This window comes from Bacillus bingmayongensis, from assembly GCF_000299035.1.
In the GTDB taxonomy this organism is placed as follows: domain Bacteria; phylum Bacillota; class Bacilli; order Bacillales; family Bacillaceae_G; genus Bacillus_A; species Bacillus_A bingmayongensis.
The window spans coordinates 1-57,671 of the sequence record NZ_JH921518.1 but is presented as its reverse complement, the minus strand read 5'-3'; the positions used below and the strand labels follow the sequence as shown (position 1 = coordinate 57,671).

General features: G+C 34.6%; 53 protein-coding genes and 7 pseudogenes (1 of these 60 running past the window's edge). 39 read left to right on the top strand and 21 right to left on the bottom strand.

Annotation, left to right across the window (positions count from 1 at the left end; translation table 11 throughout):
• Positions 1 to 506 carry the 3' portion of an alanine racemase gene (gene alr / locus Y7E_RS0114850; RefSeq protein WP_017152058.1) on the top strand. Its footprint begins 670 nt before the window's first position, so only the last 506 of its 1,176 coding nucleotides appear in the window; its start codon lies off the left edge, out of view; it ends in the stop codon at positions 504 to 506.
• A gap of 124 nt (positions 507 to 630) precedes the next feature.
• Here the strand turns inward: alr and Y7E_RS31790 are convergent.
• A pseudogene (locus tag Y7E_RS31790) lies at positions 631 to 971 on the bottom strand (GNAT family N-acetyltransferase); the annotation flags it as partial.
• Between the two features lie 27 nt (positions 972 to 998).
• A pseudogene (locus Y7E_RS34445) lies at positions 999 to 1,124 on the bottom strand (nitrate reductase); the annotation flags it as partial.
• Positions 1,125 to 1,577: 453 nt separating this feature from the next.
• Between Y7E_RS34445 and Y7E_RS0114845 the strand changes: the two are divergent.
• The 3 genes and pseudogenes from Y7E_RS0114845 to Y7E_RS29945 all read left to right on the top strand — a co-directional run bounded on the left by Y7E_RS0114845 (position 1,578) and on the right by Y7E_RS29945 (position 5,115).
• Positions 1,578 to 2,783: a macrolide family glycosyltransferase gene (locus Y7E_RS0114845; protein WP_017152057.1), complete on the top strand. Its 1,206-nt coding sequence runs from the start codon at positions 1,578 to 1,580 to the stop codon at positions 2,781 to 2,783.
• A 78-nt stretch (positions 2,784 to 2,861) separates the two neighbouring features.
• Positions 2,862 to 4,076 carry a macrolide family glycosyltransferase gene (locus Y7E_RS0114840; RefSeq protein ID WP_017152056.1) on the top strand — a complete coding sequence of 405 codons (1,215 nt, stop codon included), beginning with the start codon at positions 2,862 to 2,864 and terminating at the stop codon, positions 4,074 to 4,076.
• Positions 4,077 to 4,315: 239 nt separating this feature from the next.
• Positions 4,316 to 5,115 (top strand): annotated as a pseudogene (locus Y7E_RS29945) (YitT family protein).
• Positions 5,116 to 5,139: 24 nt separating this feature from the next.
• Here Y7E_RS29945 and pdxR read toward each other — a convergent pair.
• Complete coding sequence (gene pdxR, locus Y7E_RS0114830) at positions 5,140 to 6,561, bottom strand: MocR-like pyridoxine biosynthesis transcription factor PdxR (RefSeq protein WP_017152054.1); 1,422 nt, start codon at positions 6,559 to 6,561, stop codon at positions 5,140 to 5,142.
• Between the two features lie 130 nt (positions 6,562 to 6,691).
• Between pdxR and Y7E_RS0114825 the strand changes: the two genes are divergently transcribed.
• Positions 6,692 to 7,114 carry a GNAT family N-acetyltransferase gene (locus Y7E_RS0114825; protein WP_017152053.1) on the top strand — a complete coding sequence of 141 codons (423 nt, stop codon included), beginning with the start codon at positions 6,692 to 6,694 and terminating at the stop codon, positions 7,112 to 7,114.
• Positions 7,115 to 7,292: 178 nt separating this feature from the next.
• Positions 7,293 to 8,420 carry a metallophosphoesterase gene (locus Y7E_RS0114820; protein ID WP_017152052.1) on the top strand — a complete coding sequence of 376 codons (1,128 nt, stop codon included), beginning with the start codon at positions 7,293 to 7,295 and terminating at the stop codon, positions 8,418 to 8,420.
• Positions 8,421 to 8,532: 112 nt separating this feature from the next.
• Here the strand turns inward: Y7E_RS0114820 and Y7E_RS29940 are convergent, their stop codons facing one another.
• The 3 genes from Y7E_RS29940 to Y7E_RS0114805 form a co-directional block, all read right to left on the bottom strand.
• Positions 8,533 to 8,805, bottom strand: a complete 273-nt coding sequence (locus tag Y7E_RS29940) for a hypothetical protein (RefSeq protein WP_237741390.1) — start codon at positions 8,803 to 8,805, stop codon at positions 8,533 to 8,535.
• A 66-nt stretch (positions 8,806 to 8,871) separates the two neighbouring features.
• Positions 8,872 to 9,912, bottom strand: coding sequence for an ABC transporter permease (locus Y7E_RS0114810; RefSeq protein WP_017152051.1), 1,041 nt, complete (start codon positions 9,910 to 9,912; stop codon positions 8,872 to 8,874).
• Complete coding sequence (locus tag Y7E_RS0114805; protein WP_017152050.1) at positions 9,909 to 10,811, bottom strand: ABC transporter permease subunit; 903 nt, start codon at positions 10,809 to 10,811, stop codon at positions 9,909 to 9,911. The genes Y7E_RS0114810 and Y7E_RS0114805 overlap by 4 nt, the downstream gene beginning before the upstream one ends.
• Before the next feature lie 133 nt (positions 10,812 to 10,944).
• On the opposite strand from Y7E_RS0114805, the gene Y7E_RS0114800 reads away from it, so the two are divergent.
• From Y7E_RS0114800 to Y7E_RS35055, 4 genes and pseudogenes are all read left to right on the top strand, one after another.
• Complete coding sequence (locus Y7E_RS0114800; RefSeq protein WP_017152049.1) at positions 10,945 to 11,511, top strand: GNAT family N-acetyltransferase; 567 nt, start codon at positions 10,945 to 10,947, stop codon at positions 11,509 to 11,511.
• A 6-nt stretch (positions 11,512 to 11,517) separates the two neighbouring features.
• Complete coding sequence (locus tag Y7E_RS0114795; protein WP_017152048.1) at positions 11,518 to 12,066, top strand: 2'-5' RNA ligase family protein; 549 nt, start codon at positions 11,518 to 11,520, stop codon at positions 12,064 to 12,066.
• Positions 12,063 to 12,548 (top strand): GNAT family N-acetyltransferase, encoded by a 486-nt coding sequence (locus tag Y7E_RS0114790; RefSeq protein ID WP_017152047.1) that lies wholly within the window; start codon positions 12,063 to 12,065, stop codon positions 12,546 to 12,548. The genes Y7E_RS0114795 and Y7E_RS0114790 overlap by 4 nt, the downstream gene beginning before the upstream one ends.
• Positions 12,549 to 12,571: 23 nt before the next feature.
• A pseudogene (locus Y7E_RS35055) lies at positions 12,572 to 12,762 on the top strand (hypothetical protein); the annotation flags it as partial.
• Positions 12,763 to 13,541: 779 nt separating this feature from the next.
• Here the strand turns inward: Y7E_RS35055 and Y7E_RS0114775 are convergent.
• Positions 13,542 to 13,745, bottom strand: coding sequence for a DUF1657 domain-containing protein (locus tag Y7E_RS0114775; RefSeq protein WP_017152044.1), 204 nt, complete (start codon positions 13,743 to 13,745; stop codon positions 13,542 to 13,544).
• 288 nt (positions 13,746 to 14,033) lie between these two features.
• On the bottom strand, positions 14,034 to 14,342 hold the full coding sequence (locus tag Y7E_RS0114770; protein ID WP_017152043.1) for a hypothetical protein: 309 nt from the start codon (positions 14,340 to 14,342) through the stop codon (positions 14,034 to 14,036).
• Between the two features lie 214 nt (positions 14,343 to 14,556).
• Here Y7E_RS0114770 and Y7E_RS0114765 point away from each other — a divergent pair, with 214 nt between their 5' ends.
• Positions 14,557 to 15,156, top strand: coding sequence for a YkoP family protein (locus Y7E_RS0114765; RefSeq protein WP_017152042.1), 600 nt, complete (start codon positions 14,557 to 14,559; stop codon positions 15,154 to 15,156).
• Between the two features lie 109 nt (positions 15,157 to 15,265).
• On the opposite strand, the gene Y7E_RS0114760 is transcribed toward Y7E_RS0114765, so the two are convergent.
• On the bottom strand, positions 15,266 to 16,117 hold the full coding sequence (locus Y7E_RS0114760; protein WP_017152041.1) for a metallophosphoesterase: 852 nt from the start codon (positions 16,115 to 16,117) through the stop codon (positions 15,266 to 15,268).
• Positions 16,118 to 16,297: 180 nt separating this feature from the next.
• Between Y7E_RS0114760 and Y7E_RS0114755 the strand changes: the two genes are divergently transcribed.
• The 3 genes and pseudogenes from Y7E_RS0114755 to Y7E_RS29930 all read left to right on the top strand — a co-directional run.
• The gene (locus Y7E_RS0114755) at positions 16,298 to 17,440 is read left to right on the top strand and encodes an MGDG synthase family glycosyltransferase (RefSeq protein ID WP_017152040.1); all 1,143 of its coding nucleotides are present in this window, start codon (positions 16,298 to 16,300) and stop codon (positions 17,438 to 17,440) included.
• A 436-nt stretch (positions 17,441 to 17,876) separates the two neighbouring features.
• Positions 17,877 to 18,560, top strand: coding sequence for a metal ABC transporter ATP-binding protein (locus Y7E_RS0114750; RefSeq protein ID WP_017152039.1), 684 nt, complete (start codon positions 17,877 to 17,879; stop codon positions 18,558 to 18,560).
• A pseudogene (locus Y7E_RS29930) lies at positions 18,548 to 19,237 on the top strand (metal ABC transporter solute-binding protein, Zn/Mn family); the annotation flags it as partial. The gene Y7E_RS0114750 and the pseudogene Y7E_RS29930, both read left to right, overlap by 13 nt.
• A gap of 244 nt (positions 19,238 to 19,481) precedes the next feature.
• Here the strand turns inward: Y7E_RS29930 and Y7E_RS0114740 are convergent.
• Both Y7E_RS0114740 and Y7E_RS29925 read right to left on the bottom strand, forming a co-directional pair.
• Positions 19,482 to 19,700 carry a hypothetical protein gene (locus Y7E_RS0114740; RefSeq protein WP_017152037.1) on the bottom strand — a complete coding sequence of 73 codons (219 nt, stop codon included), beginning with the start codon at positions 19,698 to 19,700 and terminating at the stop codon, positions 19,482 to 19,484.
• A gap of 331 nt (positions 19,701 to 20,031) precedes the next feature.
• A pseudogene (locus Y7E_RS29925) lies at positions 20,032 to 20,817 on the bottom strand (GNAT family N-acetyltransferase).
• A gap of 132 nt (positions 20,818 to 20,949) precedes the next feature.
• Between Y7E_RS29925 and ytfJ the strand changes: the two are divergent.
• From ytfJ to Y7E_RS0114715, 4 genes are all read left to right on the top strand, one after another.
• Entirely contained in the window at positions 20,950 to 21,375 is a 426-nt protein-coding gene (gene ytfJ / locus Y7E_RS0114730; RefSeq protein ID WP_017152034.1) for a GerW family sporulation protein, read from the top strand.
• 160 nt (positions 21,376 to 21,535) lie between these two features.
• Positions 21,536 to 22,312: a hypothetical protein gene (locus Y7E_RS0114725; RefSeq protein ID WP_017152033.1), complete on the top strand. Its 777-nt coding sequence runs from the start codon at positions 21,536 to 21,538 to the stop codon at positions 22,310 to 22,312.
• Positions 22,313 to 22,363: 51 nt separating this feature from the next.
• Entirely contained in the window at positions 22,364 to 22,684 is a 321-nt protein-coding gene (locus Y7E_RS0114720; RefSeq protein WP_017152032.1) for a hypothetical protein, read from the top strand.
• Between the two features lie 69 nt (positions 22,685 to 22,753).
• The gene (locus tag Y7E_RS0114715; protein WP_017152031.1) at positions 22,754 to 22,966 is read left to right on the top strand and encodes a hypothetical protein; all 213 of its coding nucleotides are present in this window, start codon (positions 22,754 to 22,756) and stop codon (positions 22,964 to 22,966) included.
• A gap of 27 nt (positions 22,967 to 22,993) precedes the next feature.
• On the opposite strand, the gene Y7E_RS0114710 is transcribed toward Y7E_RS0114715, so the two are convergent.
• Complete coding sequence (locus Y7E_RS0114710; RefSeq protein ID WP_017152030.1) at positions 22,994 to 23,332, bottom strand: hypothetical protein; 339 nt, start codon at positions 23,330 to 23,332, stop codon at positions 22,994 to 22,996.
• 205 nt (positions 23,333 to 23,537) lie between these two features.
• Here Y7E_RS0114710 and Y7E_RS0114705 point away from each other — a divergent pair, with 205 nt between their 5' ends.
• The 5 genes from Y7E_RS0114705 (at position 23,538) to Y7E_RS29920 (ending at position 28,636) form a co-directional block, all read left to right on the top strand.
• Positions 23,538 to 24,215 (top strand): class I SAM-dependent methyltransferase, encoded by a 678-nt coding sequence (locus Y7E_RS0114705; RefSeq protein ID WP_017152029.1) that lies wholly within the window; start codon positions 23,538 to 23,540, stop codon positions 24,213 to 24,215.
• Positions 24,216 to 24,315: 100 nt separating this feature from the next.
• On the top strand, positions 24,316 to 26,004 hold the full coding sequence (locus tag Y7E_RS0114700; RefSeq protein ID WP_026049217.1) for a formate--tetrahydrofolate ligase: 1,689 nt from the start codon (positions 24,316 to 24,318) through the stop codon (positions 26,002 to 26,004).
• A gap of 90 nt (positions 26,005 to 26,094) precedes the next feature.
• Positions 26,095 to 26,622: a hypothetical protein gene (locus Y7E_RS0114695; protein ID WP_017152027.1), complete on the top strand. Its 528-nt coding sequence runs from the start codon at positions 26,095 to 26,097 to the stop codon at positions 26,620 to 26,622.
• A 19-nt stretch (positions 26,623 to 26,641) separates the two neighbouring features.
• A complete protein-coding gene (locus tag Y7E_RS0114690; RefSeq protein ID WP_017152026.1) occupies positions 26,642 to 27,811 on the top strand; it encodes a DEAD/DEAH box helicase in 1,170 nt (389 codons plus the stop codon).
• A 183-nt stretch (positions 27,812 to 27,994) separates the two neighbouring features.
• Positions 27,995 to 28,636 carry an RNA-guided endonuclease InsQ/TnpB family protein gene (locus Y7E_RS29920; RefSeq protein WP_017152025.1) on the top strand — a complete coding sequence of 214 codons (642 nt, stop codon included), beginning with the start codon at positions 27,995 to 27,997 and terminating at the stop codon, positions 28,634 to 28,636.
• Here Y7E_RS29920 and Y7E_RS29915 read toward each other — a convergent pair.
• Positions 28,620 to 29,198: pseudogene (locus Y7E_RS29915) on the bottom strand (quinone oxidoreductase family protein); the annotation flags it as partial. The gene Y7E_RS29920 and the pseudogene Y7E_RS29915 sit on opposite strands and share 17 nt — an antisense overlap.
• 203 nt (positions 29,199 to 29,401) lie before the next feature.
• Between Y7E_RS29915 and Y7E_RS0114675 the strand changes: the two are divergent.
• Complete coding sequence (locus tag Y7E_RS0114675; RefSeq protein ID WP_017152023.1) at positions 29,402 to 29,980, top strand: sigma-70 family RNA polymerase sigma factor; 579 nt, start codon at positions 29,402 to 29,404, stop codon at positions 29,978 to 29,980.
• Entirely contained in the window at positions 29,977 to 30,666 is a 690-nt protein-coding gene (locus tag Y7E_RS0114670; RefSeq protein ID WP_017152022.1) for a DUF3600 domain-containing protein, read from the top strand. The genes Y7E_RS0114675 and Y7E_RS0114670 overlap by 4 nt, the downstream gene beginning before the upstream one ends.
• A 392-nt stretch (positions 30,667 to 31,058) precedes the next feature.
• Here Y7E_RS0114670 and Y7E_RS0114665 read toward each other — a convergent pair whose 3' ends face one another.
• From Y7E_RS0114665 to Y7E_RS0114655, 3 genes are all read right to left on the bottom strand, one after another.
• On the bottom strand, positions 31,059 to 31,472 hold the full coding sequence (locus Y7E_RS0114665) for a hypothetical protein (protein WP_017152021.1): 414 nt from the start codon (positions 31,470 to 31,472) through the stop codon (positions 31,059 to 31,061).
• A gap of 101 nt (positions 31,473 to 31,573) precedes the next feature.
• Positions 31,574 to 32,545 (bottom strand): MBL fold metallo-hydrolase, encoded by a 972-nt coding sequence (locus Y7E_RS0114660; RefSeq protein WP_017152020.1) that lies wholly within the window; start codon positions 32,543 to 32,545, stop codon positions 31,574 to 31,576.
• 89 nt (positions 32,546 to 32,634) lie between these two features.
• A complete protein-coding gene (locus tag Y7E_RS0114655) occupies positions 32,635 to 32,844 on the bottom strand; it encodes a DUF3925 family protein (protein WP_017152019.1) in 210 nt (69 codons plus the stop codon).
• A 224-nt stretch (positions 32,845 to 33,068) separates the two neighbouring features.
• Here Y7E_RS0114655 and Y7E_RS0114650 point away from each other — a divergent pair, with 224 nt between their 5' ends.
• Positions 33,069 to 33,548, top strand: a complete 480-nt coding sequence (locus Y7E_RS0114650; RefSeq protein WP_017152018.1) for a glutathione peroxidase — start codon at positions 33,069 to 33,071, stop codon at positions 33,546 to 33,548.
• Between the two features lie 835 nt (positions 33,549 to 34,383).
• On the top strand, positions 34,384 to 35,340 hold the full coding sequence (locus tag Y7E_RS0114645) for an alpha/beta hydrolase (protein ID WP_017152017.1): 957 nt from the start codon (positions 34,384 to 34,386) through the stop codon (positions 35,338 to 35,340).
• Between the two features lie 1,048 nt (positions 35,341 to 36,388).
• Here the strand turns inward: Y7E_RS0114645 and Y7E_RS0114640 are convergent.
• Positions 36,389 to 37,432, bottom strand: a complete 1,044-nt coding sequence (locus Y7E_RS0114640) for a sunset domain-containing protein (RefSeq protein WP_017152016.1) — start codon at positions 37,430 to 37,432, stop codon at positions 36,389 to 36,391.
• Between the two features lie 214 nt (positions 37,433 to 37,646).
• Here Y7E_RS0114640 and Y7E_RS0114635 point away from each other — a divergent pair, with 214 nt between their 5' ends.
• From Y7E_RS0114635 to Y7E_RS0114625, 3 genes are all read left to right on the top strand, one after another.
• Positions 37,647 to 37,799, top strand: coding sequence for a hypothetical protein (locus tag Y7E_RS0114635; protein WP_017152015.1), 153 nt, complete (start codon positions 37,647 to 37,649; stop codon positions 37,797 to 37,799).
• A 117-nt stretch (positions 37,800 to 37,916) separates the two neighbouring features.
• Entirely contained in the window at positions 37,917 to 38,930 is a 1,014-nt protein-coding gene (locus Y7E_RS31775; protein WP_017152014.1) for a CbrC family protein, read from the top strand.
• Between the two features lie 26 nt (positions 38,931 to 38,956).
• Positions 38,957 to 39,343 carry a (deoxy)nucleoside triphosphate pyrophosphohydrolase gene (locus Y7E_RS0114625; protein ID WP_017152013.1) on the top strand — a complete coding sequence of 129 codons (387 nt, stop codon included), beginning with the start codon at positions 38,957 to 38,959 and terminating at the stop codon, positions 39,341 to 39,343.
• Positions 39,344 to 39,411: 68 nt separating this feature from the next.
• On the opposite strand, the gene Y7E_RS0114620 is transcribed toward Y7E_RS0114625, so the two are convergent.
• The gene (locus tag Y7E_RS0114620; RefSeq protein ID WP_017152012.1) at positions 39,412 to 40,143 is read right to left on the bottom strand and encodes a hypothetical protein; all 732 of its coding nucleotides are present in this window, start codon (positions 40,141 to 40,143) and stop codon (positions 39,412 to 39,414) included.
• 109 nt (positions 40,144 to 40,252) lie between these two features.
• Between Y7E_RS0114620 and Y7E_RS0114615 the strand changes: the two genes are divergently transcribed.
• From Y7E_RS0114615 to Y7E_RS0114595, 5 genes are all read left to right on the top strand, one after another.
• The gene (locus tag Y7E_RS0114615; protein WP_017152011.1) at positions 40,253 to 40,900 is read left to right on the top strand and encodes an HD domain-containing protein; all 648 of its coding nucleotides are present in this window, start codon (positions 40,253 to 40,255) and stop codon (positions 40,898 to 40,900) included.
• Positions 40,897 to 42,789 (top strand): ABC-F family ATP-binding cassette domain-containing protein, encoded by a 1,893-nt coding sequence (locus Y7E_RS0114610; RefSeq protein WP_017152010.1) that lies wholly within the window; start codon positions 40,897 to 40,899, stop codon positions 42,787 to 42,789. Before Y7E_RS0114615 ends, Y7E_RS0114610 begins: the two co-directional genes overlap by 4 nt.
• A 75-nt stretch (positions 42,790 to 42,864) precedes the next feature.
• Positions 42,865 to 43,596 carry a Bax inhibitor-1/YccA family protein gene (locus Y7E_RS0114605; RefSeq protein WP_017152009.1) on the top strand — a complete coding sequence of 244 codons (732 nt, stop codon included), beginning with the start codon at positions 42,865 to 42,867 and terminating at the stop codon, positions 43,594 to 43,596.
• A gap of 160 nt (positions 43,597 to 43,756) precedes the next feature.
• A complete protein-coding gene (locus Y7E_RS0114600; RefSeq protein ID WP_017152008.1) occupies positions 43,757 to 44,011 on the top strand; it encodes a DUF4318 domain-containing protein in 255 nt (84 codons plus the stop codon).
• Positions 44,012 to 44,190: 179 nt separating this feature from the next.
• Positions 44,191 to 44,529 carry a single-stranded DNA-binding protein gene (locus tag Y7E_RS0114595; RefSeq protein ID WP_017152007.1) on the top strand — a complete coding sequence of 113 codons (339 nt, stop codon included), beginning with the start codon at positions 44,191 to 44,193 and terminating at the stop codon, positions 44,527 to 44,529.
• 156 nt (positions 44,530 to 44,685) lie between these two features.
• Here the strand turns inward: Y7E_RS0114595 and Y7E_RS0114590 are convergent, their stop codons facing one another.
• From Y7E_RS0114590 to Y7E_RS0114580, 3 genes are all read right to left on the bottom strand, one after another.
• Positions 44,686 to 45,276 (bottom strand): TetR/AcrR family transcriptional regulator, encoded by a 591-nt coding sequence (locus Y7E_RS0114590; protein WP_017152006.1) that lies wholly within the window; start codon positions 45,274 to 45,276, stop codon positions 44,686 to 44,688.
• 65 nt (positions 45,277 to 45,341) lie between these two features.
• Positions 45,342 to 45,788 carry a hypothetical protein gene (locus Y7E_RS29910; RefSeq protein ID WP_017152005.1) on the bottom strand — a complete coding sequence of 149 codons (447 nt, stop codon included), beginning with the start codon at positions 45,786 to 45,788 and terminating at the stop codon, positions 45,342 to 45,344.
• 22 nt (positions 45,789 to 45,810) lie between these two features.
• Positions 45,811 to 46,941 carry an FAD-dependent oxidoreductase gene (locus tag Y7E_RS0114580; protein ID WP_017152004.1) on the bottom strand — a complete coding sequence of 377 codons (1,131 nt, stop codon included), beginning with the start codon at positions 46,939 to 46,941 and terminating at the stop codon, positions 45,811 to 45,813.
• 732 nt (positions 46,942 to 47,673) lie between these two features.
• On the opposite strand from Y7E_RS0114580, the gene Y7E_RS34770 reads away from it, so the two are divergent.
• The 4 genes from Y7E_RS34770 to Y7E_RS0114560 all read left to right on the top strand — a co-directional run bounded on the left by Y7E_RS34770 (position 47,674) and on the right by Y7E_RS0114560 (position 57,410).
• On the top strand, positions 47,674 to 47,814 hold the full coding sequence (locus tag Y7E_RS34770) for a choline-binding protein G (RefSeq protein ID WP_087957911.1): 141 nt from the start codon (positions 47,674 to 47,676) through the stop codon (positions 47,812 to 47,814).
• Positions 47,815 to 47,878: 64 nt separating this feature from the next.
• Positions 47,879 to 48,856 (top strand): SagB/ThcOx family dehydrogenase, encoded by a 978-nt coding sequence (locus Y7E_RS0114570; protein WP_017152002.1) that lies wholly within the window; start codon positions 47,879 to 47,881, stop codon positions 48,854 to 48,856.
• Positions 48,857 to 48,889: 33 nt separating this feature from the next.
• Positions 48,890 to 55,900: an amino acid adenylation domain-containing protein gene (locus Y7E_RS0114565; RefSeq protein WP_017152001.1), complete on the top strand. Its 7,011-nt coding sequence runs from the start codon at positions 48,890 to 48,892 to the stop codon at positions 55,898 to 55,900.
• Between the two features lie 55 nt (positions 55,901 to 55,955).
• Positions 55,956 to 57,410 (top strand): pyridoxal phosphate-dependent decarboxylase family protein, encoded by a 1,455-nt coding sequence (locus Y7E_RS0114560; protein ID WP_017152000.1) that lies wholly within the window; start codon positions 55,956 to 55,958, stop codon positions 57,408 to 57,410.
• Positions 57,411 to 57,671 lie beyond the last annotated feature (261 nt).

Here is a 57,671-nt window from a genome sequence, read left to right as displayed (position 1 = left end):
GCGTTGGAATTGGCGTATACGGTATGTATCCTTCAAGAGAAGTAGATCATACAGTTGTTTCCTTAGAGCCGGCATTATCATTAAAGTCGAAAGTTGCTCATATTAAACATGCGAAAAAAGATCGTGGTGTAAGTTATGGGAATACGTATGTGACAACAGGCGAAGAGTGGATTGCAACTGTTCCAATTGGCTATGCAGATGGGTATAACCGTCTGTTGTCAAATAAGGGACAGGCGCTAATTAATGGAATTCGTGTACCAGTTCTTGGTCGCGTTTGTATGGATCAATTAATGTTAGATGTTACGAAAGCAATGCCTGTACACGTAGGGGATGAAGTAGTTTTCTACGGTAAACAAGGTGAAGAAGAAATTCCTGTAGAAGAAATAGCTGATATGCTTGGTACCATTAATTATGAAGTGACTTGTATGTTAGATCGAAGAATCCCGCGTGTATATAAAGAAAACGGCGAAACGACGGCTGTTGTGAATATATTAAGAAAAAAATAAATGGAAAAAGGGCTGAATCATCATATTATGGTTCAGCCCTTTTGTTACTATTGAATCAATATAGAGCCTGATTCGTAAGGGTTAATATTCATTAGGGATGAAAAACACTGATTAAAGTTTCATTTTATGGTAGCAAATTATAATAATCATACTGCGTTGTACTCTCGAAACCATATTGTTTATAAAGGTTAAGAGCATAATTGTTTTTAGTTTCAACCTCTAATTCAATCTTCGTTTTTTCCTCGGTCAATAGCTGATGTACTGCAAAATGCTTTTTCTATATCCTTTTCCTTGATAAGAAGGATGTACAGCGAATCCCGATATGAAAGTACCTTCTTTCTGTTTGTTTACTGTAATGGTTCCTATCGGTTATTTATCAATTAGAGCGATATATACTTGGTGAGCAGGTGATGACATTATTTTTTGTAACCATGCAGATGTATCTGCTGTAGAACCTCTAAAAGCATTTTAAAAGTAGATAGGATGTTGTAACTATTCCTCTAAATCCACACTTCCTTGAACGGATAATAACTGATATAAATAACGGTAAGGTGCACGGCATTGTTGTAAATCGGGAATTGGCATGATGGTTTCGTAGCCTTTTCGAAATGCATGAGCCTATTTTTCTGTAAATTCGATAAATTGATTATATAATAGAATTGAAGATAAGTGATGAATTATATAAAAATAATAAATAAGGAGGATTATTAACTTTGAAAAGTAGCGAGATACGGGGGAGGAAGTTCCTATAAAATATGAATTTCTCTATTTTTATAGGAATTATCAAAATAATATTTTTCAACTTTTTTTGAGCTATTAGTGGATGATTAAGGATTTAACAAGAGATTATAGATGTGTTTTTTGAAATGTGAATTGTGATTAGGTCGAGGATTCTGGCTGAATTAAGAATGTAATGTGTAAGGGGAAGCTGCTATGAAAATATTTCTCAATAATAAAATCCGGTTAAATATATGAAAAGTTAATAGACTATCATATATAATAAATCGCAAATCATTAATAAAATTAATTATTAAGTTAACTTTGTTAATGGTTAGGAAAGGGGAGAGTATTATGGCGAAAGTTCTTGTGATTAATTTTCCTGGAGAAGGGCATATCAATCCAACGTTAGCAGTTGTAAGTGAATTAATAAAAAGAGGAGAAAAAGTTGTTTCGTATTGTATTGAGGATTATAGAAATAAAATTGAAGCAACAGGTGCTGAATTTCGATCATATGAGAATTTTCTTCCTCAAATCAATATAATGAATCGGATTCAACAAGGGAATAGTTCTTTGGAGATGTTGTCAAAAATGATTGAAGCTACTGATCGTATTGTAGGTGATATTCTAGAGGAAATAAAAGAAGAACAGTATGAGTATATAATTTATGATAATCATTTTGCGGTAGGATACATTCTTGCAACTGTCTTGCAGTTACCCAAAATTTCTTCGTGTACAACTTTTGCTTTTAATAACAATATCTCATTTCATGATACTAATGAGCTTAGAAAAAAAATAGATGAAAGTTCCCCATTGTACCAGTCTTGTGTATTTGGGATGAAAAGATGGGAAGAGAAATATGGAATAAAATGTAATGACTTATTTGATATTATGAATCACCCAGGAGATATTACCATTGTATATACGTCAGAACAATACCAACCTTATTCTCATACATTTGATGAATCTTTTAAATTTGTTGGCTCTTCAATTGCGCCACGTAAGGATGTAGAAAGCTTTCAAGTGGAGGATTTAAAAAAGAAGCCAGTAATTTTCATTTCGATGGGGACGATCTTTAATGAACAACCAGAACTATACGAAAAATGCTTTGAAGCATTTCAAGATATAGATGCAGTTGTCGTGTTAGTAGTTGGTAACAAAATAAATATAAGGCAATTTGAAGAAATTCCAGCGAATTTTAAGATATATAACTACGTACCACAGTTAGAAGTACTACAACATACAAATGTATTTATTACACACGGAGGAATGAATAGTTCTAGTGAGGGTTTATATTATGGGGTTCCATTAGTTGTAATTCCGGTTATAGGAGATCAACCTTTTGTAGCAAAACGTGTCGAAGAATTAGGAGCAGGGATTCAGTTGGATCGCACAAATTTAACCGCTGAAATCTTACGTGAAGCAGTAGAAAAGGTACTAGATAATAAAAGTTTTAGAGAAAAAAGTTGTGAAATTGGGGAGTCCTTACAAGCGGCGGGTGGATATAAAAAAGCTGTAGATGAAATTGTAACATTCACATCAACTATTGTGCATAAATAATTACATTCAATTAGAAAATAATAAGTGACAACTAGAAATCTACTCTAATGAAAATGTATAGAAAATGGAGTGATTTTTATGTCAAAAGTACTTGTAATTAATTTTCCAGCAGAAGGTCATATCAATCCTACAATAGGCCTTGTGAAAGAACTTGTTAATAGAGGGGAAGAAGTTATTTACTATTGTGAGGAAGAATATCGTTCTAGGTTGCAAAATACCGGTGTTGCATTTCGAAATTTTAAGGACCATTTGAAAGAAATTCGTTTAAATGACAGAATGAAGGATATGTTTAATCCGGTACAAATGATATATAGATTCTTAAATGCAACTGAAAATGCACTTCCTTTTCTTTTAAAAGAAATTAACTGTGAAAAGTTTGATTATATCATTTATGATCAACATTTTTTGTTAGGAAGATTTTTAGCTGAAATCTTACAATTACCATCGATTGCTTCTTGCACAACATTTGCAATGAATAAGGAGGTTTTTGAGAAATTATCTGTGCAAAAAAGTAAAGTGGATACGAATTCACCTTTATATAAGGAATGTCAAGAGATTTTAGATAGAATAAGTAATCGTTATGAACTACAAATTGGTTCTCTTGAACAGCTTTTTTATTATGAAAGTGATATGACATTAGTTTTTACTTCTGAATATTTTCAACCACAAGCAGAGCAATTTCAAAGTAATGTTAAGTTTGTAGGTCCTTCTATCAATGCACGTGAGGAGAGAATCGATTTTCCATTTGATAAGCTAGTAGGAAAAGAGGTAATTTACCTTTCAATGGGAACAGAGCTGAATCAACAACTAGAACTATATAACACATGTTTTCATGCTTTAGAAGAATTTGATGGAGTTGTTGTAATGTCTGTTGGTAAGGAAACGGATGTAACGAAACTCACAAATATTCCATCTAATTTTATTGTTCGTCCTTACGTTCCACAACTAGAAGTCTTAAAATATACGAATGTATTTATTACCCACGGCGGTATGAACAGCGTGAGCGAAGGACTTTATTATGATACACCACTTATTGTGTTACCAATTACAAATGATCAACCTTTTGTGGCAAGACGAGTCGAAGAATTAAATGCTGGTATTGTTTTAGATTATAAAAATGTCACATCGGATGCATTGCGAGAAACGGTAAACCATCTCCTTAATAATCAAGTTTATAAAGAGGGAAGTAGAACAGTAGGGTTAAGTCTACGGAAAGCGGGAGGTTATAAAAAGGCAGTAGATGAAATATTTAAATTAAAAAAAGAGACTATATCTAGTTCCCTTCAAAAATAAATAGGAAATTCTAAAATACACACTTCTGCAAAAGTGTGTATTTTGGCTTGAAACGCAGATGGAATTTATAAAAATTACCAAAAAAGTGAAGATTTTGTGTATATAAAGTAATTTCTTTGTATTTCTAGAAAAATTTCAGTATGGTAATACTAAGAAAATATATCTGTTTTGGGGGTAATGAATGAAAAATATTTGAATATGTGTTATTAACAATTGGATCGATTATTGTAGCGGGTTCAATGGAGCTTATTTTAGCGCCAAACGGATTAGTAGATGGTGGGGTAACAGCCATTTTTCTATTATGGCAAATAAAGTTGCTGGATTGCCGCTGTACGGTGTGTTTTTAGGACTTAACATTCCTATTTTATTATTTACTGCAAAAGTAATGGGGAAAAAGTTCTTTATTCGTACGTCCTATGCAAATATTGTAACAACTCTTGGTTTAATCTACTTAAAGCCATTTCCAGCTATAACAACATCTGAATTACTAATTGTCTTGTATGGCAGGGTGTTATTTGGAATTGGTGTTGGAATTGTTGTGAAAATGGGCGGTGCAATTGACGGGTCAGAAATGTTAGCAGTCTGGATGAACAAACATTTTAAAGTGCCAATTAGTACATTTTTACTGGCTGTAAATGCTGTTATTTTTGTATTTGTGGCTATTTTATTTTCAATCGAGCAAGCAATGTTCTCACTTGCAATTTTCTATATTGTTACGAAGATGATTGATTTCATATTAGATGGCATTAATCAAGGCAAGAGTGTCATGATTATTTCGAGTAAAAATAAAGAAATTGGTGAACTTCTTATGAAAGAGTTACAACTTTCTGTTACGTATCTACATGGAGAAGGTGGTTTTTTAGGAGAACATCAGAGAATTATCTATTGTATTACAAACCGTTTTATTTATCCAAAGATGAAAGATCTCGTTCTCTCTGTAGATTCAAGTGCCATCATTGAAGCTTCTTATTCAACAGAAACAACTGGTGTGAAACGTCCAGGGATGTCATCACGTTCAGGGCAAACATCAAATGATTAGACATAAAAAAGCTGCTTCTTGCAATTACTTTTGCGAGGAGCAGCTTTTTTTAGCAAACCAAGCTTTTTTTAATAACGCTACAACGTTTTCAATTGCATCGATTGGTATCCCACCGAAACCTAGTAATACGTAAGATTCTTTTTGTAAATTATTTACTGAATCGTATATGGATAGAGGATAAACTTTTACATGTTTTTCAGCAGCTGATTGAATGAGTTCATGTTCATTCATGCCGTTATGAACATGGAGTACGATATGAAGTCCAGATTGATCTCCAAGTATATCAACATCAGTGCCCATTTGGCTTACAAGTGATTTGATTAGTTGATGATGTTTTTTCTTATATAATGTACGAACGCGGTTTAAGTGTCGTTCCCAATCTCCTTTTTGAATGAAGTTAGCAAGAGCAAGCTGTTGTATTTTAGAAACAGTTTGTTTAAAAATGCCCCCGAAGTGTTTATAGACTTCCAAAAGATGATTAGGGAGAACGATATAGCCCATTCTTAAGGAAGGTAAAAATGATTTTGAAAAAGTTCCCATGTAAATCACACGTTCATTTGTATCAAGCCCTTGCAAGGAGGGGATTGGTTTTCCAACGTAGCGAAACTCTCCGTCGTAATCGTCTTCGATAATATGGCCAGAGCAATCATTGGCCCATTTTAATAACTCAAGTCGCCTTGATAAAGGCATAATCATGCCATATGGAAATTGATGAGAAGGGGTAACATAAGCAACGTTCGCATTGCAATTATTGAGAGATGAAATGTTCATTCCTTTCTTATCCAATGAGACAGGATGAATAGGAAGACCACAGCTTTGAATAATGGCTTTTACGCGATGGAATCCAGGGTTTTCAATTGCATATGACTTTTGCTTTCCAAGTAATTGAATCAGTAACCAAAGAAGGGGCTGTGTACCAGCGCCGATAATAATTTGATCAGGAGTGCAGTGAACTCCGCGAGCATGGTACAAATACTTTGCAATGTAAGTGCGAAGTATTTGTTCTCCTTGTGGGTCTTCTTTTGTAAATAAGTCGTTTTCATATTGGAGTAAACATTCTTGCAGTGCTCTTTTCCAATTTGAGAGTGGAAAAGCTGTTTGATCGACATTTCCTTGGCTACAATCAAAATAGAGCGCGTTTTTTCTTGTTTTTTCAGCGTGATAAGATGGAGCTTGTAGATTATTTGAAATAACATCCATATCTACTTCGATAACAAATATACCGCGCTTTGGTTTACTCTCCACATAGCCTTCTGCAGACAACTGCTGATAAGCTGACTCGACTGTAATTCGACTAACACCAAGTTGTAATGCCAAATTTCGGTGAGAAGGAAGACGTGTTCCGGCAGGGAGCGTTCCCTTTAAGATTTCTTGTTTCATGTAATTATAAATTTGTATATAGATAGGTGTTTGACTTTCTAATTGTAGTGGAATGATTAAATCCATTGGATGCGCTCTCCTTTAAAACTGGCCTTATAAAAAAGAAATGAACTGCCACTTAAGAAAAGAGCAGTCTTTATTTATACTAATGATATAACATTTAGAAAATTTTATAAATAGTCAGGGGAGATTTGTGATGAATGTTAAGGAAATTAAAACAGAAGAGCAATTATATGAGGTATTACCGGTTTTACAACAATTACGAACTGCACTTACAAAAGAGGAAGCCCGAGTTTTATTTCGTCAAATGAAGGAAGAGAATTATCAATTGTTTTCTTTATTTAATAAAGAAGGAGAAGCAGTTAGCCTTGCTGGGGTAGCGGCATGTACGAATTTTTATAATAAGAAGCATGTTTTTGTATATGATCTTGTAACAGCAGAGGCACATCGGTCGAAAGGGTATGGTGAGGTATTGCTATCATATATAGAAAGGTGGGGAAAAGAACAGGGGTGTACTTGTATTGCCCTGACATCAGCTTTTCCGCGTATAGACGCTCACCGTTTTTATGAAAGAGAAGGCTATGATAAGGTAAGCTATTCTTTTCATAAAGAATTATAATAGAGAAGAAAATAGTAGATTCTAAATGTAATAAGATATAGAATCTACTATTTTTTTGTTATAACAAAAATAGGTTAGAAAAGGTATAATAAGATATTTTGTCGAATCGTTTTTATGAAATGATAAAGGAATATTTAAATATGTAGAAAGTTGTAAATGAAAAAAAGGAGCGTCTATATTGGATAAAATAAGAAAATTATCAATTCCAAATGAGGGAAGAGTTATTGTTATTTCTGATATTCATGGAGAATTAGAGCTTTTAAAAAAATTATTAAGCAAAGTTAATTTTAGTCTAGAGGATTATTTAATCATTAATGGTGATCTTTGTGAAAAAGGAAGCAATAGTATAGGTGTTGTAAACTATGTTAGGGAACTTGAAGCTCATAATCCAAACGTACATGTTATTGAAGGGAATTGTGAAGCCTTAGTTGATGCTCTCTTAAATGAAAATCCAGGGTTAATAAACTATTTATATACGAGAAAGAATTCTATATTTAATGAATGGCTTAATCAATTGGGCTTTTATATTAACGAAGAGACGGATATTCGTGAGGTAAAAGATATATTAACGAGTCCCTTTTCAATAGAAATAAAGTGGCTTACAGAGTTGCCGACTGTTATTGAAACAGATGACTATATTTTTGTACACGCAGGACTTGAAGATATAGAAGATTGGAAGAAGACCGAACGGAAAAATGCGCTTGCAATGCCAGAGTTTTTTACTAAATCACATCGCGCAAATAAGTATGCAATAGTTGGGCATTGGCCTGTTGTCAATTATTCTGAAGAGGTACCATCTAATAATCCAGTTATCGATGAAAACAAGAAAATAATTGCGATTGATGGAGGGAATACTATTAAAGAAGCGGGACAATTAAATGCATTTATCATTCATAGATTAATTTCTAAAGATGTGTTTTCATATACATATGTAGATCATTTTCCACAATATGAAATATTAGCAGATTTTGATGCAGAACCAATGATGCAAGGCGGAGTCACATATCCGTATTATTATATTGTACCAGTTGAAGAAAATGACGATTTTACAATATGCAAACAAATAGAAACAAATAAACAACTATACGTTAAAAATGAATATATAAAACAAAATGAAACAGACGATTATACTGTTAAAACCGATATTTCTTGTGCGCAAATAAGTGTAAGGGAAGGTGACATTGTTTCACTTATTGATGATAGCTGTACAGGATATGATTTAATAAAAAAAGACGGTGTGGAAGGCTGGATAGAGAAGGGGCTTCTTCTTAAAGTGAAAGAGAAGGAATTAAAAGCATATAGATAAAAAATAGGAGGGGAAATATCCTCCTATTTTTTATTTTGTAGACTTTGAGAGTGAATTCGTATTTCATCTTCTAAGTTAAACTCAAAACAATTATCTAATTTACATAAATAAGCTAGAGAATCCACAAGCTCTTTACCGAGATTTTCACGGATTTCTTCTTTCGCCTGAGCATATGCTTCATGTTCAGGAACACCTTCCTTTTTAATTGCGCTGTCTTGTAAAAGAGTGTCCGAAATTCCTCGGCGACTTCAGTGACCTCTGTTGTCAGTAACATATGGATATATAAGAGGGATTTTTTACTGTGCTGAAATTCATTGCGTCTATCATTATGATTCCAGCCCATTTCTTCTTGAAATTGTTGATATAATTCTTGAACTCGTTCCACAATTATTGTCTCCCAAAGCATATAAAGAATTAAAGTTTTGAAGATCATTATAAGAAATTTAATTTTTTATAAATGCAGCGAAGAATGATTTTTCTTTTCCAGAGAAGCAAATGAAAAAGAATCTTTATTTTTAACAAATGTTTTTTGATCTTGAACAGATTGAACTGCTACAGTTTGCGAATTTCTTGCCTTGATTGCATCTTGAATCCCAATTGTCATGAGCTTAATAAAAAGAATAGTAATAAAGAATGCAACGAGAGTATAAAAAATAATCCACAATGAAAGATTCATTTCATAACGATTTAGTCCAATAAGGCCTGCCCAATCATTAGAAAGTGAAACGGCTTTGTATTCACCTTGATTCATTTCCCGCATTTGTATCCCACCGATCACAATGTCAAGTAACGCTAAATGGATAATGAGTATGAGTTTTTGGACAATATGTTCCATAAATAACACAAATACGCGGTCAAGCAATAAGACTCGTAAGTGTTTTTTTATAATATGAAAACGGCTTGCCCCCATTAATTGTGAACTTAATATGTAATCTCGCTTCATAAATTCATCAACTTCTGAGGAGATGTATAAAGAAATTGTAGGCAGAGCGACAAAAATAAGTATGAGTGCTTGATAAAGTGCAAATGAAATATTTGGATTTAATCTGTCAGCATTTGATGTGATTACAATATTAACTGGCGTGATGAGTATGAATGCGATAAATAGAGTTGGGATATAATAAAAAACTTCTGAGCATGCCTGGAAAAATCTCTTGAATTTTGGAGCATATAAACTTAAAAGGATCCCTATACATGTTCCGCATAAAATTCGGAGAAAGCTAATTGCCACGGCAAATAAAATGGTGAATTTTGCTCCTTCTACAATTTGTAAGAAAATAGATTCTCCAAAACGATCAGAGCCAAAAGGTGGCATTAAAGATGGTGAAAAGGGTGCCTTTCCAATTAATTCATTATTGTCATTGTAAAGCAACAGAGGTGCTTCTGGTATGCTATCTTTAAAGAACAAACTATAAATAAAGCTAGCTGTAACTAGTAAAAAAAGATAAATGAATCCGACTAAAAAGCGTTTTGATTTCCAAATAGATTTCATAGAACTTCTCCTTTCATTTGTTTTTGCCACCTATTCATCATAAAAGAGGTGATTTGAAAAATAGTATAAAACGGTAAAATAATCATGATGAGTATGATAAATGCAGCAGGAGGTGAAATAAACGCCTTCCTAAATAAAAATTGAATAATGCCTTGCATATTAAAAACAAATTCTAAAATGAACAAGTTAGAAAGTAAGAAAACAAAAATTGTTTTTAAATGGTGGAAGAAGTGAATAGATATATTTTTGAATAAGTGAATGCACAGTATATAACTTGATGAAAGGCCCTTTCCATATGCAACCTCTACATATTGTTTTCTATGTTCTTCTTTTATGTATAACACCATCATCCGAAACATTTGTAATGTAGGTAAGACCGCTAAAGATAAAATAGGGAGTAAATAAGCTCGATTTTCATTAAAAGAAATAATTGTGACAGGAGATTCCCCGAATTTCTGAAGTAACCATATGAAAAACATTTGCAAACAAATCATCATCATCATATCAGGGACAGCTTCTAATATAAAAACAAATCGGTTTATCCACTTTTTGATAGAATCTTTTGCTAAGAAATAAAAAAATGCCATGCCGGATGAAAAAAAGAGCGCAAGAAAAAAAGCTACAAATAAAACAGTAAATGAATATGCGTAAGGTTCTAAAACAGTTGGGAATAATGGGTTTTTTTTGAAATTACCAAACTTCGCGTCTGATGATAGAACTATAAGAGACTCGGGAGAGAAAACCTCTTTTAACATAGTAAAGATCTGTTTTAAAAATTGTATCGGCTGAAAGGTGAATCCCCCTTGAGTGATAAATAAATAAGGTAAATTTAATAATAGTAAGAGTGATAAAACAATCGATGAAAGTTTTATTGTGAATTGAGATATTTTATTTAACATTAAATCCCTCCGGCGTCTTTTTACAATATTATACAATAAAGCCTGTGCTGTTGTTTGATTTTTCTAAAAAATAAATATACTATTAGTAGTATGTTAAATTCTAATATTTGATTTAATAGTATGGGAGGCAAGTATGGAATATATATATTTACGAGGTAAAAAAGTGATAGTAAGAAAAATAGAAGAGAAAGATATACATTCTTTATATTCACAAATATATAAGGAAGAAAACCCTGAGTGGAAAAAGTGGGATGCACCATACTTCCCGTTTTCGATTCAGGAGTATCCTGTGTATAAGGGAAGTTTGCAATCTAAGCTTAAAGAAGAACCTTTGTCGCAACTTATTATTGAAACAGATAATGAAATAGTAGGGACAGTTGGCTTCTATTGGGAATATAAGGAGTCACGTTGGTTAGAAATAGGAATTACGATTTATAACCCAGCATATTGGAATGGTGGTTATGGTACAGAAGCCTTGCAATTATATAGGGATTTGTTATTTGAAAATATGGAGATAGGTAGGGTAGGATTAACGACCTGGTCTGGAAATGAACGCATGATGAAAGTTGCTGAAAAAATTGGGATGAAGTTAGAAGGTAAAATGCGAAAATGTCGGTACTATAATGGGATATATTATGATTCTATTCGAATGGGAATGATTCGTGAAGAATGGGAAGAGTTAAGAGAAGTGAAGGAGTGAAATGAGATGTACGCCGTTATTGCTACATTTGACGAGGATTTTTCGAAGTATGTGAAAGGGATTGGAGTAGAACTAACAGATGTTGCACATATCGAAGACTTAGATCCTCATATTACACTAGCTGATTATCATACTTTGGATTTGAAAACGTATGGAGAGAAATTAGAAAAGTATACAAAGAATATAGAGTGCTTTCCAATAGAATTTTCTTCTATTGGAACTTTCCCTACGAATGGAACAATTTTTTTAGCACCAACAATAACAAGAAGACTGCTAAAACTGCATCAATCATTTCATAATCATTTTGCAGGTTTTCATGATCATCCGCAGTCATATTACGTACCTGAGAAGTGGGTGCCACATTGTACGATTGCTAATCGTTTAAAGCGAGAGGAATTTATTCGTGTAATGGAGTTTGTATATAAAGGTTTCAATATACAAACGGCAGTTGTAGAAAGTTTAAAGTTAATTAAAGTGAACTATGAAAATGGTAATCTGGCTTCTTGTAACGTAGTAGCAGAATACAATTTGAAAAGAATGGAGTTATCAATATGACGTATGTAGTTAGAGAAATGAATGCACAGGATATTGCTGCTGTACAAGAAGTGGCGAAAGTGGCTTGGCATGATACATATAAAGGGATTATCCCAGAAGAAGTACAAACCAAGTTTTTGAAACAAGCGTATTCGGATGAAATGATGAAACGAAGACTAGAGCATTCACACCTATTTGTAGCAGAAGCAGATGACCAAATTGTAGGGTTTGCTAATTTTTCACCTATCAAATATCAAAATGAAGCAGAATTAGGGGCTATTTATTTATTACCGGAGCATCAAGGAAAAGGAATTGGGACGGCTTTATTGCAAAGAGGCATTACCCTTTTAGAAGGTGTTCGAAAGATTTATATTCATGTAGAAGCCGCGAATGAAAAAGGGAAGCGTTTTTATGAGGCAAAAGGCTTTGCAACTTTGGAACGATTTGAAGAAGACTTTGAGGGACACATGATGCAAACGATAAGAATGGTGTTACATATTTAGTAAATGTTACAGGAGGAGAAGAGATGAAAATATTCAATTTCAGTGAAAAGGTAGGGAATCACATATCAGTTTTTCATTCTAATTTTATCATTTTAACCGAGAAGACCCCATCCTCTAAACGAAGTGAAGATGGGGGTAGTTCAATATGTCAATAGTAAAACATCAGGGAGAGGTACATATTGGTTGTATGCATATACAACCAAAAGGAGTGATCTGTGATTTGAAGCATAATTTTTCCGTAATAACATAGATATACTTGTGGCAAAAATAGACTTCAATATTTTGATAAAGAAGTAACTCATCTGAAGGTTATTCTTTTATCAAAGTATATCGTCCTTAATAATAAGAAGTTCTTTATGAATGTGATAAACTCAACCAAAGAACTTCTATAAAGTTGGAAATAATATAAATCTGGGTTGCTCTTTCTGGTCGTTAATCCAAAGATATCTGTATAATCACGTTATAATAGGATTCGATTCAATCTATTGGTATCGTGCATAATTACACAAAAACATTAATGGTTTGGCAGACAACGTTTTACGCTGTCTGCCGAGTAAAGCGTTTAAAGCGAAGATTGCCAGTTTGAATAGACTACAACCGCAGCCCAAGCGGATTAAGGATAGTATGTGTAGATATTTATAAAAGTATGTAAAGAAAAATATCTATGCTACAAACAGCAAGAGCACTATATAAAAGTGCTCTGTGGAAAGCAAGCGCTATAAGTAAAAACATTCTATATGATAAGATATCTGGCTCATTTAAATATGAAAAAAGTTGGTATTTTTAATGTTAATAATTGCTAACAAAAGAAATTGGAGTTTGCTTACTGTTATATAAGATACGAAAAATTTATTATTTTTAGTTTATCACCTAAAGAAAAAGGATGACATTGAATCATTCCTTTTCAGTTAGCCTAAAAAGTATAAATACTTTCTAGATATATAAATCTAACCATGATGTGGCTTATGCCAAAAGTCTAGTAATCACCGCATTTTATTGATTATATTGGGGTTCTTCTTGCTGAACCTCCTGAATATGTGGATTTAAAGAATCGATAATTGTCTGTGTTTGCTGAGCTGCATTTTGATACAGTTGTTTTGCTTGCTGATTGTCAGTATCAAGAACAAATCCTTCTAAACATGCTTGAGCACTTTTTAATCCAGAAATAGTTTGTTTAAGTTTGGTAATTACTGTCATAATTAAATTCCTCCTTATAATCATGGATTCACTATTTAGAATAGCTATTTGCTACCAAAAGTATGATTTCTAAATTTTGGATGTCTATAGAGTGAATACATTGACTAAGAGTTTAAAAATACTAATGACGAATCGGGCAGAATAAGCTGTGTTATTTGGTTTTTAACAACAAAGCGAAGTTGAAGTTATAACCAAAAGAAGGGAAATCCTATTTGAAGCAGCTATAGAGTCATTAAGAATAATAAAAAACTCGTGACTAAAAGACGAGTTTTTTATTATTCGCGATAGTTATTGGTTTTGATTTCCTTGTTTCTTTTGACCGTTAGGCATAATTTCATTGGCAAATTCCATATTTGCCAGGTTTACTTTGGATGGAATAAATGGTCTTGTCGTATTTTGAACACCTTGGAACAAACGTTGAATCGGTCTCATCATATTTGAATTACGGGTTGCTGCTACACCAAAAACTGTTCCTAATCCTAGTAAAGAAATCCAAATCCATCCTCTATTATTTCGGTTATTCCTAAACAATTTAAACATTTGCTGAGTTCTTCTTCCAGAATTGAATAATGACATCAAGAAGTTAAGAATATTCATTTTTTGCCCCCCTGTAAAAAATAATTAGGAAAAAGAAACACTAATTTCGATTTCACATCATTTATGTTGCAATATTTTATAGGAATTTATGATGCCAACTTATACTAATACTTCTTGATTTTTCTTACTAAAATTCTTAAGATTTCCTAAATATTTTTTATGGAAATATGCAAAATAGTTTTATCAAAACTTCAAAAAGGGAAATGAAAACAAAATGAAAAGTTATGTATTATTGGTTTGGAATTTTATTGATCCTATATATTATAAATTCACTCGCTTAACTTATATTCATAACGAAATTCACAAGGAAAATATTTTACGTGTAAGACTCACTCGTTACAAGGGGAAACATGTTACTCTTTCTGATGGTACACAGATCAATAAGAATGATATCTTGGTTAAAATTCATTTACATAATGTTCGTTTAATCAATGAAATGAAGTCCGTTAAAAATGACATTACAAAAGGGCGATTTATTTATCAACATGTTAAAAAATCCTTGCCTAGTCTTGGGTCATATATTCAAAATCATTCTAGGGCAGATGAGATTAAAGGGATAATTGGGATTTCAATGTTAAACAGAGGAGCTGACCGATTAGGTTTTGAATTTGTTGCTATTTCTAATCCTTTTTATAAATGGTTTAAATGGTTAGCATTTTTACCAATATGTTTATTATCTAATAATGATTCGATTTTCAAAATGATAAAGAACAATATATCTTCCACACCAAAATATTTATTTATGTCAAAGGAAAATTTATTACAAATATATAATGGTGAATCTCGAGATGAAATTGCAAAAAGAAAATGTTAATCGCTTTTCTTTTGTTAAAAAGTCAATGGGATTTTATATACTGCATTCAAAATGATTTGACAGTAAAATGTAAAGGCTGTTAACTAGGTTCGTTAACAGCCTTTACATCTTATATTGCAGGTAGTTCCCTACTCTTAACTGTTGATATTGATAGTTGATGCAATGTAATTTCTGGTCGACTTCCAACTCGAATATTTACTCCTGTTTGACCTAGTCCTTCACTAATATAAAAAGGTTTTCCATCTTGCATATGAAGTCCTTTTATAATGTTCATTCTTGCAAGTTTACCCATTTTCACAAGGTGATAGGCTTTTGGATAACAAATTTGGCCACCATGGAAATGACCTGCAAGTAAATAGTCAAAATGATATTTCTTCATATGAAGCACGATGTTTGGATCATGAGTTAATATTAAATTCGTACCTTGCTTAATTCCTTTATAAGAAGCTGTTAAATCACTGCGTTTCGTACTAAAATCATCAATACCAATAATATTTACGCATTTACCTTGAACATAAATGACATGATTTTCATTTTGCATTACTTTACAGTCGTATTGTTCAAGTGTTTCTTTTAATTTTTGTAAGTCCGTTTCACGTAACACATAGTCATGGTTACCGAAAACAGCATATATACCATGCTTTGCATGTAATTGATTTAATACCTCTAAATATGGAGCAAGTTTAAAAATCGTACGTTTACGGTCAAGGAAATCTCCAGTAAGTGCAATCAAATCAATTGATTCATCTTTTAATTTTTCATAAAGCTGATCTGGGGAAATGGAGATGTTTTCGAGATGTAAGTCGGAAAGGTGAAGAATATTTAGTATCGGATTATGTCCGTGATTTTGCTTTTGATTTATTTGAACTTTATTCATCACGACATCGGTCGTGTTTTTGTGAGCTTTTTTGAATATATAGAAGAGAATAATAAATAAAACGAATAGTAATAAAATTTTCAATCACATCACTCCTTCTATAAAAATTATACATGAAAAATCTTTTCATTTTGTATGTAATTTATGGAACAAAATCCATTGTAATTTATTCTAAATAGTTGCCAGAATAGAAAAAAAGAAGTATCACATAATAAAAAAACGAATGAAAAAACAAATCGTCAAGTGTACGTCAAGAGGTGATTTATGAAACAAAATCCAACAAAAAAGACCATCTTGTTTTTGCCATTTTTACAAATTCCATCAGGCCACCATCAAGTTGCAAATGCATTAATGGAAGAGATACAAAAGGATCAATTGAATACAAAATGTGATCAAGTAGAAATTCTTTCTTATAGTTATGGGAGAATAGAGGTACTAGTTTCAAATATCTATCTAAAATGGATCAAAGCATTCCCTGATTTCTATAATTGGATATATAAAACCGCTGTCTACAAAAATGTCGAAAAGAACAAACGTTATCGATTATATGAACTTCTGTTTATAACATTTATGAGAAGATTAATAAGAGAAAAACAACCTGATCTAATCATTTGCACTCATGCTTTACCTTCATACATATTAAATTATTTGAAAGAAAAAGGTGAACTAAAGACACCGGTTATAAATGTATATACAGATTATTTTATTCATAGTTGTTGGGGCGTTGAACATATTGATTTTCATTTTGTACCGTCTCATTATATGAGGGATTTTTTAAAAAAGAAGAACGTAAACGATGAGCAGATCTTTATCACAGGAATTCCTATTCATAAAAAAATAAAAAAACAAAAAGAAAATATAATGAACACCGCCGCTTCTTCTTCATGGTCAGTTTTAATTACTGGTGGAAGTTTAGGAGTTGGTGCAATGGAAGATTTAATTCACAAAATAGGAACGGAAACAAAAATTCACTTTTATGTGCTATGTGGAAAAAATGACAATTTATATCAAAAACTTCACCAATTACAGCGAGATAACATCACACCTTTAACATATATTACATGCAGGGAAAAAATGAACAAACTTTATGATCAAGTAGATGCAATCATTACAAAACCTGGAGGAGTAACAATAAGTGAAAGTTTATTTAAAAGAAAACCTATTTTTATTTATCATGTACTTCCAGGGCAAGAGGAAATTAATTTACAGCAACTAAAGAAATTGGGTGTGATTTTCCATTTGAATAAATGGAAAGATGAAAAAAACACAATTGGGGAGCAACTGCACTCATTTTTTCAAAACAAAAATCTGCTTCAACAGTATCAAAACCGTATAACAGAATATCATCGACAGCTTATCACGAAAGAACCATCACAAATTATAAAGGAACTAATAACGAAAGTATAACGCTTAAGTACTCGAATCGATTCTATTATGCAGCATTTTTTGAAAGTTACTTTTTCTTTAGAGAGCAGTTAGGAATGATTTTAGATCTTTTAGGTCATTACATACATGAAAGATTTATCTCTCGAATTAAACAACTTTAAAACCCTTCCAACAAATATATTGTAGGAAGGGCATTGTTTTATAAAGAGAAAATTAAACAACTTTATTATCTCTATACAATATTTCGGGCAAGTTTTCACAGTATATTCATAAACTAGTAAAAATCAGTTTACAAAATTGTATCGAGCTTATATAATTCGATTTACACAAAAAAAGTTGCCCGAGGGAAACATAAATTATATTTATAATATAATTTATCTTATATTTTTTTGTCTAAAAGTTTCCTTCGTCCAAAATACTTATCCGAATGAAAAAAAGAAGGGAGAATGCATAAAAAATGAATGAGGCTGTAGTTGTAAAGGATTTGTTTGTATCATATCAAGGGAATCAAGTGGTCCAGAATGTTTCCTTTGATATTGAAAAAGGAAAGCTTGTTGCAATTATTGGCCTAAATGGAGCAGGAAAATCTACTTTGATGAAAGCTGTTTTAGATTTAATTCCAAATGATAAGGGATATGTTCGCATTCTTGGAGAGAATATTCGGAGCGCTAGAAAGCATGTTGCGTATGTACCACAAAGAAGTGATATAGATTGGGATTTTCCTATTACGGTTTTAGATGTGGTGTTAATTGGTACTTATCCATCTTTAGGGATAATCAAAAGACCAAGAAAAGAACATCGAGATTGGGCATTCGAATGTCTAAAGAAAGTGGGAATGGAGGAGTTTAAAAATCGTCAAATTGGTGAGCTTTCAGGAGGGCAACAACAACGGGTATTTTTAGCAAGAGCTTTAACACAGAAGGCGGAGATTTTCTTTTTAGATGAACCATTTGTTGGAATAGATGTAACAAGTGAAGAGGTAATTATCGAAATTCTTAGAGAATTTCGTAAGGAAGGGAAAACAATTATTGTTGTACATCACGATCTAAGTAAAGCCGAATCTTACTTTGATGAATTACTTTTATTGAATAAAAGCTTAATCCATTATGGAAAAGTTCAACAAGTATTGATGCAGATGTAGTGTTTTATAATGGTTTAAATTTAGAAGAAGGGAATTCTTGGTTTAAAAAATTATTAAAAACTGTAGACAAATCAGGGAAAGATGCACCTGTTTATAAGGTAAGTAAGGGTGTAGAGCCGATCTATTTAGAAACAAAGGGATTAGAAAAAGAACCAGACCCACATGCATGGATGAATATAAAAAATGGTATTCTATATGCTGAAAATGTAAAGAAAGCATTAATTAAAGAAGACCCTAAAAATAAAGAGTTTTACACTGAAAATGCGAAAACATATATAGCAGAACTTCAGAAATTACATGATGAAACAGTGAGTAGAATCCATCAGCTTCCTGAAGAAAAGCGTTTTCTAATTTCTAGTGAAGGTGCATTTAAATACTTTGGTAAAGCATATGGAATTAAGACAGGATATATTTGGGAAATTAACTCAGAGAATCAAGGTACTCCAGATCAAATTCGAGATGTTGTAAGTTTAATTCAAACAAATAAAGTTCCAGCTTTATTTGTAGAGACAAGTGTAGATCGACGTAGCATGGAAACTGTTTCAAAAGAAACAAATGTGCCGATTGCTGGTACAATCTTTACAGATTCACTTGGTAAATCAGGTGAAGATGGAGACACTTACTTAAAAATGATGAAATGGAATACAGATACAATTATTAATGGGTTACAGAAGTAGTTACATTATTTTGATTCAACATTTATATACAGGAAATAAAATCATTTATGAGAAATTCTTATTGATACAACAAAGATGTATATATTCCTGCATTAAGGATTCACGCAAAAAAGCTCAATCTTTGTTATATAGGAAATGATACTTTTTACTTGCTATTAATAATCGAGGATATGTGAAGAAAAGACGACTTTAAGTCGTCTTTTCGCACTTATCATCAATATTTTCTTTTCATATGAGTTTGTTTTTACTGTGATTGTTGAGCTGATTGTGTTTGAAGGGATGATTGTACTTGACTTACTAGAGTTTGAGCTTGAGCTATCTCAGTTGAAGCTTGTTTTAAAGCTTCTTCACATATTAGTTGATCTGCAGCAGATTGTTCTATTGCTTGTGTAATAAGTCCCTTAGAAAGGGATACTGCTGCTTGTGCTTTTTTTAATTGGTTAGTATCAATTTGTTGTGGCATTTTTATTTCCTCCTGTATTGCATTTTTTGTACTCCTATATGATTTTCTTTTGTATCAGTTTTTATGTACATTTTTCATATATCTTGAGCTGTCGAAAGTTGGAAATTCCATTTCGATCTGATGTATTTTTAGAATTTTGTTGTAATCCTCAATGTTGCCATTTGACGAATGTTTTTTGATCAATCATTCAAATGTATCTATTTATACATCTAGTACTCATTGTTGTAAAACTACAACAATTAAATTATTACGTGCGTTCTTTAAGTTTTTTTCATTGTTAACGTTTGAACGAAGAGTAAACTTTTCTATGTGTATTAGTAGATGTCCAAAATTACCGATACATCGTCCACATACCAATATCCTGAAAACATAAACGCTTATAAATTCGTCCAGCAGCTGGATTGTTATAAAACAAGCAAAGTGTTTTTCCTTCTTGAGTAAAATCCTGAATCATTTTTTGTAATATGAGTGAAGCGTAGCCTTTACCACGATAATTTAGATGCGTACATACTCCTACAACCATTGCAGATAAGGAGTTTTCAGCTGATGTGGAAGCAGAAGCAACGATTTCACCATCTTCTTCAATGTAATATGTACGTCCTGTGTTCATTTCGAGTGATTGTTGTAAAATCTTTTCTGATTGCTCCGACTGTGGAAATTCTTCAATGCTGTTTCGGAGATTTATAATTCGTTCAACATCCTCTATAGTTGCTAGCTTAATTGTAGTATGAAGCATTGTTTCTGGTAGGGCAGTACCATCTTTACACTCACAAAAATATGTTTTATTTTTTATGCCGAGTTGTATATTAGGTATATCTTCAAATTTTTCGACAACTTCTGCTTTACCGGAGATTTTTAATGGTTTATAAGTAGCAAGAATTTCTTCATAGTCAGTAGCGGAAAAATCATCTTTTCCATATGGGATAAACGAATCATGAAAGCGCAGTAATACGGATTGTAACGCTCCGTTTTCTGTAAATACACCCCATAATTCTTAAAAATCTGCCTCATAACCGAATGCTTCGATGTCTCCAATTATGAATAGGTTAATGGCTGCCTCCTTTTTTAAAAAGGCCAGTACTTGTTTATGATCACCCTTTGTTAATTTTCTTATCATCATAATCCCCTCTTTATTTTGTTTTTTCTAAATATTATTACTTATTGTTTTTAAAATCAATGTGAAATTTTATGTTTAGTTCACAAGGTTTCGGAAAAACTAGGAAAGATATAACAAAGGAGGTTATGAACGGTGGATCATCCAATTCAAGGATTAATGAAAGCGGCAATGGAAAATTTAAAGGAAATGGTCGATGTTAATACGATTGTTGGAGAGCCTGTTCAGACGGCTGACGGCGGTGTAGTGTTAACTGTTTCCAGAGTAGCGTTTGGATTTGGAGCAGGGGGATCGGATTTTCAGACAAATGGTGGAACGAAAGCACAAGGTAATCCGGCATTTGGCGGAGGGAGTGCGGGTGGTGTTTCAATTACTCCAGTAGCCTTTCTTGTAGTGAATAAAGATGGTGTGAATATTCTTCACTTACAAAATGCTACACACCTAGCTGAAAAAATGATTGAGTTAGCGCCACAAACAATTGATAAGATTCAATCCATTTTTCAAAAAAATGAAAAGCATACTGAAAATCATCATCCGCAAAATCCGGACGAAATCGCGTAAAAAAGCCTGTTTTTCAACAGGCTTTTTTTCTTGTAATCAGTATGTAATAAAACTCATGAAATTGTAAATAGTTTTTGAAGTTTTTTCTATGTTTCTAAAATTTTTCATGTTAAAATATGCTATAGAATTGAAACATATAAAACGAAGGTGGCTAGGTGCTTTGTCTGGAGGATCTGACCAAGTAAAGAATATGATATATATTAATGGTAATCGTCGGGGTCATTGTTTTATTACATCTGGAATTACATTTGAAGAGTTTGCAAGTAATATCCCTTCACCGCTTCATCAAGTGTTGCTTTTAAAACATAATTTTGAGTGGACTGATTTTCACTATCATACATTATTCGAATATGTTGAAGAAGAAAACATACATAGATTAATTAAAGCAGAGATTGATGAATTTGATGAGTTTTGTTGGGTGGACTTTGATGATGCAAGCGATTTAGATGAATTGGAGCCAAAAGAAATTGCAGAATTGTTATATTTGGCTCACAAAAAAGAACCACTTGGGAGAGCGTTTTTCCCACTATTGAAAAATAGATTTGTCTATTTTTCGCATGATGACGGTTGGTACAACAAAGTGTATTACCGTAGAATCGCTGATTTCGTAGGAATGCTGAGCAAAGTAATTCCGTACAAACTCGGTTCATTTGGAAAAAAACGATTTTCTTTCTTTCAAAAATCAAAAATATTCCCAGCAATTTCAAAAGAAGTTATTCTTGGGCTTGTTCCATTAATGGAAGATGGAATGTATATTGATTTAGCGGGGAAAATTGAGTCAAGAAGAGGTTTAGAGATTCCTGTATATGTAGTTGGTTCGTATGAAAGTACGGATGAAGTATTAGATAACATAGAGGAATTAAAAGAAGATGCAACCGAAACCGGCTGGCTTATTTTTGATAAGAAAGAACAAGAGTGGCAATGGGTTGTGGACTAAGAGAACTTGACGGATTAGGTCAAGTTTTCTTGTTTTTTGAAAGGAGAAAAAATGAAGAAATATTATACAGCAGTAGGTATTGTCAGCATTATCCTTGTTGCAGTACTACTTTTAACTTGTCCGAAAGAATCTGATTTCAGATCTTATTTAGAGAACAAGTATGCATTGATTTGTAATCAAGATAGCTTTGAATGTACACAAAATGTAGATAAGAAAGAACAAAAGATGAAGTTTGTAAGCACGGATACACGAAACGGTGTATTTTTTATCACAGTGAAACAAACTTTTGAAACAGAAACTGGTAAAAAGAAAGAGTATAGCGGAATAGGCATATTTGGTACATTTCTTTTTGTTACAGAAAAGACTTTCTAATTATAGAAGGTCTTTTTTTTATGCATATGTTCATATAGATGAAGTAAGACAAGCATAGGAGGGATGAGAATGAAAAAAATATGTGTAGTTTGTGGTGGAGAAGAATTCTTTTTATCGACATTATATGCACGTACGAAACAAGACTGGGCATATGCCCCAAACATGTATCGTTTTGAAAAGGTATTTATTGAACACCGGGATGAAGAAAATTATCCAGTGTTTCAAGAAATTATAGCAAAGCATTGCTGCGGATGCGGACATATTATGTTGTATCATGAGTGAACACACCAAGTAATACTTGGTGTGTTTTTATAATGCTGATAAAGCAAGTGGATACAATAATGTAAATAAAACAGAAAAACTACCAAATCCAATGGCTGTATATCCAAGTGTTTTTGCTCCAAAATTAACAGCCAATAAGCCAATTAAAATGGAAAGGGAGCCAAGGGTAACTGGATAAAAGGCAATCGAGAATAAAGAAAGAAATAGTGCTACATAACCGATAAGTGTACCAGTGTTTGTGCCTTCTATTTCATGTGCAATTTCTTTACGTCTATGTCTAATCGGAAGATGCCCTGGCGTGATTTCAGCTGCATATTCTTCGTTTTTTTCACCACTTTTAAAATGATGTGTTCGCTTTTTCGGCATGTACATCCCTCTCTTTCAATTGGGTGTATCTTTATTATTTTTCATAAAGAAAAGAACATGAGTATGAGTTATATCCAAGTGAAGCAAAATTTGGAGAATGCATGAGTCTGTTGCTATCTTATCCATCTCTCCATGAGAATAAACAGGAATATAGGAAAATGATGTAGAATGGAATGAATGAAAACAAGTGAAAGTAGGGGGAAACATGACAAAGTTTAATTGGCATAAATCCGCAGAAAAAAAATGGGACAACAATGCAGAATCTTGGAATCAAAATAGCGGGGAAATGTGGGATCATGGAAGTCGTAGTACAATCATCCCATTTTTTGAAAAATATGTAGAAAATGGTGTGGCAGTTTTAGATGTCGGCTGCGGCGATGGATATGGTACATATAAATTAAGTCTAGAAGGATATAAGGCGTGCGGTGTAGATTTATCCGAGCAAATGATTCAAAAGGGAAAAGAACGCGGAGAAGGGCCTAATTTGTCCTTTGTAAAGGGAGATCTTTCTTCATTGCCTTTTGAAAATGAGCAATTTCCAGCAATATTAGCAGTGAACTCGTTAGAATGGACAGAACAGCCACTACAGGCGTTACATGAGATAAAACGTGTTTTGAGGCCTGATGGATATGCGTGTATTGCTATTTTAGGGCCAACAGCAAAACCACGTGAAAATAGCTATCCTCGTTTATATGGAAAAGATGTCGTTTGTAATACGATGATGCCTTGGGAATTTGAAAAGCTTGCAGGGGAGCAAGGGTTTCAAATCGTGGATGGTATAGGCGTATATAAACGAGGAGTAAATGAAAAAATGCTTGGACAATTATCGGTAGAACTGCAACAAGCACTAACATTTTTATGGGTATTTATGTTAAAAAAATAATACCTGAAGAAATGCGCAAAATTTAGGGGGTAAATAAGTGCAGAAAATACAAAAAACTGATACAATATGGGCAGAACCAATTAAAGGGGGACTAGGGTATATGACAACTACTACAACAGTTAAATCCGATATTGAAATTGCACAAGAAGCAAGTATGAAGAAAATTCAAGAGATTGCAGCTGAGTTGAACCTTTTAGAAGAAGAATTAGAGCCATATGGTCATTATAAAGGGAAATTATCTCTTGATATTTTTAAGCGCTTACAAACAAAGAAGGACGGAAAAGTTGTTTTAGTAACAGCGATTAACCCGACTCCAGCAGGAGAAGGTAAATCAACGGTAACAGTTGGTTTAGGTCAAGCTTTTAATAAAATTGGTAAAAAAGCAGTAATTGCACTTCGTGAGCCATCACTTGGACCAACAATGGGACTAAAGGGCGGTGCAGCAGGTGGAGGTTATTCACAAGTTGTGCCAATGGAAGACATCAACCTTCACTTTACTGGTGATATTCATGCCATTACAACTGCAAATAACGCATTAGCAGCGTTTATTGATAATCATATCCAACAAGGAAATACACTTAAAATTGATACACGTAAAATTGTTTGGAAGCGTTGTGTCGATTTAAATGACCGTGCACTGCGTAATGTAGTAATTGGTCTTGGTGGACCAGTTCAAGGTGTACCACGTGAAGACGGTTTTGATATTACAGTAGCATCTGAAATTATGGCTGTATTCTGCCTTGCGACAGATATTCAAGATTTAAAAGCACGTTTATCTCGCATTGTCGTTGCTTATAATATGGACAATGAGCCTGTAACAGTTAAAGATTTAGGTGTAGAAGGAGCGTTAACACTTCTATTAAAAGATGCGTTAAAACCAAACTTAGTACAAACATTAGAAAATACACCAGCAATCATTCATGGCGGACCATTCGCTAATATCGCTCACGGTTGTAACAGTGTTATTGCTACAACAATGGCAGCAAAATTAGGTGATTATGTTATTACGGAAGCTGGTTTCGGTGCGGACTTAGGTGCTGAGAAATTTTTAGATATTAAAGCGCGTGCAGCTGGTATTAAACCAGAAGCAGTCGTTATCGTTGCGACAATTCGTGCGCTTAAAATGCACGGCGGCGTAGCGAAAGATCAGTTAAAAGAAGAAAATGCAGATGCGTTAGCAAAAGGAATGGAAAACTTACAAAAACACGTTGAAACAATTCAAGCGTTCGGTGTTCCATTTGTAATCGCAATTAACAAATTTATTACAGATACAGATGCAGAAGTTGCATACTTACAAGAATGGTGCAACAAGCGTGGCTACGAAGTATCCTTAACAGAAGTTTGGGAAAAAGGTGGTCAAGGCGGTGTGGACCTTGCTGAGAAAGTATTAAAGGTAATTGAAAAAGGTGACAACAAATACGCACCACTTTATGATTTAGAATTGCCATTAGAAGAAAAAATCCGTACAATTGCTCAAAAGGTATACGGTGCAAAAGATATTGAATTTGCTCCGAAAGCACGTAAGCAATTGACTCAATTTGCAGGAGAGGGTTGGAGTAACCTCCCAGTATGTATGGCAAAAACACAATACTCTCTTTCTGATGATGCAACAAAATTAGGTCGACCATCTGACTTTATTGTTACAATCCGTGAACTGAAACCATCTATCGGTGCAGGATTTATTGTAGCGTTAACGGGAACAATGTTAACAATGCCAGGTCTTCCAAAACAACCAGCTGCACTTCAAATGGACGTAAATGAAGATGGAAAAGCAGTAGGTTTATTCTAAAAGGTTGTAATTCATCTCGTTTATCTGTAAACTATATATACATCAAGTGGCGCCTTTCCATCGAAAGGCGCCTGTTTTTTGGAGGAAATTATGTTTGATCCAACTGCTTTTGACAACTTAAAAGTAATCGCTGAAGGGGCTATCTATGATTTTGATTTACATGGCGATATTCTTGTAACGGATCGAAAAGATATGATGGACCTTGCATCGCTAAGTCGTATATACAATATTTCATTTCAATTAAATGAACCGTTTGAAACGCTAGTAGAAGCGACATTTTCATTATCTGTAGATGCGAAGAATTTATCAGGTGAAATATTGGAAGTACCCCAGTTTATACCAGGGTGTGAAATGAAACTAGGGTTTACATTTCCACTGCAGCACCCAGAAACAGACTGTCAAGAAATTGAAAATTTGTTACAATCTATCTGGGGAAAAGAGCGAATGATTATGCAACAAATTTCATACGAATATAATAAGCAAGCGATTTCATATCATAATAAGGTAGAAGTTCTATTTCAAAAAGCGATTACAGAAGACCATGTTGATGATTTAATAGCTGTTATTTCTCACATGATAGAAACGGTGCGAGCAATACAACATTTTCTTCAAAAATAGAGATAAAGGAGAAAAACAAATGATAAAAGATATGCAACCATTTTTGCAACAAGCTTGGGAGAAGGCTGGTTTTAAAGAGTTTACTGAAATTCAAAAACAAGCAATTCCAACTATTTTAGAAGGACAAGACGTTATAGCTGAATCTCCAACTGGAACAGGGAAAACATTAGCGTACTTATTACCACTTTTACATAAAATTAATCCTGAAGTGAAACAACCACAAGTTGTAATTTTAGCTCCAACACGTGAACTTGTTATGCAAATTCATGAAGAAGTTCAAAAGTTTACAGCAGGAACTGATATTTCAGGTGCATCTTTAATTGGTGGTGCGGATATTAAGCGCCAAGTGGAAAAGTTGAAGAAACATCCGAAGGTAATTGTCGGTTCACCAGGACGTATTTTAGAATTAATTCGCATGAAAAAGTTAAAAATGCATGAAGTAAAGACAATTGTATTTGATGAGTTTGATCAAATTGTAAAACAAAAGATGATGGAATCGGTGTTTGATGTAATCAAATCAACAATGCGTGATCGTCAATTAGTATTCTTCTCTGCAACAATGACAAAAGACGCAGAAGAAGTAGCACGCGATTTTGCGGTCCAGCCACAGTTAGTTCGCATTAAACGTGCGGAAACAAAAAGTTTAGTTGAACATATGTATATCGTTTGTGAGCGTCGTGAAAAAAATGATTACGTTAGAAGAATTATGCATATTGGTAATGTAAAAGCAGTTGCATTCTTAAATGATCCATATCGTTTAGATGAAATTGCTGAAAAGCTAAAGTATCGCAAAATGAAAGCAGCAGCACTTCATGCGGAAGCAACCAAACAAGAACGTGAAGCAACGATGCGAGCATTCCGTCAAGGAAAATTAGAAATTCTACTTGCAACTGATATTGCTGCGCGCGGCTTAGATATTGATGATTTAACACAGGTAATTCATTTAGAATTACCTGATACATTAGACCAATATATCCACCGTTCAGGCCGTACAGGACGTATGGGGAAAGAGGGGACAGTTGTTTCCCTTGTTACTCCGCAAGAAGAGCGTAAACTACTTCAATTTGCGAAAAAATTAGGCATTCAGTTTAAGAAACAAGAGATGTTTAAAGGAACACTTGTAGAATCAAAACCGAAAGCACCAAAGAAAAAGAAACCAGCATTTACTGGGAAAAGAAAACCTAGATAATGTGAGGTTTCCATTAATAGTGGCATAAAAGTGAGAAGACGTGTCTGCATGTATAAAGCGGTCACGTCTTTTTATTGTTTTGTATAGATTACGTAAAATAACTAATTGTTATTCGAATAGAAAGAACATTTGTTCTATAATGTAAAGGAGTCATTAAACATATCGAAAGAGAGTTGATGTAGTATGGATACGCAAGTGAAGGGTTCTTATTTGTTATGTATTCCAAAGTTCCAAGAAGGTATTTCGATTCATCTACATCGAAAATTACCGATTGAAGGGATCATCAAAAAAGCAACCATTAAGCGAGAAGGTACAAACTACATTGTTTCTCTTTCTGTTGATTCGTTTTGTCCAAATGAAAAACAGGTAGAATCAATTACTTCTGAAGAAGTAATTGGATTAGATTACAGTCAAAGTGAATTGTATGTAGATAGCGAAGGACGAACAGCGCAGTATAGCCGATACAACAAAATCATCGAAAAACGACAACGAAGAATGAACAAATCTTTGGCGCGTAAGAAGAACCGTGCGAAAACAGATGAAACAGGGCATATCATATATAGTCAGAATTATGAAAAACAAGTAAAAGAATATCAAAAAGTAACAACAAAAGCAAAAAACCAAAGAAAAGATTTTCTACACAAGAAAAGTAATCAGATAACCAATGATTACCACGCTATTGTTGTAGAAGATTTGAACTTAAATAACCTAGCGCAATGTTTACGGTTAGGAAAAAAACTACATGACAATGGATTTGGTATGTTTCGCACGATGTTACAATACAAATCTAAGAAAAAGGGCAAACATTATCTTGATAACAAATAACATGATTAGCACCAGCATCTAAAGCAACTTTCTTTTTCGCTTCACTTCCGACTGTTCCAATAATTTTACCAGCGCCTAATATTTTTGCTAATTGAATAGCTGTTGTTCCAATTCTACCAGCTGCTGCATGAATAAGAACGGTTTCACCTTGCTGTAATCTTGCTACATTTGCAAGCAGGTTGTAACTCGCAAAAGATACAACAGGACAAGCAGCTGCGATTGTGAAGTCAACTTCATCAGGTAACACAAACGTAAGGTTTTCATTAGCGACAACATATTCAGCATAAGATCCATTAAGAGGAAAGGCGATTACACGCTGTCCTACGTGGATGCTTTTTACATCAGAACCTACTTGTTCCACAATTCCTGCGGCATCTATACCAGGAATAAATGGTAGTTTTCGATTTCCCTTTTTACCATAGCGAGATTTAATATCGGCAAAATTGACACTTGTCGCGATAACGCGAATTAACACCTGCTTTTCATTAAAAGTCGGCATATCTACTTCTGTATACTTCATTGTTTCAGGTCCACCGAATGCAGTTACAACAATAGCTTTCATATCGCTCCTCATACAATAGATTCTACTTATTATTTTAAACACCCATCATAAAATGGAAAATTATATAATTGTTATGGTGGATTATAAGCTAACGTTATGAAGTAATTGAGTTTACATCAATTTATATAAAAAATATGTTAAAAAATCGAACGAAATGTTTTTTACTTGCCAATATATAGTGTAAGACAAAGGAGGGAAGATAAATGGACGAGGAAACAGACTATCACCATCTCATCGGGCGGACTTTATCAGGAAATCAAGCGGCATACAGTGAACTGTATGATAAAACGATTCAAGATGTTTATAAGACAGCCCACTTTTTGATAGAAGAAAAAACAGATGTAGATGATGTAGTTCAGGAAATATATATACAGCTGTATCAATCACTTGGCAAGTATGATAGGGATCGACCTTTTCGGCCTTGGTTAATGGGACTTGTTATAAGGCAAATTCATTCATACAGGAGAAAAAGGTGGATGCATCTACGTATAGTAAAGAAAGCGGAAGAACAGAGGAAGCTCATTGAATTCGATTTTTCTGGTGATGTTGTGAATAAGCTTTCGAATCAAAATCTTATTGCTCTCATTTATAAATTACCTTACAAATTGAAGCAAGTTATTATACTACGTTATTTACATGATTATTCTCAAGAAGAAGTAGCGAATATTTTACATATTCCGGTTGGAACGGTTAAATCGAGGATTCATGCGGCATTAAAGAAATTACGTCAAAAAGAGCAAATTGAAGAAATCTTTTTAGGAGAGGTAGGGGATGCAAAGTGAGTTTGGATTATCGAGTAAAAGAGTCTATACAAGAAGAAGCGAAAGAGATTGTACCACCACTTGAACTGAAAGAAAAAGTAATGATGCAAATAAAAATGAAGCGCGGAGGGAAAACGATGAAAAAGCGTCTTATAACAGGGGTACTTGCAGCAGCACTGTTAATTCCAACGACTGGGTTTGCATATCAATCTATTATGGCTGATGGGGTTTATGGATCATTTGATAATGTGAAAAAACATGTAGCTAACGCAACATTAAAAGGATATATGCGGTTAGATGCTAAGCTGTCGCAAGCAAAAGGAGAAATGGGAGAAAAGGAATATAAAAAGTTTACAAAACTTTTAACTGTCATTACAGATGCGAAACTGGAATACGGAGATTCAAATGGTAATATTGACTATGATCAATTATCAGTAGTAAAAAAAGAAGAATTGCAAAAAGGATTGATGGAGATTCAGCCATATTTTGATAAATTAAACGGAGAAAAGTCCAGTAAAGAAATATTAACTTCTGAAGAATATAAACAGTATATAGATGCTCTAATGACATATGAAAAAATACAAGTGAAAATTAAATCTAGCGGAGCTGTAACAGTAAATGAAGTTCCTGAAGCGTATAAAGCGGAATTTGTAAAAGCGGATCAGTTTATGAATTATGTAAGTGAAAAGGTACAACAGATCAATTAAGCCTATGAAAAGAAGAGCCCTTGTTTACAAAAGGGCTCTTTTTTCTAGTATAAGAAAATAATCATTTGAACTTTCTTACCGCATGAATTGCCACTCTTACGAGGAGAATCGCACTAATAAATAAACCAACGTAGCTAACTATGCTTAATAATTATATGTACTTTGAATGAGTAATTGACTGCTAGTAGAAAAAATTGAAAAAACATTACATCATTCCTCTGTAAATCATTGGATAACTGTATTATGCAGGAAAATCATAATTCTTACGCGTGGAAACGAGGGAGATAGGTGGGGGATAAACTGCCCGTAAAAGCCCGATTGGTTCAACTAATAATCAGTGGGTGATGAAGAAAATCCCCTCTGATTAAAGTTTCACTTTATGCGGGCCCATGTTAATTTTCTTGTCGTATGAAACTATCTAATAATGTGTAACCAGCTATTATATTTATTATTACGGGAAATGTTGTATTTAAAAGAGTGAGGATAGTTAAATAGGGAAAGAATTGTCCGATAGGTGAGAATAATAGAATAGGTGAAAAGCCAATCAATGTTGAAGGTAACGCAACACCTAGAAATTTATCTAGTTGAAATTTCCATACATGTTGTTTTTTGTTGTTACTGATAAGTTGAAAGAAACGCAATACGCCACCGACGAAAAAGGGGAAAAGCATAAAGAAAAATATTCGAGGGTACATATGAAAGGATAGTTCAGCTTGTTGATCTAGATGAAATTGAATCTTCCCTCCTGTAAATAGCAATATTACAATAAATAAAGTGAAACATAAATATTGAATAACTTTCCTCATTATGTCACCTCTTTTTTTGTCTACTTATTATAAAAAAACATATTCGAAAAAAGAGGATATATGCTTGAAATGTAGCATAGTATCCTCGTATGTCTTTCTATTTAGTTAGTAGTCGTTTTAGCCTTTTCTTGTTTTATAAGATAATCAATAATTCCCATCGCACTTATTTCCATATCCAGTTTTATCACATCGTAAATAGAATGAATTAATGGTACGTCTTGCTGTGAAAGATGAGAAGATACTTTTTCAAGTAATAAAGCACACAGTTCATGACTTGCTGTTTCAAAATCCTGATTTCTTTCAAATACTTGTTTTCCTGCCTCAACAAAGATAGGGAGCCAATATTCAAGCTGTTTATATACTTCAGAAACATGGGAAGATGCACCATAATGCCCAAAGTAGATGGAATCAACATTCATATTTCGAATACGGTCTTTTGCCGCAATCATCGCATCTGGTTGAAACTGTGATGGAGATGTGGTTGGTAAATATAGTTCAACGCCAAGTTCAGCTAGTTCTCGATAATAAATACCAATTGTGTCACCTGTGAAAATGCCATTTGTTAAAGAGTCATGGATGCTAATATGGTGTTTTGCATGCCCTGGTGTATCGTAAAATGTGAGTGTTCGATTTTCTGAAATTTGCAGTATGTCACCATCTTGTACAATATGGACGCGTTTTTCTGGAATAGGAAGGATTGGATTGAAGAGTTCATCAAAAGCATCACCATATACAGCTTTGGCACCTTGGATTAATTTTGTAGGATCAATCATATGACGAGCGCCACGTGAATGGACGAATAGAGTAGCATTTGGGCACTTTTCTATCATTAAACCGGCGCTACCCGCATGATCAAGATGAACATGTGTAACAATGATATTTTTAACATCTGCTAAGTCAATACGTAATTGTTGTAAGCCGTTTAGAATGTGCGGAAGAGAAGGAGCTGCACACGTTTCGATTAAAGTAATATCATCACCTAGTAAAACGTATGTACCTGTACGCTCATTATGTTGTAAATCGTAATCATCGATGATATATAACTGAGAGGATAATTGTTCTACCTTTTTCATATGAGTCACTCCTTATAGTCTTTATATTCTTTTATTATAAAATAAAAGGCAGAAAACGAAAAATCGTTTTCTGCCTTTATGTAATGTTGTTATTTACTTTGCTCTTTACTAATTGACATAATAAAGAATCCGACAAGACCACCAACTAGTGGAAGAGAAATCATTCCTGCAAGTGTAAAGTACTTGCTTAAAAATAGCCCATTTACATCCATAAACCATCCAGCAACAAATAATAACATCATGTATAGTACGAAATAAAACTCGCGATTTGAAATCATTTCACGTTGTGCAGTTTTCATTATCAACACCATCCTTTTTTCATTATAATGGAATTGAAAATGTCACAATTTAGAAAGCAAACTGTCACATTTTGTTCACAATTTAATTGTAAAACTTTCCAAGAGAAATGTCTAGTAGTTTGTGTCGAATTTTTGAACAAAAATAAAGCGTTGTCATTAGACGGGGGAGATAAATACATATATGATGAGAATAAGTATGAAATGATAGAGAGGAGTAGATATATATGATAGTGTATGACTTTTCTGCAAAAACAATTACAGGGGAAGAAAAATCATTGCGAGAGTATGAGGGCAAAGTTCTTCTTATTGTAAATGTCGCAAGTAAATGTGGATTTACACCGCAATATAAAGGATTGCAGTCTATTTATGAAAAGTATAAAGAGCAAGGATTTGAAATAATCGGTTTCCCATGCAACCAATTTGGCGGACAAGAACCTGGGACAGAAGAAGATATTACAAGTTTTTGTGAATTAAACTATGGTGTATCTTTTCCGATGTTCGCTAAAATTGATGTAAAAGGTGATGGTGCACATCCGTTATATAAATATATGACAGATCAAGCACCGGGCATACTTGGCATGAAGGCGGTTAAGTGGAACTTTACGAAATTTTTAATAGGGCGTGATGGGAAAGTGATAGATCGTTTTGCGCCGCAGACGAAGCCAGAAGAGTTGGAGAAGGAGATTGAAAGGGTTCTCAGTTAATAATCATGAATCACTATTTTGGTGTCTTCCGCTAAATAGCTCGTTCAACTTTTAGCACCTTTCTGAATACTAATGAAAATTTGTGTCCGAAATAAGAATCATTTTATTTTCGCAAAGATGGATAATTCGGAAGTATTTTTCCAAGGTTTAAGTTGGTATTACGAGAGTTATAGGGAAGAAAAAATATTTTACTGGATTCACAGACTATTATAGTAGTCTAAAAATAGCCGCTCCAATACAAAGGGAGCGGCTATGCTAATATTTTTATATATTCCTTTAAAGATACCTAAGTTACACAGTGTCTATGTGTTTTATCTCAGTAAGGAACATCGACAATAAATCTGAAAAACATGATAGGGAAATTTATAAAAGAAACGGTTCATAAAGTTTCACCAATTACAATCATTAAAGCTAGTTTTGTCCATCTTTGTAATATATACGTAAATCTATATTGCGGTATCTTCAATAGCATAAGTTTCAATGTATATACCTCTATTTCAATATCGAGTATTGGCTGCTATTATACTTTGTGAAATAGGTTATGTACCCCCATTTAAGAACAAGTCAGATTTAAAACTTATTACGAATTTTATTGGCTGTATGCTTCTAAATATTGTTTCTTATATGATTCAAAAACCATATAATTTTATCGTCATTTTTCATATTTCTCATTCCATATTTTTTTATAAAACTAAAGAAGGTTTATTTTTTTGAATATTCTGTTGACTATTATGACATATCCACTTTACAATTTAATTGTGATGATTTTATCGCAATTAAACTACTTAGAATACACTTCACTTATTTGAAAACAATTACAAATAGGGGTGTTAAAATGAAGAACCGAGTAAATCCAGAGTTATTACCAGGATTAGAAATGTTTCAAGACCTTGATTTACGCCCAGAGAACTTGCAAGCAATCAGAGAAGGAATATCGCAAATGAGACCACCTACCGTTGTTGATGAATCCCTTTCATTAACAGATGAAGTCATTGTAGGACCTGATGCTAATCCATTACCATTAAGAATTTATCGTCCAAAATCAAATAATGAATCCTTACCTGTCCTGTTATGGATTCATGGTGGCGGTTATATCTTAGGGTCTATAGATGATAATGATGATCCTTGTATGAGGTTTGCAAAAGAAGCCAACTGTGTGGTCGTTTCTGTAGACTACCGTTTAGCTCCTGAACATCCTTATCCAGCACCAATTGAGGATTGTTATGCAGCATTAAAATGGATCGCTGATAATGCAGAGCCATTAAACATTGATTCGAATCGAATTGGTGTTGCAGGAGCGAGCGCTGGCGGTGGACTAACAGCAGCATTGACATTATTAGCCCGAGATCGACAATATCCTTCTATTTGTTTCCAAATGCCACTCTATCCAATGATTGATGACCGAAATAATACACCTTCTACGAATGAAATTAAAGAAGGATTTGTTTGGAATCAAAAGACAAATGAAGCTGGCTGGAAAATGTATTTAGGAGAAATATATGGAACAGATAATATTCCTGCCTATGCAGCCCCTGCTCGAGCAGAGGATTATAGTAATTTGCCATACACCTACACATTTGTTGGTCAATTAGATCCATTCCGCAGTGAAACATTAACCTATGTAACCAAACTTGCGCAAGCTGGTGTTGATGTCGAATTTCATTTATATCCTGGGGCCTATCACTGGTTTGAAGGATTAAATCCAAATGCCGACGTATCTATTCACGCTGTGAATGAAATTATCCAAGCAGTAAAGACTGGTTTCGAAAGAGTAGCTAAGGTAGAGGCTTAATCTCTTTACAAAAGAAACACTCACAAATAGTACACATTTGTGAGTGTTTTTACCTTTCAAACATGTATCAATTTGTTTTCAAGATACTTCCAGAATTGCTGATGCTATCATTTTTATCTCCTAACTAATATAATAATTCTTATCTATATAATTAAATTTTGCCTTACAACTCAATATTAATGTGAAAATTATCCACTATTACGCATTGGTTTATTGTGCTAACCTGCCCCGTTGCTTAAGTACATTTCTTCACAATCTTATTTATTAAAATAAATATCCAAGTTTTATTCAATTAAATGGCCCGATTGTTGAATAACATGACTGGAGTTTTTTAAACAACTTTATTGTTACTTAACATATTCATCATTTTCAATTTCCTTATATTCCTTAATAAGCGTATCTAATTCTGAATAATCAGCACTTACATTAAAGTAACATTCGAGAAAATATCTTAATGTGCTTCATTGTTTTTCATCAATCATTCTAATTGCTCCTTATTTTACGGCAAGGGAAATGATGTTAATACTCTAAACCCTAATTTGTAGGTAAGACAACGTTTTATAAACTTGTAAAAGAATATGAAGGGTCGGTAAAATAATACTGGCTTTTTTACTTAGGGGCGGGGGAGGTTTTTGGAATTTTGGTTTACCAGGCGTCTGAAAAATCCGCGCAAAATTTAAAACTTTGGGTCTAAATTATGAGATAATACGCTAGGCTTTACGACATTTCCATTCTTTTCTAGTTGTTTCATTTGAATTTCACTAAAGATAATTTTACTCATTTTCCGCACCGCACTTTTATCATTGTTTCCATTATAAAGAGGAATGGGTGCAAAAATACGCAAAAAACCCGAATCGTGGACTTTTTTAAGTGTTCACAATTCGGGGTACAGTTCAGTCTTTGTTTCTTGGTTTTTTTATCGATTAGTCAAATGCTCGCATCTAAAGAATTATTGAACGGTTTTAAAGAAATTGATGTAAACCTTAAAATATATGTCTCAAATCTTGGAAATAGGGCTTACAAAATTTAAGATTCAATAATATATAGTCTACCTTTTAGATTTCATATAACCAGCTGCTTGAGCATCAGCTTCTGAACAGAACCAAACTATATTATCTTTTGTAGAAACATAATATTGACCGCCAGGAACATGGTATTTTTTAGAATTAGCATTTCCTTTAATTTGGCCTTTACAGGAAGTGTTTGTTTCTTTATCATCACTAGGGTCATTCTGGAAAGGTTGAGCATTAGAGCCCCCACGATTGCTATTAGATGAGGATGCTACAGTACTTCTCTTTTGGGAAGCTTGCTCAGCAGCTTGACGTTGTTGTTCTTCTTGTTGTTTACGAGCTTGTTCTTCAGCTTGACGCTGTTGCTCTTCCTGCTGTATACGAGCTTGTTCCTCAGCTTGACGTTGTTGCTCTTCCTCTTGCTTACGAGCTTGTTCTTCAGCCTGTCGTTGTTGCTCTTCCTGTTGTTTACGAGCTTGTTCTTCAGCTTGACGTTGTTGTTCTTCTTGTTGTTTACGAGTTTGTTCCTCAGCTTGACGCTGTTGCTTTTCCTCTTCCTCTTCCTGTTGTTTACGAGCTTGTTCTTCAGACTGAAGCTGTTGTTCTTCTTGTTGCTTATGAGCCTGTTCTTCTTCTAGTTTATGAGTTTTTTCGTCTGCTTCTTTCTTTTCTGCATCTTTTTTATCTGTTTTTTCAACTGCAATTTTTTTATCTTTTGCTGTTGCTTTTTCAGTAGAAGGAGTTGCGATACTTACTAATACTCCAAAAACTACAAATAAAACAGCAGTAATTAAAAATTGTTTCTTCGCCATACCAGTTTTTTTAATAATGGATAAGATTGCTAGAATAAGAAAGAAAATGCACATGATTAAACATACATTAGCGAAAAAGTTAATAATAGGATGATTTGTTTCCGCTGTGCTAGTTGCTGATGTTAAAAATGAAATAATAAAACAAATAACCGCAGGTCTACTATATCTCATTGCTTTACCATTTTTCTTAAAGAATGAAATGATACATAAAATTAGTAGAATAAGAGCTGCTAAAAATAAAATTGCACTAATATTACTCCAAAATGACATTTTAATACCTTCATTTGTAAGATTTTCTCTATTGATTATATAGGAATATATTAGAAATTACATAGATCTGGTTAAAATAAGAAAATTCTATTTCTTAAATTGATAGACCGAAAAAACCATTTTTCTTTATATAAAGAAAAATGAATATAATTCCTATTACTTTTTTTCAATAAATTCATAGATTACTAATAACTCGTCTGAAAGGAGGGTTCTAATGGACTTACAATTGTTGGTGACGTGTATTTTAGAAGAGAACGGAGCTTTCTTTTTAGTCACAAAAGTAGATGATGTTATCACATTAAAAATACCAATCGCAGCAAATTTAGCAGCTTTATTTTTAGCATTAGGTGTTCCAAGATGCGAGTAGTGTAATGTAGGATGGTAGATAGGTGAAATAACTTCTCACCTATCTACTAAATAAACAGGTTTAAACAATTGAAATATTTTTAACAGATAAATTTTACTATCTAAGGAGGGGGAATATTTGATCCGCCAAGCAAAACAAGAAGAAATTGTAATAGTAAGAGGCTGGTTACAGGAAACAGCAATTTCTCTTAAGCAAAAAGGTATTCAGCAGTGGGGGCAATTTTTACGTTATGAAAATACAAAGATAATAGAGTTTGATTTTGAAAAAGGCTATCTATTTGTTTTTGAGAATGATCAAAATCAAATCATCGCATCAATTTCTCTCTGTGATAAGGAAGAGTGGGATGCAAGCTTATGGAATGATGAAATAGACGCGTATTATATACATAGAATTGTAGTCTCGAAAGAAGGTAAGGGATTAAACATAGGTAGTCAGTTCATACAATGGGCAAAGAATAGAGCAAGAGAGTCAGGAAAGAAATTAAGACTAGACTGCGTTTCTAGTAATGATTTCTTGCAAGAGTTTTATCAAAAGCTAGGGTTATCATTTAGCAGCTTTGTGAATGGATTTTCCTTGTATGAGTGGAGCGAAGTAGAAGAGTCGCTTCCTAGTTTTAAATACAATAAAAACCCTTTAGGGTTATTAGTCATAAGAGAAGCGGATGGAATGTGTCCAGTATGTCGTAGGAAAACAGGCTATGTGTACGATGGTCCTTTTTACACAACTTTTGATGAGGAAGAAACAGAAAATATATGTCCATGGTGTATAGCTAATGGCTTTGCTGCTCAAAAATTTGATGGAGAGTTTAATTATAGTGGGGAACATATGGATGTTCAAAATAAGGAGTATACAGATGAACTTTTTTATAGGACGCCTAGTTATTTTTCATGGCAAGGGGAGTATTGGTTAAGCCATTGCAATGATTACTGTGCAATTATTGATGAGGTAGGTTGGAAGGAAATCGCACATTTAGAACATGAATTAAACGATGATATTGAGAAAATCATAAATAAAAAAAAGATAACGAGAGAAGATTTTAAAGGAATGTTATATAAAAAGGGGCATTTTACGGGATATTTATTTCAATGTGTTCATTGTAGTAAACACCGATTATATGTTGATATGTCATAACCAATTGAATTAGGAGATGATGAAAGATGAAGAAAAAAATATCGGTTGTTGGCGCGGTTATTTTCAATGAGAATAATCAAATCTTATGTGCATTACGCTCCCCTATAATGTCATTACCAAATTATTGGGAGTTTCCAGGCGGGAAGGTAAATGACGGAGAAAATCTACAAGAAGCATTAATTCGTGAGATTAAAGAAGAATTGGATTGTAGTATTACAGTAGGAGAGAAAGTAGCAGAAGTCGAGCATGAATATGAGAAGGCAATAGTTCATTTAATTACCTATAAAGCAGCGATTGTATCTGGAACACCTAGAGCTTTAGAACACGCACAATTGAAGTGGATAAGTGTAAATAATATTAAAGAGCTTACATGGGCACCAGCAGATGTACCAACTGTAGAGAAATTAGTATAGGGATATTACATATAAGGAAATGAAAAGTACCATCTCTTATTTGATAAGAGGCGGCACTTTTGTATGTTTTAGAATTGCTCATTCTTTTCCCAAGACTCTACAATATAATGAGCAATTGTAGGATTAAATCCTTTTCCAACTAAAAACATAATCGCAGCAACCTCTGTCATTGCATGTTTGTGAGAGGTATGTTTTGCTTCATTCATACCGTACTCTACCCATGGTTTTACGAAATCTAATACAGGTTTCTTTAAAGGTAAAAATTGTGTGCCAACAACTTGTTGAATTTGCTCTTGCGTTGGTTCAGTTGGAATTACTGTGGTAGGAGCTGGTGGTAAGATTTGTGGTTGGGTTGGATCTAATGTTGGCGCCGGTGGTGAAACACGCGGATGTTGAAACATTTGTGGTTGCTGATATTGAGATTGCTGAGTTAAATACTGATTCTGTTGGTACGGAGTTTCATGGGTTTGTTTTGTTAAGTATGGATTTTGTTGATAGCGAGTTTCTTGAGATTGCTGAGCTACGTATGGATTTTGCTGGTACGGAATTTCATGGGATTGTTGAGCTACGTATGGACTTTGCCTGTACGGAGTTTCATGGGATTGTTGAGCTACGTATGGATTTTGCTGGTATTGAGTTTCGTGAGTTTGTTGTGATAAGTATGAATTTTGTTGATATTGCAATTTCTGTTGCTGTGGTTCCTGTTTTTGATCTTCAGTCCGCGGCTCTTGATATCGTTGTTCTTCATTTTGAGGATAGTATGGTTGCGCTGGATAAGGCTGTTGATTATTATAGAACATATTTATTTCCTCCTTCATAATCGTACGTACAAAACAGTCTATGGGCAGACAAGAAAATATGTGATGAAAAAATGAGAGCGTGTTACAATAAGGAATTGGGTGAAGATAAATGAAAAAACAAGAACAAATACAAAAAACAGTCGGCTTTGTAAAAAATATTTTAGAAAAAGATGCCAGTGGACATGATTGGTATCACATTGAACGTGTACATAAATTAGCGATTTCTTTGTCTGAAAAAGAAGGTGGGGATCGTTTTGTAATTGAGATGGCAGCTTTACTTCACGATGTAGCGGATGAGAAGTTAAATGAAAGTGAAGAAGCTGGTATGAAAAAAGTTTCTGATTGGTTAGAAGGATTAGATGTTACTGAAGAAGAAAAGGAACATATCCTTCATATTATTGCAAATATGTCTTATAAAGGTGGACATGGTGGTAATGTAGAAACATTGGAAGGGAAAATTGTTCAAGATGCAGATCGTTTAGATGCACTTGGTGCCATTGGTATTGCTCGCACGTTTGCTTACGGCGGTGCAAAAGGGCGTTTAATGTATGACCCGAATATTCCACCGCGTGAAGAAATGACGAAAGAAGAGTATCGAAAAAATAGTGACCCATCGTTAAATCATTTTTATGAAAAACTTTTAAAGTTGAAAGATTTAATGAATACAGATGCTGCGAAGCGAGAGGCTGAAGTTCGTCATCGCTATATGGAAGAGTTTATAGAACAATTTATGAAAGAGTGGAATGCACAAATATGAAAATGCTAACAGTAGAAAACGTATCAAAATCATATGGGGATAAACCGTTATTTGATGGATTATCATTTAGTATTGCAGAGGGACAACGTGCAGGCATTATTGGTGTAAACGGTACAGGGAAATCTACATTATTAAAAATTATTGCCGGGGTAGAGATTCCCGATACAGGTGATATGACACATACGCGTGGCTATACAATTAGCTATTTATCACAGCAACCGGATTTTAATGAAAATCTAACAGTGCTTGAGCAAGTATTCCACGGTGATACGCCGCTAATTCGTCTTCTTCGTGAATACGAACAAGCGTTATTAAACATAGAAAAAGACCCAAGTAATGAAAAAGTACAAGAACAATTATTTGCTGTGCAGCAACGTATGGATGCGATGAATGCATGGGAAGCAAATGCGAATGCGAAGTCGCTCTTAACGAAACTCGGAATTACAGATTTCACAGCAACTGTTGGGAACTTATCTGGTGGACAAAAGAAACGTATTGCAATGGCGCAATGCTTTATTGAAATGCCAGATTTATTAATTTTAGATGAGCCAACGAACCACCTTGACCATGAAACAGTAGAATGGTTGGAGGAGTACTTAGCACGTTATACAGGGGCTGTTTTACTCGTAACGCACGATCGTTACTTCTTAGATCGTGTTACAAATCGTATTTTTGAACTAGATAATGGTAATCTGTATAGCTATGAAGGAAACTATAGTGCATTTTTAGAAGCGAAGGCACTTCGTGAGGAACAAGAATTAGCGCAAGAATCAAAGCGCCAAAACTTATATCGCCGTGAACTTGCTTGGATTCGCCGCGGTGCGAAAGCTCGTTCTACGAAACAAAAAGCACGTATTCAGCGTTTTGAAGAGCTGAAAGAACAAGAAGGTCCAGAAGCGAAGCAATCTGTTGATATTTCACTTAGCGGAAGTCGCTTAGGAAAGAAAGTGCTTGAATTAAAAGATGTAACGAAGAAATTCGGTGAAAAAACGGTATTACATAATTTTAATCATATTGTGAAACCAGGCGATCGAATTGGTATTATTGGGGCCAATGGTAGCGGGAAATCTTCGCTATTAAATATGCTTGCAGGCAAACTATTTCCTGACAGTGGTGAAATTGAAATTGGGCAAACTGTGAAAATTGCTTATTATACGCAGGAAAATGAAGAGATGAATTTAAATCAGCGTATGATTGAATACATTAAAGAAATTGCAGAAGTAATTCATACAACAGATGGAAAAGTCATTGGAGTATCCCAAATGCTTGAGCGTTTCTTATTCCCACCGCATTCACATGGAACGCCACTTGGTAAACTATCTGGTGGTGAAAGAAGACGTCTGTATTTATTACGTCTTTTAATGGGAGAGCCAAATGTACTTTTATTAGACGAGCCGACCAACGATTTAGATACACAAACGTTAACAGTACTAGAAGACTATTTAGAAGGTTTCCCAGGCGTCGTGCTTACGGTATCGCATGATCGCTATTTCTTAGATAAAGTAGTAGATGAATTATTTATCTTTACTGGTGGCGGAGAAGTTCGTGAATTCTTAGGAAGCTATAGTGATTACCTAGATATACAAAAGGCGCAAGAACTACTAGAAAAAGTAGAAGTACAGAAGGAAAAGAAAGTTGAAGAAGCTCCAAAGCAACAACGTAAACGTAAACTTTCATATCACGAACAGCGTGAATGGGAAACGATTGAAGATAGGATTGCAGGGCTTGAAGAGAAGCTTGAAACAATTGGGGAAGAACTTGCAAATGTCGGTTCTGATTTTACAAAAGCTCAAGAACTTTCGGAAGCACAGCAGCAAACGGAAGAAGAGCTAGAAAAAGCGATGGAACGCTGGAGCGAACTATCTGACATCGTTGAAGGTTTAAAATAAAAACAAGCTGCATATATTGAAATGTAAAGAGAAAAACTTTACACTATTAGTAGAACCTATTTTAGGAGGGAAAAAATGAGAACATCTAATCCAATGTTGAACAAAGAGGCATTTCGTAAAGAGGGAGCAAGTGCATCTACGATGACAATTGGCGGAGCAGTAGGCAAAACATTCATTATGCTTATTTTGCTTCTTGCAACGTCTGTCTATTCATACATACAGATGATGCAAGGTACAATGAAAATGCCTGTTTTAATTGGCTCTTTAATTGTCGCTGCAATCATCGCGTTTGCGTCTATGTTCTTTCCACGTATCTCGCCAATTACTGCACCGATTTATGCGGCAGTAGAAGGTGTTGTATTAGGAAGCATCTCAGCGTTTTATACAATGCGTTTTGGTGATTCTATCGTTTTAAATGCTGTATTACTAACAGTTTCAATTTTATTTGCAATGTTAGTTTTATATGCAACTCGCGTAGTAAAAGTAACTGATAAATTCCGCACAGGTGTAATGGCTGCAACGTTTGGAATTATGATTATGTACTTAATCGTATTCCTATTAAACATGTTTGGTGTTACTGTGCCGTATATTCATCAAGGTGGAACAATTGGTATTATCATTAGTGCAGTTGTTATTGTTGTTGCTGCATTAAATTTATTACTAGACTTCGATTTAATCGAAAGCGGTGCACGCAGCGGAGCTCCAAAATACATGGAGTGGTACGGTGCAATGGGTTTAATGTTGACTCTAGTATGGTTATACTTAGAAATTCTTCGTTTCGTTTCTTACTTTACGAAAAATGACTAATTGAAAGAAATCCTGCATGTTTGAAACATGCAGGATTTCTTTGTGTTTTTTAGATTTAAGGTAATTGATGTTTTTAGACCAAGAAGAGTTTATGGTTATGGTATAATATGGATGGTTAATGTGGTGATAATTGTTAATTTGTGGTGAAGGAGGAGAGCTTATGATGAAAGAAAAGAAAGGGCTATTAAAAAAACTATTAGGAAAAAGCTTTTTTATTGAATTAGATGAAGCTTTGACTTATCCATCTGTTGAAACCATTTGTGCTGCTATTGAGACATATGCTACTGACTCTAAGGAAAAACTTAAATTTGAAAGTAAAGTAAAGCCGATTACTTTTTATCTAGAAAATACATTGTATCAAGTGGATATACGGATGGCTCGTGGAGGATATTATATATCTTGCAGTGAGGTATAAGTGAAGTAGCGAAGTGTAAACATTTTAAGAAATGCTGCATGATTCAATCATGCAGCATTTCTTTTTTTATTTTATTAGATTTAAAGCTATGATTTCTTTTTAGAAATATACCATTTTACGGTTTTTACCTATTTTTTATTTTTCTCTACAATGAAGAAAAAATGTGAGGTGGTATAAATATGATGAATCGAGTTGTATTAATCGGAAGGTTGACAAAAGATCCGGAACTATACTATACAAAGCAAGGAATTGCCTATGCACGTATATGCGTCGCGGTAAATAGAGGATTTCGAAATAGCTTAGGGGAACAGCAAGCTGACTACATTTACTGCGTCGTCTGGAGAAAATCCGCTGAAAATGTGTCAGAGTATTGCCAGAAGGGATCGCTTGTTGGGATTACGGGTCGTATTCATACGAGTAATTACGATAATGAGCAGGGAGAGAGGGTGTATAAAACAGAAGTTGTGATTGAAAGGATTACGTTTTTGGAGCGGAAGAGAGAGGGGGCTTCACGGTAAAGCAAGCGGTAAGAAAATAGTGAAAGTATGCAAATTATATATAATACAGTTCTTTTTCAAAGTGTTGAATCTTTAATATGTGAAAACCATATGAAATAAAGAAAATAGCCCTTCACTTAGCCTTTTTGGGTCAAGTGAAGGGCTATTTTTTTCACCTTATTCTTTATTAATTCCCTCCCATACGACATCTAATTGCTGGTTAAGCATATCTCTAATATTAGTTTCATGGGAATGTAATAACGATTGAGACAATAGTGTATAAAAATAGACACTCATAATAGTGGAAGTAATGATACTTGTGTCCCATGTGCTTTTTAGTTTGCCTTTCTGTTTTGCATGCTCAATAATGGAATGCAAACTTCCTTGTAGTTTTTGAATACTTTTCAGCTCGTTTTCAACTAAATAATTTGATTTAATAATTTCAAATACTGCATGCTTCATGAGCTCGCCATGTTCAGTAAATCTAGATAATAAATCACCTAACATAAGCTGAATTTGTTCTTTTGGATGCTCGACATTCTGATAAGTTTGTATGCTTTCATTCCATAATTCAATTTGAGAATCCCCTAAAAATAACAAAATATGTTCTTTTTTCGCAAAGTAGTTAAAAAAAGTTCCTTTTGCAATACCACATGTAGCAGTGATATCTTGAACCGTTACATTCTCATATCCATGTTCTTTAAATAGTTGTATTGCTTGTAGGAAAATGAGTTCTTTTAATTCTTTTTTTCTAGTTTCTCTTAGCATATAATCTACTCCTAACAAATACAATTATAGCTGTTTATTGATTAACCTCAAAATAAATCTTGTTCTTATTGTTTTGAAAAATTTACCACGATCATTGGCGTCTGAAAATCATGTTGTATTTGAATCCCTTGGGTAGTATTTTGATTTGTATCTTTTGCTATTGTAATTGTATCATTATCATTTATCCATATTAATAAAGTTTCTTTTGATTTGTTAGATAAAAGTTCCATTTTAGTACTTACAGAATCTCTAGTTTGTTTATTTAAAGATATTTCTTTAGAAGTACCCTTTTTAATTGACTTAATCATTTGTCCGATAAACACGGTATCATTGATTTCTGTTTTTAGCTTATTATTCTCTTTTACATCAAGCAGTTTGACGGTAGTTATTTCTTCAGTTTTAAACGTAATTAATGGCACTTTTCCTTTTTCTTTAGTGGATGCTGAAGAAGAACACCCTATCATACAGAAAAGTAATAGAGTTGAAAAAAGTAAATATGTATATGTTTTCATTTTCTTCACCACATTTTATTTTTTAAACTTCAAATTTATATAAATCATGTGCTTGTTTTTCAGAAATCCATCTAGGTGTATGTTTCATTACTTGATCTCTTAGCACAGTTAAAGCTTTACTTTCCAGTTGTGCTAGCTTACCAACTGTCCAGGCCTGATTAGAAATCTTCTCAACTCTGTTTCTTCTTTTTTTGTCATACTCCATAAATGCTTGGTGATAGTCGCTATTTTTTTGAATACATTCTGTGAGAATTCTAGCATCTTCAATTGCTTGACAAGCTCCCTGTCCTAAATTAGGAGTAAGTGCATGTGCTGCATCCCCTATAAGCACAACACGTTTGTCAAAAAACTGCTTCATGGGAACAATATCCATGATATCGCGGTGAATCATTTTGTGTTGCTTAGCGTGTTTCAAAATGTTTGGGATAGGATCATGATAATTTTTAAAGTGGTTATACAAATCATCAATTGTGTATGCGGCAAATCTTGCGTCATTAGCTTGTGAGTTTATTAAAGCATACCAATATACTTGATTGTTAGGCAGTGGAACAATACCGAACCGTCCTTTTGTACCCCAAGTTTCAATGAAATCGTTCGCTAAGGAAAGAGTTTTAGAGGAGATTACGCCACGCCAACACGTATATCCGGAAAAACGATAATCACTATGCGATAGCTGCTTTCGAATAAGAGAATGAATCCCGTCTGCTGCAATCGCTATGTTGCCTTTAATCTTACTTCCATCACGAAAACGTATTTGTACAGTATCTTCATTATTTTGTTCAACCTGTATACATTCTTTTCCCCATTCAACTGTGTCAGGATGCAGAGAGGATAACAGCAATTGATGTAAATCCTTTCTATGAATGGAATACATTTTTGGATAAGAAGTTGGAATCATTAATTTGTTAAGAGTTTTCCCTTTTTCAGATAATAAATGAAAGCCATCACTTTCGTTTCCAACTCGCTTTATTTGATCAGAAATACCGTATGGTTCCAGTGCTTGTATAGCATTGGGGGCAATAATAATACCTGCGCCAGCAACAGTGGGCTCGTTATTTTTATCAAATACTTTTACATCTAAACCCATTTTTTGAAAGGCAATCGCTGCGGAAAGACCAGCAATGCCACCACCAATAATGATAATGTTATGCATTCATTTTCCCCTCCATTAATTCTTTTAATGATTAAGTAATTCATAAAGAGAGAAGCAATAAAGTATTAAGAACTTGGATCAAAACGTAAAATTTCAAAACTGCTTGAGTGGACATCTTCTCGTAGACTTATTTTTTTAGTCACTGTGTTGCTTGTAAAAGAATGTCCTTTTCAATTCTTTTTGCATCATTCTCTTAATGTATTATCATTTAATGACTTTGTTCATTTTATGACTACGGTCATTAAATGATAAATCAATGTTAATATTTTAAAAATTTCTTGTCAATCAATCTTTTTTTATTGATAGGGATTCACCACACATGCCCATCAAGCTAAGTTTGTGTTTTCTATGAATTATGGATATAAATTTATCTTAGGTTGATAGTGATGTATGGTGACCTCTTATAGAGGATGTGAAATTACAAACGAATATTCTGACATTTTATTCTCAACATATTCTCACTTTTTCTCACTGACATTTGGGGATTTATACATTATTCTTATTATTGCGAGTTTTCGAAAAATAAATATGAGAAGGGGAATGGTTTATTGTATGAGATGTTCTTTATCTGTATTATGTACGTCAACTATTTTGTTGACGTCTATCAATGGAATAGCTGTAGCTGAAACTACAACAAATTTTAGTAAACTTGTAAAGCAATCAGTTTAAGCTGCTCCAACAGATGGGTGGTATCAAGATAATGGAAAGTGGTATTACTATAGGAATGGACTTGTGCAAAAAGATTGGCAATCCATTAAAGGGATTTGGTATTATTTTACACCCACAGCTGGTAGTGAACAAGGCCAAATAGTAACAGGATGGAAACTTATTTATGACAAATGGTATGAATTTCAACAATTATGTCCTATATAAAGGTCGTTTTTTGTGGATTGGAAGATTGTATTTTTAAAAAAATTAACCTTTTATGGAGGGGAATATGAGCGAGCAAATTTATTATTGGTCTCCTATTAAGCATTGGGAGAAGTTGCATAATGAAGTTTTGATAGGAGAAACGAGATATACAGGAGTTATGTCTGAGTGGTTTCCTGAGTTTTATTTTCTTGCCCAAAAGGGGGTGACGATCAGTCAGCTATTAGAGCGCTTTTCGTTAGGGAATGAAGAAGAGGCACAAAAAATAGTAGAACTTATGATAAAGAATCGGGTGTTAGTAAGTAACATATTACATCCAAGAGAAGTATTCTCCACACAAGAAAAAATTTTTCCGAATCCATATAGCGATCAGATTCGCTTCTCTAAAGATGATCTAGATAAGTATATCAGTGAACAATTAAATCGAATGCATCCCGCTGCGAGGTCAACCGGAATTCAACTTGAAACAAAAGATGAACTTCCTGCCATGATCAGGGAGCGTAGATCTTGCCGCCAATTTGATATGAAAAATCCTGTACCTTTTTCAGAATTCGGGCAACTGTTTTCTACTTTAAAACAGAGGAAAGAAGAAAAAATCTACTACCATTACGCCAGTGCGGGTGGAGTTTATCCCATTGATATTTTTGTCTATATAAAACCGAAACGTGTAGAAGGTATGAAAGCTGGTTTTTATTATTATAGCCCATCAGAGAATAGTCTTTTGTTGGTAAACAACATTGACCAAGTAATCAAGAGTGATCATGAGATGATTAACCAGGAATTATTTACCCAGTCTGCCTTTTCGGTTTATCTAGTCTATAATGCGCGCGCTTCCATGCCTAAATATGGTTCAGATGGATATTTATTTTCTTGCATTGAATCAGGCATCATCACTGCTACGTTAAATATGGTAGCTGAGACATTAAACTTGGGAGTTTGTTCCGTTGGGCATATGAAATTTGAGGATATTCATCGCTTTTTAAGTTTGGATAACCATCAAGTATTTCTCCACGGGATTGAAGTTGGGTTAAAAATTAGCGAATAGATGGAAATTAATGTTAGGGGGCTAAAGATAAAAATGCACATCAAAGATCGGAGTTCGATTCATGAGTATAAAGTGGCAGAATCGTTTTGGAAGGAGCAATTATCTTTCGATGTACCTGATTTTTCGTTATTTAATAGCGGTTATCAAATGAATAAAGACAATCCATGCGACCGTGTTCAAGTCATAATGAATGCAGAGCTTAGTCAAAGTTTACAAAAAGTAAGTAAGTCACAGGATGTATTTTTATTTAGCTGGTTACAGGCTGCTTTAAGGGTTTGCTTGGTACATTATACAGACCAAGAAAGGATCACAATCGGGGTTCCTGTAATCGGAAAAGATCACGAACAAAGAGAGAATCTGAATGATTTGCTTCCTATAGGAACTGAAATCCATCTCCATCACTCCTTTAAGCAAGTAGTGGAACAGGTCCAACAAACGACTTTACTTGGTTATGAAAATCAGCGTTATCCACTCTCTGAATTATTAGCGAAGCTCTATTCAAATCCATTTCAAATCGTTTTGGGGATGGAAGGATTACATAATAAGAGTTCACTAGAAGAATGCTCAGAGAATGAATTAGCCATCTGGATACAAAGAAAATGGAATGAAAAACATAATGAATTTGAATTTCAAATTTCTTGCAATTCTCATTTTCTTTTTCCTTTGCAACAGTTTGTCAAATCTTATCTTTATGTTTTAGAGCAAGTGTTGAGAAATCCTGATCTGGCTGTGAAAGATATCAGTATCATTTCGGAAGAAGAAAAAGAGTTGCTAGAAGGATTTAGTCAAGTTCAGATGGGCATAGACTTGTCTCAAACATTTCAGGATTTGTTTGAGGAGCAAGTGTTGAAAACCCCAGATCAAATTGCTGTCATTTGTAATGATCAATCTTTGACATATAGAGAATTGAATAAGAAAGCAAATCAATTAGCTTCTGTTCTTCAAAGTAAGGGTGTATCCAAAGAAAGTATTATTGGGGTTATGGTAGATCGATCATTGGAAATGATCATTGGCATGATGGGGATTTTAAAAGCCGGTGGGGCTTATCTACCAATCGATCCTCACTATCCCAGTGAACGAATTGAATATATGTTACAAGATAGTCAAGCAAAATGGTTACTGAGCAAGCGAACAGAGAAAGAATTGCCGCAATTTTCCGGTGAGGTGTTGTATCTTGATGAGGAACATCTCTTCCAAGGTGAAGAAAGCAATCTAGATCGAGAAAGTGAACCTAATGATTTGGCTTATGTTATTTACACATCAGGATCAACAGGAAATCCAAAAGGCGTAATGGTGGAACAGAGATCCCTCGTCCATTTCTTAAGCATTATGAGAGAAAAGCTAAAAGATAATCAGTCGTTCTTGTTTCTTGCTAGTGTTTCTTTTGATATATCTCTGTTAGAAATATGTATCCCTTTAACTCAAGGCTCGAAAGTAGTCATTGCTACAGAGGGACAGTTTGCAACAAAAGAATTGGCTCATTTGGTCAAAGAACATAAGGTGGATTTATGGGAATCGACCCCATCGCGAATGGAATTGATTTTGAGTGATCCAGAAGGGGCAGAGTTTCTAAGAGATTTAAAGGCCATTTTGTTAGCAGGAGAAGCATTTTCGATTGATTTGATTGAAAAAATTCGAAGCATTAGCGAAGCGCAAATTTTAAATATCTATGGTCCGACAGAAACAACCATTTGTGCAACAGTAAAAGATTTGAGTACTGCCAAAGAAGTGACGATCGGGAAACCTAATCCCAATTATCGTTCTTATGTATTAAATAAATATGGTCAAATGAAACCTTGGGGAATGCCGGGAGAGCTCGGTATTGCCGGAGTGGCGGTAGCTCGAGGTTATCTTGGCAAATCTAAATTGACAGATGAAAAATTTGTCCCGAATCCTTTTGTGACGGGAGAAATGATGTATCGTACTGGTGATCTCGTCCGATGGTTACCTAATGGAGAACTTGAATATCTCGGTCGAATGGATCATCAGGTGAAAATACGGGGATATCGGATTGAAATAGGGGAAATCGAGGCGCAGCTAAAGAGACATCCAGAGATAAGCCGAGCTATTGTTGTTGATCAGGTAGATGGAAATAGAAAATTGTTAGCTGCTTACTATCAATCGGATAAGAAGATCCCTTTTGAAAAGCTCAGAAAATATCTAAGCAATAAATTGCCTGAGTTTATGATTCCCGAAAAAATGATTCAGGTAAAAGAGATTCCACTGAATCCAAATGGAAAAGTGGATCGAAAAAGGTTGTTGGATTTAACTCAAACAGATCAAATATCCACCCCATATGTCGCCCCACGAAATCAAATCGAACAGAAATTGGTGCAAGCATGGGAAAAAGTGATGGAGATTGAGCGGATCGGTATTCATGATAACTTTTTTGTCTTAGGAGGAGAGTCGATTAAGACACTACAGATTATCAATTTATTAGGAAAAGACCACCTGAAAGTAAGTACAAGAGATATTTTTAACCATCCCACGATTGCTCAACTTAGTTCTTGTGTAGAAGTGGAGCAGAAAGAAGAAAGCCTAGATAAAACACCAACCCGTGTTAAAGATTTGTCCAAGCCATTTTCCTTAACAGAAGTTCAGACAGCTTACATGTTAGGGCGTAATCCGCAGTTTGAATTAAGCGGCATTTCACCTCAAACGTATTTTGAATATGAAACAAAATTGGATATCAATCGGCTTTCGCAAAGTTTCCAAAAGGTAATTCAGCGCCATCCTATGTTACGAGCTGTGATCTTGCCAGAGGGAAAACAGCAAATCTTACAAGACGTTCCTGATTATCAGATTGAAATAGAAAATCTCATTGGTTTAGATGATGGGAAACAAAATGTTCGATTGCAAGAAGAACGTTCTCGAATGACCAACCATGTATTTCCTTTGGGGCAATGGCCTTTGTTTGAATTAAAAGCCTTTCTTTTAAAAGAAGACACTTATTTGTTATGTTTTCGATATGATGCTTTATTGATGGACGGGGCAAGCATGAACATCGTTGGACATGATTTGTTGCATTATTATCACAAACCAGATCAAAGATTGGAATCTCTTTCTTTTGATTTTCAAGATTACATGTTCATCTATGATGAAATGGAACAAAGCAAAGAATATAAAAAAGCAAAAGATTATTGGACAAGTAAGCTGCCTGACTTTCCATTTGCGCCTTCTCTGCTGTTAAAAAAGGATCCAGCAGAGATTGCTACCCCTAACTTTCAATCACTTACTAAGATCTTGGACAAAGACAAATGGACGAAGTTACGGAAGCTAGCACAAGAGAAAGAAGTAACTCCTTCCGCACTTCTTTGTACGATATATGGAGAAGTGTTGGCATATTGGAGTAATCAACATCGATTGGCAATGAATCTGACTGTATTTAACCGTTATCCTGTTCATGAAGAAGTAGAGCAGATTGTGGGAGATTTCACTTCACTCATCTTGTTGGACGTGAATGTGAATCCAGAGGAATCTTTCTTTACCAGAGTGGAGCAAACTCAATCGACTTTATTAGATGGACTTGAACATCGTCATTATGATGGAGTTAACTTTATTCGAGATTTTACTCGATATCACCAAATGAGACCAAAAGCAGTCATGCCAATTGTTTTCACCTCGATGCTAGCAGGCGCGGGTGCTTTTGCTTGGGAGCAGCTTGGCTCTCTCCACCATATTCACGCTCGGACTCCACAAGTGTATTTGGATAATGTGGTAATTGAAAAAAATGGAGAGTTATTGATTAGCTGGAACTATGTAGAAGAATTGTTTGATGTTGATGTGATGGAAGCAATGTTTTCTCAATTTGTCGATCTGTTGGAACAATTGGTGAAACAAAGAGACGTAACCTCTTTGCAAGTGAAAAAATCGGATCAGACTTTAATTGAGCAGTATAATCAGACAACAGAAAAAATACCTTCGACTACCCTGTATCAATTGTTTGCAGACCAAGTACAACGTATACCAGATCAAGTGGCAGTGGTCTTTGAACAAGAGTGGTTAACTTACTTGGACCTTCATCAACGCTCCAATCAAGTTGCTCACTATTTGCAAGAACAAGGGATTGGTCTAGGTGACAAAGTTGGTATTTTGGCACAGAGACGGGTTGATACGATTGTTAATATGATGGGGATATTAAAAGCGGGTGCTGCTTATGTACCTATCGATCCCGATCATCCACCAGATCGACAAACATATATCTTAGAAAATAGCTCATGCAAACTTTTGTTGGAACCTGGTCTTTATGAAGAGAAACATCTGTCATTATATGCAACCGAAGATCTGCCTACCATTGCTGGTCCGGAAGATCTTTCCTATATTATCTATACTTCAGGAAGTACCGGAAAACCAAAAGGAGTGATCATTACTCACCAAGCGGTTGCAAATACCATTCAAGATATCAATCAAAAATATCAGGTGAATGAAGACGATCGCATTATTGGTATCTCCTCCATGTGTTTTGACCTGTCTGTATACGATATTTTTGGAGCGTTAAGTACAGGTGCAATGTTGGTAATGATTCGTGATCCGAGAGACATGCAAGAGCTGATCCGTACGGTCGAACGCAGAGGAATTACGATCTGGAATACAGTACCTGCAATCATGGATTTGGCATTGGATCAGGTAGGTTCTCATTTTGAAAATTCTTCCTTGCGTTTGGTCTTACATAGTGGGGATTGGATTCCACTCCCTTTACCAGAAAAAATAAAACGACATTTCCCGATCGCGGAAGTAATTTCACTGGGAGGGGCAACAGAAGCATCAATTTGGTCGATTTATTATCCAGTCAAACAGGTGGAAGCACACTGGAACAGCATTCCATATGGGATGCCTTTGGCAAACCAAACGTATTATGTGTTGAACTACGATAAGAAAATGTGCCCAGTTGGTGTGATCGGTGATTTATATATTGGGGGAGTGGGTCTTGCTCAAGGATATTTGAATGATGAACAGAAAACGAACGAAGTGTTTGTGTCACATCCAGACCTTGGTCTTATTTACAAGACAGGGGATTGTGGCAGGATGCATCCCGAGGGATATATTGAATTTTTAGGACGCCAAGATTACCAAGTCAAAATTCAAGGATATCGAGTGGAGTTAGAAGAGATCGCCCATTGCCTTCTCACTTACAACCAAGTAGACCAAGCTGTAGTGATTGACCAGACAGATGAGAATGGGATAAAATTTTTAGTCGCGTATGTGGTAACTGAGCAAGATATCAGTACAAAAGAACTACGAAAACATTTGCGAGACCACTTGCCAGAGTACATGATCCCTTCTTATTTTGTTTATTTGGAGCGACTACCCTTGACCCCTAATGGAAAATTAGATCGAAAGGCGCTTCCTGCTCCGGAGAAACAAAAAAATGATGTGTATATTGCTCCAAAAACTGAAATGGAAAAAATATTGACCAGTGTATGGCAAGAAGTGCTCAAAGTAGACCAAATCGGAGTAAATGATCATTTCTTTGCTTTGGGTGGCGATTCGATTAAGGCCATTCAAGTTTCTGTAAGACTTTATAGACAAGGATTTCAGTTAGAGCCAAAAAATCTATTTGCCTTCCCTATATTAGGTGACATGGTTCATTTTGTTAAGAGGCTAGACCATCCTTTACACTCACAAACAGACGATATAAACAAAAAGAAAGAAAATAAAGTTACATCACTGAATGTTAGAGATAAACAGCTTAATCAACATACGCTTAACAAAATACAAGAAAAAATGCCGGATATAAAAATAGAACGAATCTATCCATTGGCACCCTTCCAACAAGTTATTTATGAACATGCTGTAGCTGAACCTGATACCAATGCTTATTTTGAACAAACGATTTGGACACTTGAGGGGCAACTGGATGTAGATCTCTTTACTCAGTGTTTTCAACAATTAGTTAATCGTCATGATTCTCTAAGAACGATCATTGTGCAAGGTGAACAAGAACAACCTTGGCAAGCTGTGTTACATGATGTTCAAATGATTTCAGAGGTACAAAGCTTGATTGAGATGACGAGACAAGAGCAGCAGGAATGCTTGGACCAGTGGATGAGTGAAAATTTAGATCGAGGATTCAAAAATGATGAACTCATGACCCGTCTTTGTGTATTTCAACTAGGCAATGCCGAGTATAAGGTAGTTTGGAGTGCCCATCATCTATTGTGTGATGGTTGGAGTGTCAGTATTTTGTTAGACGAATTATTCCAACTTTATGAAGCGAAAAATGCGGGAACTACAGTGGAATTACCTCCAGCAAAGCCTTTTCAAGCATTCATTGACTGGACTTTAGCGCAAGACCATGAGAAAGCACGCCATTTTTGGCGCCATTATTTATCAGGGTATAATCGGAAAATCAGCATTCCCAAAAAGAAAGTACCAACTCAAAGTAAAGGGTTAAGCTTCACATTTATGGATTTAACGTTAGATGAGGATCTGACCAATCAGTTACAGACATTTGTAACCAAACACCATGTAACCATGAATTCGGCTTTACTAGCTGTATGGGGTATATTGCTTGGCAAATACAATGGAACGAAAGAAGTAGTATTACCCAATCTGGTATCGGTCAGACCTCCCAAAGTGGAAGGGATTGAAAATATGTTTGGTCTGTTCACAAATGTTTTGCCTATCCGAGTAGCCTGGGAAGAAACGCAATCTTTTGTGGATCTCCTGCAAAAAGTTCAACAAGAAACATTGAAATGTAATGAGTATGCTTACTATTCATTTGTTGAGATTCAAAAACAAAGTGAGTTGAACGATCAGTTGACCGACCATCTTTGGGTGTTTGAAAACTATCCAACTAACCCATCCATTTTCTCTTCAAATGAGAACAGAAATTTTGCCATCACAGATTACCAAGTCGTTGATGAGCCGCATGTGAAGTACGGAATTATGTGCTTCCCTGAAGAGAAACTTACAATGAAGTTTGGATATGATCAAAATATCTATGAAGCGGAGCAAGTACAGGAAATATTGAATCACCTCCATACGTTAATTAAAACGATTGTTCATAATCCAACACAGACGATCGGCGATTACCAATTATAAAAAATGAAAAGGCGAGCAACAACTCGCCTTTTAAAATAGAATAGGAGTGAAACAAGTGACGGAAAACCTGCAGTTATCAGCCGAAGAGATGCGTCAGTTAGGATATCAAGCGGTTGATATGATCATTGATCATATGAATCATTTGAAAAGCAAACCAGTATCTGAAACGATTGATAGTGATATTCTCAGAAACAAGCTGACTGAATCAATCCCAGAAAACGGATCCGATCCGAAAGAGCTCCTTCATTTTCTTAATAGGAACGTGTTTAATCAGATTACCCATGTGGATCATCCTCATTTTATGGCTTTTGTGCCGGGTCCCAATAATTATGTTGGGGTAGTAGCAGATTTTTTAGCAAGTGGATTTAATGTATTTCCGACAGCTTGGATAGTAGGCGCAGGTGCTGAGCAAATCGAATTAACGACAATCAATTGGTTAAAATCGATGTTAGGATTCCCTGATTCGGCTGAAGGGCTATTTGTAAGCGGAGGTTCCATGGCTAATTTAACCGCGCTTAATGTAGCTAGACAGGTCAAGCTTAATAATGACATAGATAATGCGGTTGTTTATTTTTCCGACCAGACTCATTTTTCTGTGGATCGGGCACTAAAAGTATTGGGTTTCAAACACCATCAAATTTGCCGAATCGAAACGGATGAACATTTACGAATTTCAGTCAGTGCTTTGAAAAAGCAAATAAAAGAAGATCGAACAAAAGGGAAAAAACCATTCTGTGTCATTGCTAATGCTGGAACAACTAATTGCGGAGCGGTTGATTCCCTCAATGAGTTGGCTGATCTTTGTAATGACGAAGATGTATGGCTACATGCGGATGGAGCCTATGGTGCCCCGGCAATTCTCAGTGAAAAAGGAAGTGCTTTGCTTCAAGGAATTCATCGTGTCGATTCCTTGACGTTGGACCCTCATAAATGGCTTTTTCAGCCTTATGATGTAGGCTGTGTACTCATTAGAAACAGCCAATACTTAAGCAAAACATTTCGTATGATCCCAGAGTATATCAAGGATACGGAAACCTATATAGAAGAAGAAATCAATTTTGGAGAATGTGGAATTGAACTTTCGCGCAGATTTAGGGCGTTAAAGGTGTGGCTGTCTTTTAAAGTGTTTGGAGTCGCAGCTTTTCGCCAAGCAATTGATCATGGCATCATGTTGGCTGAACAAGTTGAAGCGTTCTTAGGGAAAGCGAAAGATTGGGAGGTGGTAACACCTGCCCAGTTAGGAATTGTTACTTTTCGTTATATCCCTTGTGAATTAGCATCAACAGATACAATCAATGAAATAAACAAAAAACTGGTGGAAGAAATTACTCACAGAGGATTTGCCATGTTAAGTACGACCGAATTGAAAGAGAAAGTGGTTATTCGACTTTGTTCTATCAACCCAAGGACGACAACAGAAGAAATGCTTCAAATCATGATGAAAATCAAAGCATTGGCAGAGGAAGTAAGCACATCTTACAAACATCTTATCTCAGTTCCGCAACTTTGATATGCTGGGAAATAAGTGGTTTTTAACGATGAAACATAAGATTGAGGAGTCACGCATCATTTGGGGAAATTGTTTGTTTATCCTTGTTTGATTTGTTTTTTCATATGAATGCAAAAGGGTTCGCTAGGGAAAACGCCCCACGAACCCTGTTTTTTTATATTAATCTTGGTGCCTAACATAGCTTTTAGAAATTCACCTAAATGTTGATGGATTTGTGGCGAGACCCCATCGCTATCAAGCTAACAAAACAAAATACCCCCT

Bases quoted from the DNA above. Each gene is read 5' to 3' on its own strand.
- Y7E_RS0114800 (WP_017152049.1), top strand. From the start codon at position 10,945: ATGGAATATATATATTTACGAGGTAAAAAAGTGATAGTAAGAAAAATA.
- Y7E_RS0114770 (WP_017152043.1), bottom strand. From the start codon at position 14,342: ATGAATATTCTTAACTTCTTGATGTCATTATTCAATTCTGGAAGAAGA.
- Y7E_RS0114825 (WP_017152053.1), top strand. From the start codon at position 6,692: ATGAATGTTAAGGAAATTAAAACAGAAGAGCAATTATATGAGGTATTA.
- Y7E_RS0114625 (WP_017152013.1), top strand. From the start codon at position 38,957: ATGAAGAAAAAAATATCGGTTGTTGGCGCGGTTATTTTCAATGAGAAT.
- Y7E_RS0114710 (WP_017152030.1), bottom strand. From the start codon at position 23,332: ATGCCGAAAAAGCGAACACATCATTTTAAAAGTGGTGAAAAAAACGAA.
- Y7E_RS0114590 (WP_017152006.1), bottom strand. From the start codon at position 45,276: ATGCTAAGAGAAACTAGAAAAAAAGAATTAAAAGAACTCATTTTCCTA.
- Y7E_RS0114605 (WP_017152009.1), top strand. From the start codon at position 42,865: ATGAGAACATCTAATCCAATGTTGAACAAAGAGGCATTTCGTAAAGAG.
- Y7E_RS0114705 (WP_017152029.1), top strand. From the start codon at position 23,538: ATGACAAAGTTTAATTGGCATAAATCCGCAGAAAAAAAATGGGACAAC.
- Y7E_RS29920 (WP_017152025.1), top strand. From the start codon at position 27,995: ATGGATACGCAAGTGAAGGGTTCTTATTTGTTATGTATTCCAAAGTTC.
- Y7E_RS0114715 (WP_017152031.1), top strand. From the start codon at position 22,754: ATGAAAAAAATATGTGTAGTTTGTGGTGGAGAAGAATTCTTTTTATCG.
- Y7E_RS0114620 (WP_017152012.1), bottom strand. From the start codon at position 40,143: ATGTTCTATAATAATCAACAGCCTTATCCAGCGCAACCATACTATCCT.
- Y7E_RS0114660 (WP_017152020.1), bottom strand. From the start codon at position 32,545: ATGAAAAAGGTAGAACAATTATCCTCTCAGTTATATATCATCGATGAT.
- Y7E_RS29910 (WP_017152005.1), bottom strand. From the start codon at position 45,788: ATGAAAACATATACATATTTACTTTTTTCAACTCTATTACTTTTCTGT.
- Y7E_RS0114695 (WP_017152027.1), top strand. From the start codon at position 26,095: ATGTTTGATCCAACTGCTTTTGACAACTTAAAAGTAATCGCTGAAGGG.
- Y7E_RS0114600 (WP_017152008.1), top strand. From the start codon at position 43,757: ATGATGAAAGAAAAGAAAGGGCTATTAAAAAAACTATTAGGAAAAAGC.
- Y7E_RS0114840 (WP_017152056.1), top strand. From the start codon at position 2,862: ATGTCAAAAGTACTTGTAATTAATTTTCCAGCAGAAGGTCATATCAAT.
- Y7E_RS0114650 (WP_017152018.1), top strand. From the start codon at position 33,069: ATGATAGTGTATGACTTTTCTGCAAAAACAATTACAGGGGAAGAAAAA.
- Y7E_RS0114615 (WP_017152011.1), top strand. From the start codon at position 40,253: ATGAAAAAACAAGAACAAATACAAAAAACAGTCGGCTTTGTAAAAAAT.
- Y7E_RS0114665 (WP_017152021.1), bottom strand. From the start codon at position 31,472: ATGAGGAAAGTTATTCAATATTTATGTTTCACTTTATTTATTGTAATA.
- Y7E_RS0114765 (WP_017152042.1), top strand. From the start codon at position 14,557: ATGAAAAGTTATGTATTATTGGTTTGGAATTTTATTGATCCTATATAT.
- Y7E_RS0114610 (WP_017152010.1), top strand. From the start codon at position 40,897: ATGAAAATGCTAACAGTAGAAAACGTATCAAAATCATATGGGGATAAA.
- Y7E_RS0114720 (WP_017152032.1), top strand. From the start codon at position 22,364: ATGAAGAAATATTATACAGCAGTAGGTATTGTCAGCATTATCCTTGTT.
- Y7E_RS0114675 (WP_017152023.1), top strand. From the start codon at position 29,402: ATGGACGAGGAAACAGACTATCACCATCTCATCGGGCGGACTTTATCA.
- Y7E_RS0114655 (WP_017152019.1), bottom strand. From the start codon at position 32,844: ATGAAAACTGCACAACGTGAAATGATTTCAAATCGCGAGTTTTATTTC.
- Y7E_RS0114635 (WP_017152015.1), top strand. From the start codon at position 37,647: ATGGACTTACAATTGTTGGTGACGTGTATTTTAGAAGAGAACGGAGCT.
- Y7E_RS0114845 (WP_017152057.1), top strand. From the start codon at position 1,578: ATGGCGAAAGTTCTTGTGATTAATTTTCCTGGAGAAGGGCATATCAAT.
- Y7E_RS0114565 (WP_017152001.1), top strand. From the start codon at position 48,890: ATGCACATCAAAGATCGGAGTTCGATTCATGAGTATAAAGTGGCAGAA.
- Y7E_RS0114750 (WP_017152039.1), top strand. From the start codon at position 17,877: ATGAATGAGGCTGTAGTTGTAAAGGATTTGTTTGTATCATATCAAGGG.
- Y7E_RS0114700 (WP_026049217.1), top strand. From the start codon at position 24,316: ATGACAACTACTACAACAGTTAAATCCGATATTGAAATTGCACAAGAA.
- Y7E_RS0114580 (WP_017152004.1), bottom strand. From the start codon at position 46,941: ATGCATAACATTATCATTATTGGTGGTGGCATTGCTGGTCTTTCCGCA.
- Y7E_RS0114645 (WP_017152017.1), top strand. From the start codon at position 34,384: ATGAAGAACCGAGTAAATCCAGAGTTATTACCAGGATTAGAAATGTTT.
- Y7E_RS0114805 (WP_017152050.1), bottom strand. From the start codon at position 10,811: ATGTTAAATAAAATATCTCAATTCACAATAAAACTTTCATCGATTGTT.
- Y7E_RS0114640 (WP_017152016.1), bottom strand. From the start codon at position 37,432: ATGTCATTTTGGAGTAATATTAGTGCAATTTTATTTTTAGCAGCTCTT.
- Y7E_RS0114690 (WP_017152026.1), top strand. From the start codon at position 26,642: ATGATAAAAGATATGCAACCATTTTTGCAACAAGCTTGGGAGAAGGCT.
- Y7E_RS0114775 (WP_017152044.1), bottom strand. From the start codon at position 13,745: ATGACAGTAATTACCAAACTTAAACAAACTATTTCTGGATTAAAAAGT.
- Y7E_RS0114595 (WP_017152007.1), top strand. From the start codon at position 44,191: ATGATGAATCGAGTTGTATTAATCGGAAGGTTGACAAAAGATCCGGAA.
- Y7E_RS0114740 (WP_017152037.1), bottom strand. From the start codon at position 19,700: ATGCCACAACAAATTGATACTAACCAATTAAAAAAAGCACAAGCAGCA.
- Y7E_RS0114795 (WP_017152048.1), top strand. From the start codon at position 11,518: ATGTACGCCGTTATTGCTACATTTGACGAGGATTTTTCGAAGTATGTG.
- Y7E_RS0114755 (WP_017152040.1), top strand. From the start codon at position 16,298: ATGAAACAAAATCCAACAAAAAAGACCATCTTGTTTTTGCCATTTTTA.
- Y7E_RS0114790 (WP_017152047.1), top strand. From the start codon at position 12,063: ATGACGTATGTAGTTAGAGAAATGAATGCACAGGATATTGCTGCTGTA.
- pdxR (WP_017152054.1), bottom strand. From the start codon at position 6,561: ATGGATTTAATCATTCCACTACAATTAGAAAGTCAAACACCTATCTAT.
- Y7E_RS0114810 (WP_017152051.1), bottom strand. From the start codon at position 9,912: ATGAAATCTATTTGGAAATCAAAACGCTTTTTAGTCGGATTCATTTAT.
- Y7E_RS0114570 (WP_017152002.1), top strand. From the start codon at position 47,879: ATGAGCGAGCAAATTTATTATTGGTCTCCTATTAAGCATTGGGAGAAG.